General features: G+C 31.1%; 49 protein-coding genes (1 of these 49 running past the window's edge). 10 read left to right on the top strand and 39 right to left on the bottom strand.

Features of this window, described 5'->3' with window-relative positions; genetic code table 11:
- Together EYD46_RS00245 and EYD46_RS00240 are read left to right on the top strand one after the other, a co-directional pair.
- A protein-coding gene (locus EYD46_RS00245; protein WP_455429235.1) for a putative type IX sorting system protein PorV2 crosses the window boundary here: on the top strand, positions 1-670 show its 3' portion. Its footprint begins 401 nt before the window's first position; the window shows 670 of its 1,071 coding nt (coding positions 402-1,071); its start codon lies off the left edge, out of view; its stop codon occupies positions 668-670.
- Positions 670-1,848 (top strand): lipoprotein N-acyltransferase Lnb domain-containing protein, encoded by a 1,179-nt coding sequence (locus EYD46_RS00240; RefSeq protein WP_130935050.1) that lies wholly within the window; start codon positions 670-672, stop codon positions 1,846-1,848. Before EYD46_RS00245 ends, EYD46_RS00240 begins: the two co-directional genes overlap by 1 nt.
- Here the strand turns inward: EYD46_RS00240 and EYD46_RS00235 are convergent.
- The 31 genes from EYD46_RS00235 to EYD46_RS00085 form a co-directional block, all read right to left on the bottom strand.
- The gene (locus tag EYD46_RS00235; protein WP_130935049.1) at positions 1,835-3,226 is read right to left on the bottom strand and encodes a sugar transferase; all 1,392 of its coding nucleotides are present in this window, start codon (positions 3,224-3,226) and stop codon (positions 1,835-1,837) included. The genes EYD46_RS00240 and EYD46_RS00235 overlap by 14 nt on opposite strands.
- Before the next feature lie 51 nt (positions 3,227-3,277).
- The gene (locus tag EYD46_RS00230; RefSeq protein ID WP_130935048.1) at positions 3,278-4,285 is read right to left on the bottom strand and encodes a glycosyltransferase family 4 protein; all 1,008 of its coding nucleotides are present in this window, start codon (positions 4,283-4,285) and stop codon (positions 3,278-3,280) included.
- On the bottom strand, positions 4,282-5,856 hold the full coding sequence (locus EYD46_RS00225) for a hypothetical protein (protein ID WP_130935047.1): 1,575 nt from the start codon (positions 5,854-5,856) through the stop codon (positions 4,282-4,284). The genes EYD46_RS00230 and EYD46_RS00225 overlap by 4 nt, the downstream gene beginning before the upstream one ends.
- Positions 5,857-6,795, bottom strand: a complete 939-nt coding sequence (locus EYD46_RS00220; RefSeq protein ID WP_165454304.1) for a glycosyltransferase family 2 protein — start codon at positions 6,793-6,795, stop codon at positions 5,857-5,859.
- The gene (locus tag EYD46_RS00215; RefSeq protein WP_130935045.1) at positions 6,785-8,110 is read right to left on the bottom strand and encodes an O-antigen ligase family protein; all 1,326 of its coding nucleotides are present in this window, start codon (positions 8,108-8,110) and stop codon (positions 6,785-6,787) included. The genes EYD46_RS00220 and EYD46_RS00215 overlap by 11 nt, the downstream gene beginning before the upstream one ends.
- On the bottom strand, positions 8,107-9,189 hold the full coding sequence (locus EYD46_RS00210) for a glycosyltransferase (protein ID WP_130935044.1): 1,083 nt from the start codon (positions 9,187-9,189) through the stop codon (positions 8,107-8,109). The genes EYD46_RS00215 and EYD46_RS00210 overlap by 4 nt, the downstream gene beginning before the upstream one ends.
- Positions 9,190-10,308: a glycosyltransferase gene (locus EYD46_RS00205; RefSeq protein WP_130935043.1), complete on the bottom strand. Its 1,119-nt coding sequence runs from the start codon at positions 10,306-10,308 to the stop codon at positions 9,190-9,192.
- Positions 10,309-11,304 carry a glycosyltransferase family 2 protein gene (locus EYD46_RS00200; protein ID WP_130935042.1) on the bottom strand — a complete coding sequence of 332 codons (996 nt, stop codon included), beginning with the start codon at positions 11,302-11,304 and terminating at the stop codon, positions 10,309-10,311.
- Entirely contained in the window at positions 11,301-12,329 is a 1,029-nt protein-coding gene (locus tag EYD46_RS00195; RefSeq protein WP_130935041.1) for an exostosin domain-containing protein, read from the bottom strand. The genes EYD46_RS00200 and EYD46_RS00195 overlap by 4 nt, the downstream gene beginning before the upstream one ends.
- 1 nt (position 12,330) lies before the next feature.
- Positions 12,331-13,875: a glycosyltransferase family 2 protein gene (locus EYD46_RS00190; RefSeq protein ID WP_130935040.1), complete on the bottom strand. Its 1,545-nt coding sequence runs from the start codon at positions 13,873-13,875 to the stop codon at positions 12,331-12,333.
- A complete protein-coding gene (locus EYD46_RS00185) occupies positions 13,872-15,017 on the bottom strand; it encodes a glycosyltransferase family 4 protein (protein WP_130935039.1) in 1,146 nt (381 codons plus the stop codon). The genes EYD46_RS00190 and EYD46_RS00185 overlap by 4 nt, the downstream gene beginning before the upstream one ends.
- Positions 15,018-16,235 (bottom strand): hypothetical protein, encoded by a 1,218-nt coding sequence (locus EYD46_RS00180; protein WP_130935038.1) that lies wholly within the window; start codon positions 16,233-16,235, stop codon positions 15,018-15,020.
- Complete coding sequence (gene rffA, locus EYD46_RS00175) at positions 16,228-17,343, bottom strand: dTDP-4-amino-4,6-dideoxygalactose transaminase (protein WP_130935037.1); 1,116 nt, start codon at positions 17,341-17,343, stop codon at positions 16,228-16,230. Before rffA ends, EYD46_RS00180 begins: the two co-directional genes overlap by 8 nt.
- Positions 17,344-17,346: 3 nt before the next feature.
- A complete protein-coding gene (locus EYD46_RS00170) occupies positions 17,347-18,150 on the bottom strand; it encodes an acyltransferase (RefSeq protein WP_130935036.1) in 804 nt (267 codons plus the stop codon).
- Positions 18,140-19,063 carry a glycosyltransferase family 2 protein gene (locus EYD46_RS00165; RefSeq protein WP_130935035.1) on the bottom strand — a complete coding sequence of 308 codons (924 nt, stop codon included), beginning with the start codon at positions 19,061-19,063 and terminating at the stop codon, positions 18,140-18,142. The genes EYD46_RS00170 and EYD46_RS00165 overlap by 11 nt, the downstream gene beginning before the upstream one ends.
- Positions 19,064-19,087: 24 nt before the next feature.
- Complete coding sequence (locus EYD46_RS00160; RefSeq protein ID WP_130935034.1) at positions 19,088-20,482, bottom strand: UDP-glycosyltransferase; 1,395 nt, start codon at positions 20,480-20,482, stop codon at positions 19,088-19,090.
- Positions 20,482-21,369 (bottom strand): N-acetylneuraminate synthase family protein, encoded by an 888-nt coding sequence (locus EYD46_RS00155; protein WP_130935033.1) that lies wholly within the window; start codon positions 21,367-21,369, stop codon positions 20,482-20,484. Before EYD46_RS00155 ends, EYD46_RS00160 begins: the two co-directional genes overlap by 1 nt.
- A 14-nt stretch (positions 21,370-21,383) precedes the next feature.
- Entirely contained in the window at positions 21,384-22,538 is a 1,155-nt protein-coding gene (locus EYD46_RS00150) for an acylneuraminate cytidylyltransferase (protein ID WP_130935032.1), read from the bottom strand.
- A gap of 146 nt (positions 22,539-22,684) precedes the next feature.
- Positions 22,685-24,148, bottom strand: a complete 1,464-nt coding sequence (locus tag EYD46_RS00145; RefSeq protein ID WP_130935031.1) for a hypothetical protein — start codon at positions 24,146-24,148, stop codon at positions 22,685-22,687.
- Positions 24,149-24,219: 71 nt separating this feature from the next.
- Entirely contained in the window at positions 24,220-25,287 is a 1,068-nt protein-coding gene (locus EYD46_RS00140) for a glycosyltransferase family 2 protein (RefSeq protein ID WP_130935030.1), read from the bottom strand.
- Positions 25,284-26,438 carry a glycosyltransferase gene (locus tag EYD46_RS00135; protein ID WP_130935029.1) on the bottom strand — a complete coding sequence of 385 codons (1,155 nt, stop codon included), beginning with the start codon at positions 26,436-26,438 and terminating at the stop codon, positions 25,284-25,286. Before EYD46_RS00135 ends, EYD46_RS00140 begins: the two co-directional genes overlap by 4 nt.
- Before the next feature lie 27 nt (positions 26,439-26,465).
- Complete coding sequence (locus tag EYD46_RS00130; RefSeq protein WP_130935028.1) at positions 26,466-27,497, bottom strand: glycosyltransferase family A protein; 1,032 nt, start codon at positions 27,495-27,497, stop codon at positions 26,466-26,468.
- A 270-nt stretch (positions 27,498-27,767) separates the two neighbouring features.
- Positions 27,768-28,781, bottom strand: a complete 1,014-nt coding sequence (locus EYD46_RS00125; protein WP_130935027.1) for a glycosyltransferase — start codon at positions 28,779-28,781, stop codon at positions 27,768-27,770.
- Positions 28,782-28,878: 97 nt separating this feature from the next.
- A complete protein-coding gene (locus tag EYD46_RS00120; RefSeq protein WP_130935026.1) occupies positions 28,879-29,775 on the bottom strand; it encodes a hypothetical protein in 897 nt (298 codons plus the stop codon).
- On the bottom strand, positions 29,765-30,502 hold the full coding sequence (locus EYD46_RS00115) for a class I SAM-dependent methyltransferase (RefSeq protein ID WP_130935025.1): 738 nt from the start codon (positions 30,500-30,502) through the stop codon (positions 29,765-29,767). Before EYD46_RS00115 ends, EYD46_RS00120 begins: the two co-directional genes overlap by 11 nt.
- Complete coding sequence (gene asnB / locus EYD46_RS00110; protein WP_130935024.1) at positions 30,503-32,269, bottom strand: asparagine synthase (glutamine-hydrolyzing); 1,767 nt, start codon at positions 32,267-32,269, stop codon at positions 30,503-30,505.
- A 243-nt stretch (positions 32,270-32,512) separates the two neighbouring features.
- Positions 32,513-33,781 carry an ABC transporter ATP-binding protein gene (locus EYD46_RS00105; protein ID WP_130935023.1) on the bottom strand — a complete coding sequence of 423 codons (1,269 nt, stop codon included), beginning with the start codon at positions 33,779-33,781 and terminating at the stop codon, positions 32,513-32,515.
- 9 nt (positions 33,782-33,790) lie between these two features.
- Positions 33,791-34,597 (bottom strand): polysaccharide pyruvyl transferase family protein, encoded by an 807-nt coding sequence (locus EYD46_RS00100; protein WP_130935022.1) that lies wholly within the window; start codon positions 34,595-34,597, stop codon positions 33,791-33,793.
- Positions 34,598-34,606: 9 nt separating this feature from the next.
- Positions 34,607-35,497, bottom strand: a complete 891-nt coding sequence (locus EYD46_RS00095) for an ABC transporter permease (RefSeq protein ID WP_130935021.1) — start codon at positions 35,495-35,497, stop codon at positions 34,607-34,609.
- Positions 35,498-35,522: 25 nt separating this feature from the next.
- The gene (locus tag EYD46_RS00090; protein ID WP_130935020.1) at positions 35,523-37,979 is read right to left on the bottom strand and encodes an exopolysaccharide transport family protein; all 2,457 of its coding nucleotides are present in this window, start codon (positions 37,977-37,979) and stop codon (positions 35,523-35,525) included.
- Positions 37,980-37,987: 8 nt separating this feature from the next.
- A complete protein-coding gene (locus tag EYD46_RS00085) occupies positions 37,988-38,782 on the bottom strand; it encodes a polysaccharide biosynthesis/export family protein (RefSeq protein WP_130935019.1) in 795 nt (264 codons plus the stop codon).
- 167 nt (positions 38,783-38,949) lie between these two features.
- Between EYD46_RS00085 and EYD46_RS00080 the strand changes: the two genes are divergently transcribed.
- Together EYD46_RS00080 and EYD46_RS00075 are read left to right on the top strand one after the other, a co-directional pair.
- Entirely contained in the window at positions 38,950-40,812 is a 1,863-nt protein-coding gene (locus EYD46_RS00080) for an ABC-F family ATP-binding cassette domain-containing protein (RefSeq protein ID WP_130935018.1), read from the top strand.
- 39 nt (positions 40,813-40,851) lie between these two features.
- A complete protein-coding gene (locus EYD46_RS00075) occupies positions 40,852-41,625 on the top strand; it encodes an O-methyltransferase (protein WP_130935017.1) in 774 nt (257 codons plus the stop codon).
- Between the two features lie 19 nt (positions 41,626-41,644).
- On the opposite strand, the gene EYD46_RS00070 is transcribed toward EYD46_RS00075, so the two are convergent.
- Positions 41,645-43,696 (bottom strand): DUF5723 family protein, encoded by a 2,052-nt coding sequence (locus tag EYD46_RS00070; protein ID WP_229731241.1) that lies wholly within the window; start codon positions 43,694-43,696, stop codon positions 41,645-41,647.
- A 192-nt stretch (positions 43,697-43,888) separates the two neighbouring features.
- On the opposite strand from EYD46_RS00070, the gene EYD46_RS00065 reads away from it, so the two are divergent.
- The 3 genes from EYD46_RS00065 (at position 43,889) to secA (ending at position 48,520) form a co-directional block, all read left to right on the top strand.
- Entirely contained in the window at positions 43,889-44,461 is a 573-nt protein-coding gene (locus EYD46_RS00065) for a cob(I)yrinic acid a,c-diamide adenosyltransferase (RefSeq protein WP_130935016.1), read from the top strand.
- Positions 44,462-44,778: 317 nt separating this feature from the next.
- Complete coding sequence (locus EYD46_RS00060) at positions 44,779-45,000, top strand: DUF2795 domain-containing protein (protein ID WP_019387375.1); 222 nt, start codon at positions 44,779-44,781, stop codon at positions 44,998-45,000.
- Positions 45,001-45,166: 166 nt separating this feature from the next.
- Positions 45,167-48,520, top strand: coding sequence for a preprotein translocase subunit SecA (secA, locus tag EYD46_RS00055; protein ID WP_130935015.1), 3,354 nt, complete (start codon positions 45,167-45,169; stop codon positions 48,518-48,520).
- Positions 48,521-48,599: 79 nt separating this feature from the next.
- Here the strand turns inward: secA and EYD46_RS00050 are convergent, their stop codons facing one another.
- Positions 48,600-49,265, bottom strand: a complete 666-nt coding sequence (locus tag EYD46_RS00050; RefSeq protein WP_130935014.1) for a M15 family metallopeptidase — start codon at positions 49,263-49,265, stop codon at positions 48,600-48,602.
- A gap of 38 nt (positions 49,266-49,303) precedes the next feature.
- Between EYD46_RS00050 and EYD46_RS00045 the strand changes: the two genes are divergently transcribed.
- From EYD46_RS00045 to EYD46_RS00035, 3 genes are all read left to right on the top strand, one after another.
- On the top strand, positions 49,304-49,933 hold the full coding sequence (locus EYD46_RS00045; RefSeq protein ID WP_130935013.1) for an alpha-ketoglutarate-dependent dioxygenase AlkB family protein: 630 nt from the start codon (positions 49,304-49,306) through the stop codon (positions 49,931-49,933).
- Positions 49,934-50,359: 426 nt separating this feature from the next.
- On the top strand, positions 50,360-51,664 hold the full coding sequence (locus EYD46_RS00040) for a DUF819 family protein (RefSeq protein ID WP_130935012.1): 1,305 nt from the start codon (positions 50,360-50,362) through the stop codon (positions 51,662-51,664).
- Positions 51,665-51,717: 53 nt separating this feature from the next.
- Positions 51,718-52,431, top strand: coding sequence for a DUF4369 domain-containing protein (locus EYD46_RS00035; protein WP_130935011.1), 714 nt, complete (start codon positions 51,718-51,720; stop codon positions 52,429-52,431).
- 46 nt (positions 52,432-52,477) lie between these two features.
- Here the strand turns inward: EYD46_RS00035 and EYD46_RS00030 are convergent, their stop codons facing one another.
- The 6 genes from EYD46_RS00030 to EYD46_RS00005 form a co-directional block, all read right to left on the bottom strand.
- A complete protein-coding gene (locus tag EYD46_RS00030; protein ID WP_130935010.1) occupies positions 52,478-52,744 on the bottom strand; it encodes a hypothetical protein in 267 nt (88 codons plus the stop codon).
- 146 nt (positions 52,745-52,890) lie between these two features.
- Entirely contained in the window at positions 52,891-53,301 is a 411-nt protein-coding gene (locus EYD46_RS00025; protein ID WP_130935009.1) for a 6-pyruvoyl trahydropterin synthase family protein, read from the bottom strand.
- Positions 53,298-53,822, bottom strand: coding sequence for an isopentenyl-diphosphate Delta-isomerase (gene idi, locus EYD46_RS00020; RefSeq protein ID WP_130935008.1), 525 nt, complete (start codon positions 53,820-53,822; stop codon positions 53,298-53,300). Before idi ends, EYD46_RS00025 begins: the two co-directional genes overlap by 4 nt.
- Before the next feature lie 101 nt (positions 53,823-53,923).
- Complete coding sequence (locus tag EYD46_RS00015) at positions 53,924-55,825, bottom strand: OmpA family protein (RefSeq protein ID WP_130935007.1); 1,902 nt, start codon at positions 55,823-55,825, stop codon at positions 53,924-53,926.
- Positions 55,826-55,837: 12 nt separating this feature from the next.
- A complete protein-coding gene (locus EYD46_RS00010; protein WP_130935006.1) occupies positions 55,838-56,770 on the bottom strand; it encodes a PorP/SprF family type IX secretion system membrane protein in 933 nt (310 codons plus the stop codon).
- Positions 56,771-56,799: 29 nt separating this feature from the next.
- Positions 56,800-57,671, bottom strand: an 872-nt coding sequence (locus tag EYD46_RS00005) for a gliding motility-associated C-terminal domain-containing protein (protein WP_130935005.1), incomplete at its 5' end; no start/stop codon positions are given.

The raw sequence follows: 57,671 nt of genomic DNA, 5'->3' as shown, positions 1-57,671 counted from the left end.
AGATTATGGTCTTACATTTTCTTACGCAAGAAAATTGCCTATACAAGGTTTAAACTATGGTGTAAATGCAAAGGTTATTCGCAGAATTATTGGTGATTTTGCCTCGTCTTGGGGATTTGGTTTAGATGCTGGTATCCAATTCGAAACAAAAAATAATTGGAAATTTGGAGTAATGGCAAGAGATATTACTACTACATTTAATGCTTGGGCTATTGATGAGGCTCAATTTGCCACAATAAGAGATGCTGTAGAAGGACAAAATCAAGAATTACCCGAGACTACTGAAATCACTATCCCTAAACTACAAATAGGCGTCTCTAAACTGATGACATTTAATTACGACTATACCCTTTTGGCTTCAGCAAATTTGAATGTTCGTTTTGAAGAAAATAATGATATTTTTTCATCATCATTTGCTAGTATAAATCCTGCTTTAGGTTTTGAATTTGGATATATTGATATGGTTTATCTTCGTGGTGGTGTTGGTAATTTTCAAAACGAATTACAAATTGATAATAGAGAACAACTAAGCTTTCAACCTAGTTTTGGTGTAGGTTTTAAATACAATGGTGTTCAAATAGATTATGCATTTACTGATATTGGAGATCAAAGTATTGCTCTTTACTCAAATGTATTTTCTTTAAAGCTTGATTTTAGTATCTTTAGATAATGCGACACTATTTCATATTATTTTTTTGTTTCTGTTACTTTATTCTCCCAGCTCAAGAGCTTTCTGAAAATGCTGAAATTAGTGTACTCACTATTGCCCCTGGCGCTTCTTTAAATGACGCATTTGGGCATAGTGCTTTTAGAATTCAAGATGACACAAATCATTTGGATTTAGTATTTAATTATGGGGTTTACGATTTTGAGGCTCCAAATTTCATATTAAAGTTTGCTCAAGGAAAACTTAATTATTTGATTGGATTAAATCGATTTAATGATTTCTACAGAGCCTACACAGGTGCAGATAGAGGTATTAAACAACAAACTTTAAATTTAACTTACACTGAAAAACAAAAGCTTTTTAGTTATCTTATTGAAAATTACAAACCTGAAAACAGAAGGTACTTATATGATTTTTTGTTTGATAATTGTGCTACAAGAATTAAAGACGTAGTTAATGTTGCGTCTAACAATACAATCAAATATAATATCCCTAAAAATTATGAAGAAGCAACTTTCCGAACATTAATTCAAGAAAATTTAAATCGAAATTCTTGGGGAAGTCTCGGGATTGATATTGCATTAGGTGCAGTTGTTGATAGAAAAGCTACTCCAGAAGAACACATGTTTTTACCTAAAAACATATATACTTTTTTTGAAAAAGCAACTAAAACTGATGATGAGACCTCTTTGGTTAAAGAAAGTAAAATACTATTCCAAGAAACAAATCAAAATACAACTTCAAACTTTCTACTAAGTCCTTTATTTATTTTTGGATTATTGGGATTGCTTATAGCTTTTATTACTTACAAAGACAATAAAAATAATAAACGCACAAAAATACTAGATATTATCATTTTCGCTCTAACTGGTCTAGCAGGTGTTTTTATTTTATTATTATGGTTTGCTACAGATCATCAAACCACGCATAATAATTATAATCTTTTATGGGCTAATCCATTAAATTTTATTTTGCTTTTTCAACTTTTTAAAAGAAATATGAGTAATTGGTTTGCTAAATATTTAAAATTTCAATTGATATTACTTTGTCTTATGGCTTTCCATTGGATTACTGGGGTTCAAATATTTGCTATAGGTTTAATTCCTTTGTTAATCGCTATTTCTATTAGATACATTTATTTGATAAAATATTTAAAAGTTCACAATACTATTGCCCCCTAAAATAAATTACTGTGCTTAATGTTTTGATCAAAATATTTATGTCTAATACAAAACTCCTGTGTTTAATATAAAACAGGTCGTACTGAAGTTTTAACAAGCTATCATCCACAGAAGACCCGTATCTGGTCCTTACTTGTGCCCAACCTGTTAATCCAGGTTTTACAATATGACGAGTTTCATAAAATGGCAAAATTTGAGATAGTTCTCTAACAAAATGTGGACGCTCTGGCCTAGGTCCAATTAAACTCATATCACCTTTTAAAACATTGATAAATTGAGGGATTTCATCAATTCTGGTATTTCGCATGAATTTCCCAAAAGGTGTTATTCTTGCATCATTTTTCTTAGCCCATACAGCTCCATTCTTTTCTGCATCAGTAACCATAGTTCTATATTTAATAATACTAAACAGATTTCCATTTTTACCGATGCGTTCCTGAGTATAAAATAATGGACCACGATTAGCAATTAAATTTCCTAACGCTACTAAAGGTATAAATAACACTCCTATTATAATACCTATTAGTGCTATCAAAATATCAAAAAAACGATGAAAAAACAGATACATTTTATTATGATTACTACGACTAAAGGGAAAGTATTTGTAAAAATCCTTTCCTACGAATTGCACTGGTATACGTTGTGTTAATTCTTCATAGACTTGAGTATATTCCTTTACAGGTAACCCTCCTTCTAAAAGTGTAATTAAATCTGTATAAATTTCAGGTGTTATATTTTCTGAATTATAACTAGCTACTACAACTTCAGAAATATTTTCTTCTCTTATAACTTGATAAATCTGCTTTGGATGGTATTCCAGTAATCCTTTAAATTTAACTTTTTCACTCTTTTCAATTTCACAATTAATAAAACCTATGATTTTATAGTTGGGATCAGCATCATTAAAAGTTTTTAAAATGGTAGTTATATTTGATGTTTCACCAACTAATAATGCTTTTTTATAAAATCTTGGAGAGGTTACAAAATTTATATAAGCAAAACGCCAAATAAATAAAGCCCCAAATATTGATAGAAAAAAGTACAATATTTGTAATCGATTTTCAGGCAAAACAGGTGTTAAAAAAGGGGTTAACAAATAAAACAAGACCGTTACTGAAGTTGTTAATAATATATTGACCCATACTTTTTCAAGTTTACTGGATATTTGCAAATCGTACAGTTCAAACACCGAACCAAATACTGATATATATACTACTAAGATAAGTATCCATTTCCAGTGTCCCTTAGTTATAGAGAAATAATCAAATTCGAATGAATTACCAACAATATAGAGCAATGCCAGAACTACTACGATATCAAAAACCCTCAATAATATCTTCCGCTCTGAAATATTAAAATGTATACTGTTCTTAGGCATGATTAGAGAGAATTAATACCATATCAAATATAATAAGTATTTTATTAAACACTAAGAAAGAATGAACATCCACTGCTTTTTTACTATCTCCCAATCATAACCTTCAACTTTATTCCGGGCATTAGATACTATTTGCTGGGTTAAAAGTGGAGTATTCTTTAACTCTAATATAGCATTTTTAAATTCCTCTGCATTATTAGGTTTTACTAAAATCCCATCACTATTATTTTTAATCAGAAATGGTAAACCTCCAACGTTAGTAGATACCACTGGTAAACCTAATGCCATGGCTTCAATAACACTAACTGGCGTATTATCTACATTTGTAGTGTTAATAAAAACATTAAAATTTTCAGCCTTTTTATGCCACGCTTCTTTTGATAGCTTTCCTGTAAATTCTACATCTAAGTTTAATGATTTTGCCAGAGCTTTAACCTCTGATAAACTGCCATCATTTTCAGGGCCTACCATACACAAGCTTGCTGCTATATTTTTATCTCTGAAAGATTTTAAGATGTAGATAGCTAATTTAGGATTATATATTTTTGAAAAAGAACGTACCCAAAGTAAACGTATAGTATCAAAGTTTCGTGTTTTAAATTGATATTTATTTATTTTAATAGTATTAGGAATGTATATTAAGTTTTGATATCCGGTTTCCTTAAAATAAGAGAGTAAATATGAAGATGGAGCTATATTAATATGTGCATTTTTAAAGATTTGTGCAGATTTTACAGGAGACTTTTTTAATCTTTTATCTAAGTTCCCACCTCTTAATATAGGTATATATCTAATTTTTAAAAATCTACATAACTGACTTATTATATATGCAAAATAAAAGTTAGATGTGCTATATACATCAATCAAAGCATAATCTGCTTTATAATGTCTAAAAAGAGTTATTACCATATCCAATAGCCTGAAATACTTATTGGTTTTTGAAGAACTTGTTATTACATTATATCCGCTATTACTCAAAAACCTTCCAAGGGTTTCTATTGAGGTCACTGTTTTACCAGAATGTGATAACTTATTTCCTATGTAGATTAAAGTTTTCATATCTTATACAACAACCAACTACCTTCATTATGAACTACCTCTAAATTGTAGGTAGTATTTTGGGTAACATAATAGTCTACGCCCAAATATCTCAAATATTCAATTTTCTCGTCGATACTTCCTATACTTCTAAATTTCATTTTACTTTGGTACCAATCAATATAACGCTCTGGATTACCCTCGATAAGCATAGATGCTCCCTTTGTATCTAGAATAACAGAACGCTTAGAAGCACTTCTATAGAGATAGTCTCCAAAAATAACAGCATCAACATGTGTATAATCTTCAATATATTTTGCCATGGCATCCTTGGTTTTATTTCGTTTTTGAGAGGGTTTTGAAAGACTTAAGTTAAATGGTAAAATTGAATTAAAAGTATCATTATTTACTATAGTCACACCTTTAAATATAGCTGATTTACTCAATACCAAAACCATAATAAAACATACTGTAATGACCGGTGTAAAATAAATGAATTTGATCTTTTTGGAGAGCATAACCAATAATGTAGTCATGGCAAAATATGAAGGAACCAAGGCCATTTTTTGTGCTCTTATTAATTGAAATGACATACGTAGGTTTAAACTAAAAAGACTATTAATAAGTTGCTCTACATATACACTTAACAAAGGTAAAACAAACATCAAGAGGGTAATAACTGCTAGTCTTCTTGATCGTTTAGTATGACTCTTATATTTAATGCCTACTAACAAATAAATAATTATGGGAAGAAACATTAAAATTGCCCCTCTATTAGACCATGATTTTACAAATAGCACTGGATTAATAAACCACTTTGGAATTCTAAAATAAAAAGCTTCAAGATAATCTTCAATACTATAATTAACTAAAGAGGGGGTTTTTTGAAAGTAGGTAAGTATAAAAGGTAACATTCCCATAACAAGGATTCCAATAACCCATGTTATATTTTTGAAAGTAACTTTTCCTTTTTTGCTGAAAAATGTTAAATAAAGTATATATAACAATATCCCACCTATACCAGTAATAGGATGAAAATTGAAAATAAACCCCATTAAAAATGTCGACAATAAAATCATCCCACTTTTAGAACTGATTAGTAAAAATGGTATAGGAAAAAGTGTCAAATACAAGGTTCTCGGAACCATAGTCCATAGTCCCGAAATACCTAAAAGTTCCAAACCTGGTAACCAGAATACACCTCTTACAAAAATAGACATTAAAAAAGCTACCCAAAAATTACTCGAATACCTATAAAACATTAAAAACCATAATATCCCAAAGCACAAATGGCAAAACAGGCTTAAAATATTCAATGCTTGTAAATAATTAGCATTGGTAAATATTCCCAAAAAACGAAGTGGTTGTACAAAAAACGGAATATAATATTTTACATTTTCAATATCATTCGCGTATAGATCCTCTTTATATAATTCGGGGTTATCAAATTTATGTGCAATAGGAATTATATTAAGTAAATCTGATGATAGCTCACTATATGTGGCATCAAGATTTTCAAAATAAAACGAAAAAGCTACAATACAGTTGAAGACACATACCAAAACAGTTTTTAAAATATTAAGCTTTAGCATTTAATCTGATTTTGGGGCTCTTAATATATCATAATGAATAGCTTGGAGCAATAATTGAAATCCGATAATAATCGTTAACGTTACCAACATTATCGTTCCTGTAGGGGCAAAAATAGAACGACTTGAATAATACCACCACGTGTAACTACCATAAGAAACACCGAAAAAAAATAATGGAAAGCCTATTAACATATATATGGATGATATGTTGAAATCATAAATAAAATAGGTTTTAATAATACGCCTAGTTAATGTTTTTACGAGTCTTGGCATAAACACAAAGGGCATTTTCCATACTTTCATATTGGATTTTTCGTCTCCATAAATTGCGGGCATAGAAACATCACTAACCCTGACACCCTGAAAATAAAGCTCTGCCAGAAGTGACGTTTCAAAATAAAAGCGGTTGGAAATATTTGAGAAATCTAAAACTTTCAATACATCTGTTTTAACGGCAAAAAAACCATTCGTAGGATCAAAATTATTCCAATAACCTGTTGCTGCCTTCATAAAAAACGACAACATTAAATTACCAAACTTTCTAAAAAAAGGCATCTGCTTTAACGCTTTAAAATCCCTAAAACGGTTACCTTTTGCATATTGGGCTTTATTTGTTTTAAGAGGTATCAAAAGTTCGTTTATATATGTCGTATCCATTTGACCATCAGCATCTACCTTTATCACAATATCAATTTTATCCTCAATAGCCTTAATAAACCCTGTTTTGGTAGCCCCACCAACACCAAGGTTTTTTGGTGTTTTAAGAAGTTCTACTTTTTCATTATTTAACAGAGTATTAAATGGAAGAGGCTCTGTACTGCAATCATCTACAATATATACTTTAGAAATTAAACTCGGTAGTTTATCTACAACACTTATAATATGTCGTGATGCATTATAAAAAGGAATAATTACCGCTATACTTAGTTTATCTGCCACTTTTAAAATAATATCTAGGTGATATGAATAAAATGGTTACTACCAAAAAGTAACCCAAAATACCGAATAAAGGTCTATAAATATATAAATGTTCACCAAAAAACAAAGTAACCAACATGGAAATAATTAATCCGTTTAAAGCTAATTTTAGATACCTCATTTTCCCTAACTTTAAATAAAAATAAGAAGTTAACCATCTAGAATATAAAAACAGCCCTACTAAGCCTACTTCATTTATTAAACTCAAATAAATATTATGGGCAGAGTACCCTACCAACAATCTATTGTTAAGACCTATACCAAATGGAATAACATAAGGATTCCTAAAAATATAATCGAGGTAAATTAGTGATAGTCTATCCCTTCCCGCCCCTAAATCTTCATACAATTGTATTACATCAATATTGTTTTCCTTGAAAGCCTGAGGATCTGAAACTTTATCGATTACCCTGTTTTGTATGGTAGTAACAGCTGTTTCAATCAATTCTAAATTCAAGAAAAAACCAACCATTACAGCTAAGGAAATTACTACTGAAAGCACAAAGAACTTTTTAGTTGTAGATATAAAAAGATAACATAAATATACCAATAAAGCCAGATATGTTGTTCTTGATCCCGAAATAATAATTGTAGCTAAACACACTGTAATAGTTGTAATTATTAAAATTCTATTAACCTTTAATTGTTTTTGAAAAAGTAATCCTGTGGCAAAAGTTAAGGTAATAAACATTACCATCCCCAGAACAATCTTATTTGGCCCTAGCGTGCCTGATAAAAACAGGCCGTAGGCACTTTTATATATATCGTTCCATAAAAAAGGAACCACGCGATAATGTTGGAGAAAAACTAATATTGCTTCAGCCGTAGCCAATATTAAAATAAACGATGCCAACCATCTATAGTTACCCTTAACTCTAAGATAAAGAGACAAAAGTACCGCTGTAAAGAAAAACACCAAGAAATGATAATAGTACAAAAAAGTTTGTATTATCCATAATGGACGTCCTTTTGCCAAGCTAAAAGCTGCTGTAAAAATTAATGAAAACCCACACCAAAGCATGAAGTTATTAAGGTATCTGAAATGGGTTTTGGATTTAATATAGCCGACTACAAACGGCCTGTTAAGGACAACTATCATAAGCACCAATACACCTACAAGATCATAAAGCCTTAACTCATTATTACCTTTTACACTGTAATTCAAAACAGGCAAATTGTAAAAATAAGAGAAAAGCATCAGCAACATTACAATTCTTGAATATAATGGTCTAAACAATAATTTACTTTGCTTGTCTATATATTTAGTTCTCGTCATTTACTATACAATATAAGTTTATATTGTTCTAAAACTTTCTTTCTAACAGCTTTCTCAGAAAAATTCATTCTTATATGTTGTTTTAACTTAGTGCCACTTTCTTTTTGTTTATCAGGATTTTCTATAAAATAGGATAGTGCATTTTGTAATTGCTCTACATCCATTGGCTCTATTAATTGCCCGTAAGAACTGTTTAAAATGACATCCTTACAATTCCCAACATTGGTAGCAACAACTGGTAATCCTTGAGAGCCATATTCTAATAAAGCCAACGGCAACCCTTCCGATTTTGATGACAATACTCCTATTTGGCATTTTCTAAGAACATGAAAAACATCTGAACAGCTACCATATAAGAACACCGATTCATTGAGATTTAACCTATCTATTTCAGACTTCACTTCATTTGAATATCCATTCATAAAGTCTTTCCCTAAACAATGCAATGTCCAATCTGGATGCTTTAAAACAACAGTTTTAAAAGCTCTCAATAATGAAATGTGATCTTTCTGTGACCTCAAATTAGCCAAATGAACAATTCTTTTTCCATCAACTCCGTTTAATGTAGTTGTTGGAGACATAACATTTTCAACCAAAAAGTTTTGAAGGTAGCTAACGGATACTGATTTTAAATTTTTCTTAGCCCACACTTCTAAAAGTCTATTTACACAAAACACATGAGAAAAAAGATTTGAACAGTATTTAAGTACATCATAATTTCGTTCTTTCAAAAATTCACTTTTACCATAATGATCATGCCACACTATCTTCACTTTTTTATTAAGAACCTTAACTAGAATTGCAAGAAAAAAAGATGTGGAATGTGCATGAATAATGTCTACTCTATTGTGCTTTACAAAACGATGTAGTTTGAAAATGGCTTTAGTATCCAACGTAAACCTTTTGTTTAAAAAAAGATACCCCACTTCGGGACTTAAGCTTTGCTTTAAAAGTCCTCCTTGTCTAGTAGCACAAAGAAATGTTTGATCGACCTCTGAATGTAATATATTAGCTAGATTAACAGCAACACGCTCTGCTCCTCCTGTTTGCAAAGAATCTATTAGTTGTAAAACTCGCATCTAATTTTTCAGCAATTTAATAATTTCAGATTCAAAATAATCTAATGTATAATTTTGTGCCCATTTTACTCCAGATTCAGACATTTCATGTAGTTTTTCATTACTCTCCATATACTCCATAACCTGTTTTACAGCTTGTTGTAGATCTTCTAAAATCAGAATCCCTCTTTCTCCATCACTAAGCATATCTGGCACGCAAGACACCCTAGTAGCAATGGGTATAGTACCATAAAACATAGCCTCTGCTATAGCTTTTGGCCATCCCTCAGACTTTGAGGCTAACACCAAAAAATGTGTCTCTTGAAATTTTTCTTTAATGACATCTATGCTCTGATTACCTCTAAAATTTACAATATATTCAAGCTTTTGTTTTTTTACGTACCTCTCGAGCATATCTCTTTGAGTTCCATTACCAAAAATATCCAAAGTGATGTCGAATTTATTTTTCAATAACGATTCAACCAATTGGATAGCAAATAATGGACGTTTACCTTCTACCAAGCTACCCACAAAAACAAAATTCAAATTGGAGTTATAATCCCTTTTTTTTATTGATATTTTATCAGACTCATAAAAACTTGCTGTAAAAAAAGGCTTAATGTTACTAGATAGATTTTCCCAATTTCCATATACCAAAACTTGAATATTCTTAGTTAAATATGTATTCCCCAGCAACCATTTTTGAAATTGATAGCTCACAGGCTGTTTACTATTAGGATCCCAATTCCCTGCATATTTGGCTGTTTTTACTTTTTTTGGATAAAACAGTTGAACAATGCACCCTAAAGCACCAATATTCCCCGGACATCTTAAATGCACATGATCTGCTCTATTACATGCTTTAATAAGCATAAATATTATGGCTGGTATCTTAAACAAAGAGGTAATACTATTTAAAATTGAAGAAAAATTAATTTCAGACACCTTGGTAAAAACAAAATTATCATGTGTGTAACTTGCCTTTACCGTTAAAAGGGTTCCCGATACTAAAGGTGCTACCACTTCAACAGTGTCAACATACTTTAACCAAATATTCATTTCTCGCATATAAGGCTCGTAAGCATAATATTTACCTCCCTTTAATTCGTGAGGTGTATGGGAAATAATTAAAAACCGCATTTAGTCCACTTTCGGTTTAGTAAATACTAATGAACACCAGCCTACTATCCTACCTAAACTTTCATAAAACGCTCCATTATTTTTCATAGTAAAACAATTAGATAATCTAATTAAAATTAATAACCAAGCAGTAGCATTCCATTTTAAAAGAGCTAACAATTTAGGTTGTGGATGTTTAACCCTCCATACATACCATCCATTTCTCAATACCATTTTCCCATATTTAAAATGATTGGGACGCCCCAAAGGTTCGTGGTAGTGGTTTAATTGTGCATTGGTGTTTACATATAATTTTCCTTGCTTAGAAACACGAATGCTAAAATCTGTATCCTCATATAAGCCATATCCTTCAAAATAGGTTGAAAATTGAAAGGTATTAAAAATTTCTTTTCTATATGAGGATACACCTCCCATAAGCTGCTCAACCTCATATATTTTTCCAGAGGGAGGTAAAAAGCCAATAGACCTACCATGGGCAAAAGTAGGTAAGAACCCTGGAGGGGTATCTGGTGCTAATCCAATTTTTTTACGTAATCTAAAACGAACAGGCTCATCCCTCATCCAGTTATCAAAATAAAATTTTTTAGAATGGCACTTAGCATCGCTTTCCTTCCAATTAGAAGCATTGGCTATATACCCTCCAACGCCTAAAGCACCAGGCTTGAGTTTAAAAGTGCTAAGCAATGTTTTAAAATAATCTTTATCCAAAACTACATCATCATCTAAAAAACATATAATCGAAATATTACTCCCAACCTTATTTATGCCATAATTTCTTTGACGTGTAAGACCTCGATGCTGTTGTTCTACTTTATAGTAATTAAGATTTTTATGGGTATTGGTTTGAAATATCTTTTCAGTTTCTGAGTTAATGGAACCATCAATAATTAAAATTTCATCAGGATATAGCGTCTGATCTCTTACTGAGAACAAAAGCTTCTGCAACGCACTTGGCCGCATATATGTACATATAATTAAGGCAAAACTTTCTGTCATAATCTATTTATGAACATGTTATGTACTTTGATAAAATAAGCCTCTCGCTTTAAATACTCTTTCCACAGCAAACGATTGCTTCTTTGTATCTGCTCAAGCTCCGTATTGGACTTTGATTTGTGAAATTCCAAAAGTAAGTCTACTATTTTTGAACCATTGGATTCTTTAACAATCAAACAATGCTTACGCCAATCTATTTGATTGTGAAACGGTAATCTACAATCAGTATCTAATACAACAGGGATCCTACCCATGGCTAAAGTTTCAAAAAATCTAACTGAAAAATTCCCTGTGCCTCTAATACAAAATGTATATAGGTTATCATGAATATTTTGATAAAACTCTCTAGAGCTTTTAATTAAATTTTGTCCAGATACTGCTCCCGCCCTATACTTTTTTCGATATATAAAATTCGCTTCAATCCTTTTATCTAATCTAAATTTATCCAAATAATAAGCACGTTTTACAGATGAGGGATAAAAAGGTTGTTTATCTATATATGTTTTTTTAAATATTCTTTTCCATCGTAACTTTTTATAATTAAAATATTCTTTTATCCATTTAAGAACCCCTCCTTGTGCGTGGCCAACAAAACCAATACTAGGTTTACTTGTTTTATCAATCAAAGACAACTCTTGTAGCCCCAAATTTTCTAGAGGATCATTAATAAAAGAAGGCAAAACATAAGTATTTCTATCTAATTTTGAATGAAAGCCTCCCAATCTGAAATTGTAAGTATTCGATATATATACAGTATATCCAAAATCTCCAGAGGTATAAATCCACAGAGGTTTTTTATTCAATTTGGATGCATCTAATAATTTGTAAAGAGAATCTTGAAACTTGTTAAAATTCCCATAATCTACAGGAAACACAACTACATCAGAGTCTTCTGCGGTATCTACAATTTTATAAAATTTCTGAATTGTTTCTGATTTTAAAAAATAAAGGTCAAACAATAAAGGAAATATCTGTTTCCTATACAAATCGTTTAGAAAAGATTTATCTGTATAAAGTTTTAACATACTACCCCTTTATTAAAATATTATACCAATATAAACTTCTTTCCCACTGCGCTTTAAACGCTTTGTAATACATTAATGGATTTTTTTTGTCTTGTTGTCTATAAAACTTCAAAAATAATAATAGTTTATAACCCTTTAATTGTATCTCAGTAAAGTATCTTTTTTTCAATAGCATAATTGGTGGAGAGGGTTTTGGCGGTATTGTATCAGATTCCCACAATTGTTTTACTTTTGTTCTGTATCCTCCAATAGGTGCTTTTAAATGTGTTATTAAAATATTAGGAAAAAACACCACTTCCTCTCCAATATTTCTTAATTGCATTCCAAAATCAGTGTCCTCTCCATAATTAAATTCATAATTATCATCAAAACGCACATAGTTTAGCAATTCACTTTTTACAATACTGTTCCCTGCTCCAAAAATAGACGTTTGGCTTGTTTTGAAAAACTGTTGCGTCTCACCTGGCTGAATATAAACTGTTGTCCCTACATTACTACCAACTGCTTCTAATCCTTTCATTAGAGATTCTAACATATCAGCTTGAAAACGGTTATCATCATCTCCCAAAAACACCCATTCACTTTTCACTTTAGACAACGCTAAATTTCTTGCATTACAAACCCCTGTTTGATGAATAAAATGATGTTCAATCTCAAAAGGCCATGTTTCAGCTTTCAAATACCGTAACTTTGATGTTGAATCTATATCTGGATTTTGTTCTATAATAATAATAGCTTTTGGCAATAAAGTCTGCTTTGAGAAATCTTTCAGAACATCATAGAGGTATTTTTCCCTTCCAATTGTTGGTATAACAACATCAAGACTCTTTTTAGTTACTGTTACTTTCGAAGACTTGATGCTTATATCGCTTAAATCAATATTTTGATGACTCGTTTTAACTATTAAAGCTTTTATAAATGAAATAAGAGGAAGTTTCTTCTCGAAAACAACCAAACAACACAGTAAAAAAAACATCCAAGAAAACTTGTAATACTGTTTTACAAATTTAAACAGTTCATACATAGAACACCTCAACTCTGTAATATTAGAGACTGGTAGGGCATTCAATAGTTTAGGCTCGGAATAACAAAATAGTCCATTTGGCATACCTTGTTTAGCTATTGCATTCAAAACACAAGAAAATCTTTCTTTTTTAATGTTTAATGTCTCAAAATATGGTATCACGCTTGTACGTACCCCTCCAACAAGAGAGCTTGAAATCCAAGTAGAATACCTCACTTTTTTATTTACTTTTATAAAATATGATTGTTCTACATAACCGATATAGTCTGGTAAAAATTCAATTTCTGAAGGGTTATAAGTAGCAAAAACCCTATTATGATGAAATATATTAGGTAATCCACTTAGATTTAAAAAAGGTTTAAAAGATACGTGACACCAAATTAATAATGTATCTGGGTAGCATTCTGCTATTTGAAAAAAAGTATAAATAATATTTTTATCAAAAGTGAAACCCTCTACAGGTTGTAATTTTACATCTAAAACCTCAACAACTTCCTGGTGATTATGTATTAAGATAATCATTTCAAAATACTTTTGTAGAAATTTATATTTTGCGCTGCGTTATCATGGATATTGAATACCTGTTCTACTTTTTGCCTAGCCATTTGCCCTATTTCAGCACATAGATTTTCATCATTCAAAAGAGCATTTATCTTTGCAGCATATTCGTTGATGTAACTTGGGTGTTCCAAAAAACCATCTACACCATCTTGAATAATTTCTTGCGCCCAGCCTATGCTAGTATTTACAACGGGCTTTTGCATGGCCATAGATTCTATGGTTACCATGCCTAATGTTTCAGCAAAAGAGGGAAATACACAAATATGGGCACTCTTAATAAAAGATTGTACTTCTATATAAGGGACTTTACCCAGATAGCTACTCGATTCTTTAGCTGGTTCAGAAAACAAACTTTCCATAAGTTTATACGTAGAACTGTTTCCCGTTTTAATATCAGGCGCATCACTTCCAATCATTAGAAGTTTAGCGGTAGGGTTAATTTCTATTACTTTATTGAAAATTTGTGCCAACTCCATGACACCTTTTTTCCTAATTATAGTTCCAATATAAAGTATAACACCTCTTTGGTATTTGTTAGGATTTTCATTTTTAAAATTCTCCAATCTTAATCCATAATGGATAGTCTTAATTTTCTTCTTGTTAAGCTTGAAAATTTCTGCTGTTTCTTTACCTGCAAAAGTGGTAGGTGCAATATAAGCATCGGCCTTTTGTAGTGCTAGCTTTTCAAACATGAAGTTTTTTAGCTTCTGTTTTCTGCCCTCAAGTTTACAAAAATAGGCATCACTGCCGTGAAACCTAATAACCAGAGGTCTTTTAAAAGTCATAAAAGCAGTAATTCCTGTCCAATCAGGAGCTTCAATAACATCAATTACCTCACGATCAACTATTTCATTTACAAGTTTTTGTATATGCTTTCTATAAAAATACCATTTAAACAATGGATATGATTTAGATTGAATTAAATGCAATTTAATTTGTCCATCATAAATGACTTTATTTTCTTTTTGCCCATAAATAAAAATAGTTACCACAACTCCTTTTTTGGTAAGTGCCAAAGCCAAGTTTTTTAAACTTGTAGCTATACCAGCTGAGCGGTTTACCTCAAGATGCGGATACTCCGATGTAATATAACCTATATGCATCTATATAATTTTATTTAACACTCTAAAACTTCCATATCCTACAAGGACAATAAAAATAAGATAATTGAAAACTAAATATTTTTCGGATAACTTTTTTTGATGTTCTAAGTTGGAAAACCATACTAATGATAACACGAACACCGGACTTAACCATCTTAGTTCCACATTAGAAATAATAATGAAGGAAAAGATTCCAATCATTAATATTACAATCACAGGCGTAAAACTCTTAAAATTCAGTTTTCTACTTTTTAACATTGAAATTATGGGCCAAATCAATAATAAAACAAGTACTCCTCCAAGTTGTCTAAACCCTAGAACCAAAGTATTCATAAAATCTTTAAAAAACTCTTTAAAGGTAAGCTCAAAATCGAAGAATAAAGCTTCCTTAATACCTCTGGGAAGTGATTCTTTTCCATATAAGGTTAAATAGTTCTCGGTTTCATTCCAAGTAGGATGGCTACCTTTTTCAAGTTTATTTTCATTAATAAGCAATTGTGCCAAATACTGCCTCTGTACCCAAGTAGCTGTAATAGATTGGGGTGGAGATTTCAAATCGTAAGATAGTCTTTTATGGCTAATTAACGATGGAATGTTGAAAAATAGAAACACAACCAAAATGATTAATGGTATTTTTAGCCTTAGTTGGAATTGCCATCGGTTTTGATAAATTAAATATAAAGCCATAACCACAACAGGGATATAAACCAGAGCTAATGCTCTTGTAAAAAAAGCCATTATTAATGCTGAAAAAGCCAAAGCACTATTAAACTTTTGGTATTCATAAAGAAAGATTAGTTCACTAAAAAAAATGATAAGACTTATGTTAAATAAAGTATCATTAGTACCATAAAAGAAAAAAATTGTAGTACACAAATAAAATAGTATCAGGCTTGCAAAGGATTTAGACAAAAAGTTTCTCCTTTTAAAATAGAATACCATTCCTAGAGTAAGTATTAGGCTTACTAACCTTAAAGCAATATGGTTTTGAAACAAAAACGTAAGTGGATATACCAATAGCATGTACGGAATGCAAATATTCTTTTTAATCGCTTTTATCCATCCATGAGTTTCAATATATTCTAAGTCAGAAATAAAAAGTAGCTCATCACCTCGTCCTGCTGGAATTTGGAAGATATATATAGCTGTAAAAAACGCATAAATAATGGTAAGGACTCCAAAAATCCATTTTAAATATAGTAGTACCCTATTATTCATTATATAGGATTAATTTATTTACTACCTGTTCAGGTTTTAATTCATAAAACATAGGAAGCCTCAATAATCTATCTGTGTATTTATCACTTTGCTCTAATACTCTTCCATCATGCTTTTTGTGATAAAACTCACTTTTATGCAAACCTAGATAATGGAAAACCGCCAAGACTCCATGGAGTTTCAGGTGGGCAATAATATTATTTCTTTGTTCTATTGACTCACATAAGATATAAAACAAATGACCATTATTGGTTTCGTTTTGAGGCTTGGGTATTATCTGGATTTTGTTCCTCTGCGTCCAAACTTTTAAATTTTCATGATAATACTTCCAGTGTTTTATCCTTGTGGTCTGAATATCTTCAATATTTTCAATTTGAGCCCATAAAAAAGCGGCTATGATTTCTGAAGGTAAAAATGATGATCCTGTGTCTACCCACCCATATTTGTTTACTTCTCCTCGAAAAAATTCTGCTCTGTTAGTTCCTTTTTCCCAAATAATTTCAGCTCTACTAACAAATCTATCATCATTTATCACTAATAAACCTCCCTCTCCTGAAATTATATTTTTTGTTTCGTGAAAGGAAAAAGTAGCCATATGCCCAATGCTGCCCAAATATTCTCCTTTATATTTTGAACAAATAGCCTGTGCAGCATCTTCGATGATTATTAGATTATGTTTATCTGCAATTGCCATTATAGTATCCATATCACAAGCTACACCCGCATAGTGTACGACTACAATGGCTTTAGTTCTCTTTGTAATCAAGCATTCAATTTTGGCAGTATCAATATTAGGGGTTTTCTCTTCGGAATCTGCAAAAATTATTTTTGCGCCTTGCCTAATAAACGCAAGTGCAGAAGACACAAAAGTATAACTTGGCACAATAACCTCATCCTCTTCATTAATATCAGCTAAGATGGCACACATTTCCAAAGCATCTGTACAAGAAGTCGTTAACAATGCCTTTTTAAAACCAAATTTAGATTCAAAATAAGTTTGACATTTTTTTGTATAATAACCATTTCCCGAGATCATACCTCGGTCTACAGCATCCTTAATATAAGATGTTTCTTTTCCAGTAAAATATGGCTTATTAAAAGGAATCATAAACTATATTTCCATCGAAATAGGTATAAATTTTGCTTTCTCAGGTAATAAAAATTTCATGAACTCAATTTCCTCGTCAGTTCCTCTTTTTGTATAGGTTCTATCTTTAACATTAAAGAATGACAACTTCAGATTATCTAATTCGATAGCTGAGCTGTCCTTAACTATTTTAATCGTTTTGGAATTGCTATTCCATGCTTTAAGATAAGTCTTCATTTTTTCAAATTTAGTATCAACTGATGTTTCGTTGAATTGGCACCCTACTTTATCACTAATTGATTTGGCTGGCGAACCTGCATAAATTTGGTTGTATTCCATATCCTTAGTTACTACAGAGCCCACAAGAGCCATTGATTTATCTGCAGCGGTAATTGGAGATACTATACAATGACCTACAAACCAAACATCATTGCCTATTACCATAGGTTTCTCTGATAAAAATCTACACCCTTCTAAGGTATCACCATACTTAACATGGCTCCAAATTTGGGAATGCGCACCAATACCACAATTGTTGCCAATGGTTGTACCTCCAATAGAATCTATAATTGAATATTGGCCAATCCATGCATTATGCCCAATTTTACAAGGTAAATAACCATGTACATTTGTATGATGATGCAATTTAGAATAATCGCCTAAACTAAAATCATCACAAATAATTTGAACGTTCTTTCCTATGTAGCAATTATCTCCTATTATGATTTTAGAAGCATTTCCATTTACTCCCCTTAATACGGCTGACTCCTCAATTAAAGTATTTTTCCCGATGGAAATTTCATCTGCATGTATATTTCTATATTTCATTGTTGATTATTTTATCAATGATAAACGGAGGTCTATTTTTAGTCTGATCAAATATTTTACCTATATATATACCAACTACTCCTATGATGGTAATAATCACTCCAGACAGAAACCATATAGAAACAATTAAAGAACTATACCCAAGTACTGTTATGTCTCCATTGAGATACTTGTAAATAGTATACAAGCCCATTATGAATGCTAAGACAGAAGTAAATATTCCAAATTTCACAAAAATCTTTAATGGTTTGTTAGAAAATGAGATTATGGTATTAAATGCCAAACTTATTAATTTAGCATGAGTATAAGTAGTCTTACCTGAATCCCTTTGTCCATGCTCAACATTAACAGCAGTAGACCTGTAACCAACCCAATTCATAAATAGCGGAAAAGATTTTATATAGTCATTCATATTCAAAACATCTTTAATCACTTGACGTCGATATATTCCAAAATTGGCAATAGAACTATTAAAATCAGCATCGGTTAGATACACGTAAACCATTGAAAAAAAGTTAGAAAACAATTTCTTTAAAAAGGGATCTTTTCGTTTTTCACGCTTTGCTAATACTATGTCATAACCTTGTTTGGCTTTCTCATATAGTTTAACAACCTCTTTTGGTTTATCTTGCATATCACAATCTAAGACTACGATCCACTCGCCTTTTGCATGTGATAAACCTGCCATAATTGCTGGATGTTGCCCGAAATTTTTACTCAACCTAATACTCTTAACATACTTTTTTTCTATGGAAAGTGCTTTCATAACCTTCCAACTGTTATCGGGGCTCCTATCGTCAACCAAAACAATCTCGTATGGTTGACCTATATCATCCATTACCTTATCTATTTCTATCACTAACTTATCCAAAATAAGTTCGGCTCTATAAACTGGACTAACAAATGAAATCATTCTTTTACTATAATCCACAAGGTCTTAATTTAACAGTTTCTTTATCCGATTCCAGATAATCTTCGATGCGTCTTTTGGTTTATTCCCAACCACAATTTTATACCATTCACAACCTTCAGGTACATTGGATAGTTTACCATCAATAATATTTTGCACCAAATTTTCTAAGGTACTTTTATCTTCGCAAAACACTACTGCTTTTTTACTGGGCATGCTTCTAAAATGTACATAATTATAATTTTGTCCTATATCACGAATGCCTTTTCTTAACTGCGGCTGCTCATAATTATAATAGATACAAGGTTTACCATGCGCTATAAAATCAAATACTGTTGAAGAACAAACATTAGTAACCATTTCAGAGTGTTCACATACATTGTAGAGCATTTTAAAATCAGCTTTCTCTGGTAAAATTTCATTCCATCTATTTCCTACTTTATTCCATATAGGGTCTAATTTAACAATAATATCCTTGTAATCTTCTACAACTTTATCGTATCTATCTGTAAAATCAACAGGGCACTTCCTATAAAGAACTCCTAAATTGTAACCTTTTAAATTTAAACTCCTTACAACTTTTGCTAAATCTTCTAAATAATATTGATCTAAAGGGGAAGTAGTTTCGTCATCGCCAGAAAAACAGATGTATTTTTTATTTATGTCTAACCCATACTGATCAAAAAACTCTTGCCTTGTCAATGCTAAGGAATTATCATAATGCGGTTCAAATTGTGGTGTACCAGTAACAAATATCTGATCTGTTTTCACAGATGGATAATATTGTAAAACTTGAGCTTTCATCAAATCGCTCCAAACAAAATAGTAATCTGTCTCTACTACCTGCATTGCCTTGGGGACATTATCCCATGAATAAATAAAAGACACTGTTGGAATCCCTAAATCTTTAGCGGCTAATAACGCACTTATAGATTGTGTAGCGCGTTGGGTTGTACAGAAAATCAAATCGGGGCTATGTTTCTCTAATTGCTCCTTACAATACTGATATTTATGGTTATTCCGTTCTAATACATTTATTTTTTTCCGGATACGTTTCACTCCTGCTTCTGAAGAATTTAATCCAATTAGAAGAGATATATAAACACTTTTAAAACTGTTTTTCAAGCCCTTGTAATTCAGTGGAAACTTATAAGTAGCATATACACTATCGTTAAACCTTTTTTGGGAAACGTTAAGTTCAATTCGCTTTCTAACCCTAGAATAAATTGATGTCATTGGGTTGGTGTTATGGTTTTCAATCTTTAACTCCTTAAACCCTAAATTCCTCTCCAAGGAAAAAACGGTATTGTTCCAATATGTAATATCGAAACCCATTTTTTCGCCAATGTTCTTAAAATCAGTAAAAGCAAAGTTTCTCAACCCGACACCATCTGGAAAGAAAACAAAAACTTTCTTCTTCATTAATTATCCAAATTAACTTTTTTGTTTTTTAATTTGTCTCGTTGAATTTGTTCTATTGGCAGAATATCTTGAGACTTATAACTAAGTGATTTATAGACAGCATCTAAGTCTCGTGAAAGCTTCCTTAAACCCATAGGCTCAAGAGATGCAGCATGATCTGTTCCCTTCCATGTACGATCTAGTGTATAATGACGCTCAACAATATTAGCTCCAAGTGTGTAAGCGGCAACATCCACAGCAATACCCAAATGATGGCCTGAAAACCCTATATGTTTCACGACATTCCCATATTTTTCCTTAAGATGTAAAATATCTAAAAGGCACACATCATTAAAAGGTACTGGATAGCCCGAAGTACAATTATAAAGCACCAAATCTTTTGTCCTTTCATGCATCTTAAAGACTTTTACCAAATCCTCGATTTCATCTTTAGAAGTCATTCCTGTAGAAATGTGAATTTCTCCACCATAGTTTTTGCACAACCATGAAAGCATATCGTTATTGTTATTACAAGCCGATGGGATTTTAATAAACTCTGGTTGTAACGATGCAATTTCCTTAGCTGAAGTTAAATCCCAAACTGAAGTAGCATAAGTAATATCAATATCTCTGCAGTAAGCTTTTAATTCTTCATGTTGCTCCAAATTGAATTCCAGATATTCTCGATGCTTACCATAGGTATTACCATATGAGTTTGCTGGATTCGGGTGTGGGTTGTTATATTGCTCTTCTGTTAGCAGTTCCTTGTTATTTCTCTTTTGAAATTTTACAGCATCCACATTACAAAATATCTTGGCTACTTTAATTAGTTCCTTAGCTACGTCCATATTACCTTTATGGTTACACCCAATTTCGGCAATTATGTAAGGGCTTTTATAAATACTCATAGTTTTAGTTCCTTCTAAAATCTCTTATTATAATTGTAAATAAATTTACTTGCCTCTCGTATAGCTCCTGCTCCCGATGGTTTTGTCAATACAAAATCAGCATGCATTTTCACAATATCTGTAGCATTATTTGGAGCCATAGACCAACCTACACTACATATATTTGTTAAATCATTAACATCATCGCCTACGTAGGCTATATTATTTATTCCTACATTCTCCTTTTCTGTAAACTCTCTTAATCTTGAATATTTATCCTTAACACCAAGAAAAACATGATTTATCTTGAGTTTTTCCATGCGTTTCAACACTAATTCCGATTGTTCTGAAGTCATTACAACTACATCTACCCCAAACTGCCTTAAAATCTCAAGCCCCATACCATCTCGCATATCAAAGCTTTTAGTATGTTCTCCTTCTCTTGTATACGTAATTTCTCCATTGGTAAAGACTCCGTCTACATCCAATACTAAATGAGTTATTTTTTTTGATATTTTATTTCGTTTTTGTCGTTCAATTAACAATTGCTCAACAGCAGTCCAATCTCTTTCGGTATCAATTTCAATAAGACTTTCTTCTTCCATTTTTACTATTGCTACATGTTTACCAATTCTGTTTTGGTGTACCTTTAATGCTTCTCTCGTAATAGTATATACAGCACCATTCTCTACTAAAATACCTTTAAAATCTTGTCGTCTAGGTCTATGTTTAGGATCGTAATTAGTTGGTTTTCCATTTTCGTTCCATAAAAAACGATGAGTGTTTACAACTGTTAATACAGAATCACAACTATCATTTAATTTTGCTATACATCTATTGATATCATTACTTGTGGTAAACGGAGAGGTAGCCTGAAGTAAGCAAAACACTTCAAAATCAAAGTTGATACTATTACAATACTCCAATATGGCCATTTCGGTAGAAGCTGTATCTGTAGCACTTTCAGGGCTTCTTAAAACAGGTTTTACCTTTCTTGTCCAAGTATATTCTTCCAAAATAAAATCGATAATCCACTGATCATCAGTGAATACAATTATTTCATCCAAATTAGAAAATATTGCCTCTCCCAGCACCCAAGTAAACAATGGTCTACCTACCATTTTCCGTTTGTTTTTATTCAAAACACCTCGAGAGCCTTTTCGTAAAGGTATAAAACCAATTTTCTTCATTTTAAAGGTTATAGATTTTTGCTAAAATACATTTTTAAACGATGAAACAACAAAAAAGGGTAAAAGGAACTTTATGTTTTAATTGACAAATATTAGTTGAAAGCATACGTAATTTTAATCATCAATTTATTTTTTATCTTTCTTTTCTAAGATAATGGGTTATATATTTCTATGTTCTCTTTTTCAAAATCTATTAATTTGAGTTCCTTAATTAGTAACTTTATCTGTTTTTCAAAATTTGAGATATCTTTATTTATATAAAATACAATTTGATTATCAATATATTGCGTAAACATTTCTTTTCCTACTTCATTAATGAGAACAGTTGGCACGCCAAGTTGTACTGCCTCAATTAAACAACCAGAGTAATTTGTAATATGAACGAAAGAAGATGCCAATGATTGAGGCAAGGGGCTAGAAAATGCATTTTCTACAATTACTTTATGCTGAATCTTATTTATTGCCAATACGTCTTTCAATTCTTCTAAATCCAAATTATTACGGGGGTGTAATCGTAATACCCATACAAAGTCCATTTCATTTATCAAAGAAATGATTTTTGGAGTAATTAAATCCGAAATCGTAAAAGGATAAGTTTGCAAACTGTAAATAATTTTATTTTTACTATCATTATATACACTTCCAACCTTATTAATCCAGTAGCCTAAAAAGGGCTGACCTACTTTTTTTGCTTTAATGGTCGATGTACTCTTTGCCCATTCTTCAATACTTATTTTTGAGGCTTCGTCCCAATTCCAAAATTCTTTTGGCATTGTATTAAAGCCCTTGGACGGTATTTTATTCCAAGCCGTATAAGCAAGATGAATGTTTGTTTGAGGGCCATGTTGGAAATCGATAGTTTTTATATGCATCTCATTAGCCTCAATCAATGCGGCATATAAATCGTCTAGACCATAGTAGCCAAGAAAAATAATTTTTTCTGGCCTAATCCTTTTATAAAGTCTTCTAAAAAAGCTCCTTCTTCGGTTAATTTTATTAGCCCATTTTATCAAATCTAAAGTTCTGATTTTAAGCGTATCTAAATCAGCATTCAATCCCTTCAAGTCATCATAAAAGTCATCATAACCGTACAAATGGATTTCATTTTTTGTCCTGTTAAAAAAGCTATTTATTTTCACTTTAGACTTATAGTGGTTTAAATATTTCCGTAAAGGAATTACTGCTTTTTGGTTGTATAACAAATTATCAACCTTTTGATATTCTGCAACATACACTTCATCCTGTAAGTTATGATAGTCAATCATAGCATCATAAAATCTATTAAAATAAAGACCATCTTGAAATACTCTATGAATGTGGGAACCAAAAAAGATAATTTTTTTGTGTTTTATTTTTGAGAAGAAAAAATACAGAGCAACAATTGCTTTTGAAACAGAAACTATTCTATAAATTATTCTATTTTTCGAACTTTTTTTACTGCTATTACCTTTAGCTTGAACGTTAGTTTTATTCATCAATACCAACATATGGATGTAAAGCTTTATTCTAATGTAAGGCCAAATATCAATACCATTAACTTGCCAACTATCTACTGTATACTTTTTTTCTAAACTTAAAATATCATCCTTTATTTTTTGCTGGGTAAACATCAATTTCTTTTTTCGTCAATAATCTTTTCTAAGTGAAAAGCAACCCTTTTAGATAGCTCTTATTTAAATTATTAAAGTTTTATTTTCAAGGATATAATCTTACTTTTTTTATCGAAGCTATACTTATAGGCTTTATCCCTCAAATTCATGATAATGATTTCTAATAGAGTATCATTTACTTCTTGCATATTTAAAAAACTCATTGTTTTTTTCCCAACTAACTTTTTTATAATGTACTTAAATGATCTGTAAGACTTGTGAGGATTTATTTTAACCGTAATAACTGCTTTTTTTGAAATTAATAACACGTTATTGATAAAAGCTTTGACTTCTGACTCCTTATTGGTTATGGAATAGTTGAAATCAGAAGTATTTAAAGCTTCATAATCTGATTCGCAGTACTTACCCCAACCAAATCTCAAATTGGCCTTTATTTTGTTTGTTGTACTTACCAATTTTAGATACTCGCTATTAATCTCTTCTAGTTTTGAATGGTATGGTGCTTTACTCTCCTTAGTCCTGTAAAACTTTTCATGCCATTGATGTAGCATCAAAATATTTTCTGTATAGTAATATATGGGTACTCCAGAGTTTTTCATTCTTGTATGTACATCTGTATCTTCACTTCCCCATCCATTATAAAATTCATCGTACCCATTAATGGATTTCAACACTTTAGTTGGGTACAAAGTCATACCTGTAGCTTCTTTCTTTGATTTAAATCCTATTTTGTAATTATTAAATTCCTTATCAGCAGTAGATTCTTCTTTATTTAAAAAACCTACTTGAAAATAAGTTATTTCATTTTCATCTTTTAATTGATATAAAACTTCTATAAAATCTGAACGAAAAATCATGTCCACATCTCCTATAAACACAAAAGGATTTTGACACTGTTTTAAAGCTATGTTTATAGCCCTAGATTTACACCACAATTGTCGCTGAGTCTCACAAGTAATTAGTTCAGTATTAACATAACTTTTTAGTAGATTCCCAAGAGATGTTTTTATAAGGTTTCGACTGCCATAATCTACAATTACTATATTAAAATCTTTACATGTTTGAGATGATAAACTTCTCAAGCATCTGTCTAAAATCTTAAGTTCACGATTCCTATATGTTAAAATAACAGTAATCAACTAACTAAGGTTTTAAGTTCTTTTTCAACATAATTATATGCTTTGAGCACATTTTCTTTAATAACATTATACTCTAATTTAACCTGAAGTTTTAAATTATACTCATGTGCCTGACACAACATTTTTTTATTTTTTAATACTTTTACTATGGTTGTAGAAATTTCATCAACGTCATCATAGTTATGTATTAGCATCCCATTTTTTCCATTATTTATGACTTCTTCAGTTACACCTCCTGGATTTGATTGAATTGGAAACACACCCATAATAATTGCCTCTAGCAAAGTATTTGGCATACCATCACTATTACTATTACCAATATAGATTAAAGATTTCCCCATTAATTTCAATACTTGTATGTGGGTTAAAAGTTTCCTCTTAGAATGAACGCTTATATCCAGCTCTTTTAAATCAACATCGTTTTTAATAAAAGATTCAACTTCTGGATCTGCCCCAAACACTACTAGCTCATATGGCATTAAAACATCAATATTTTTCCTTATGGCCTTTAAAACTTCAATAGCTCTACCAGACCTGCCTTGATAACCTTTTATCAATATGGTATTCCTCTCATAAAGTGGTAAGATATAGGATTGTATTTTATCAATATGAAACCCCCCTCCTCCTGGAAATGCTCCCAAAAACTTATTTGAAAACCCAAGATTCCTAGCTATTCTAGAATCTCTTTCATTGTCAGTAAATAAGTAATTTACTTTTCCAAGTACTTTTATTATATCTTCCCTATACTTAGGTAAGTTTTTGAAAAAATACAAATCACTACCCCATGATGAATAAATCCATTTAATAGTATTATGTTTTAACATAACATTATAGATAGGAACAGCACATTTGTATAATACAAAGCTCTGCACTACATCCGGTTTTACTTTTTCAAGTAGTTTTTCGAATTCTTTCTCTTGATTATTTTCTAAAAGCTTATGCAAAGCAGGAAAATACTTTTTCACAAAGAACCTGCCTTTAAAATTTCCTATTTTATATTTCCAATCGGTATGTTGCTCGACCCAATCTAACTCTTCAATATAACCTCCGTTAAGAATATCAAACCAATACACATCATAACCCGCTCCCTTTAACTGTGAAGTCCAGCGTTTAAAATGAATTGAAGGCATTGCTACTAGAAGAATCTTCATATGGTACACTTTTAGATATTAATGGTATTAATTATCAAAAAAATAATTTAACTTATTTACTTCTAAACCTTTCCACCTGTAAAAAAGTTTTAATAAACATCTACTAAGAAATAATTTTGAAAATACTTTTTGCGTAATAAAATACCTAATCTTATTAGGTTTTAATTTTTTAAACTTTAAATCAAAATTATTTTTTCTCTTAACTTCTGTGAGGTTTTCATAAATTTCACTTAGCCATGGTTCAATAGTATTACCTATATGATAAGCATAATTTTCTTGAGTGGCCAGACGGTATCCATCACATTTTATAGTGGGTTCATCCAAATATAATTTTTCACTATCCCCTCCTAATGCGTAAATTGAGTTTTTATCGGGCATTGCTTTAAACACTTCTGTTTTATATGTAACTGCCATGTGATTACAGCCTACAACAGCCTTTGTTCCATTATCAGACTCGATCGTTAGAATAACATCCTTATATTTTTTATCCAGCCATGGCCAGCCGATACTTTTAGCAAATTTTGTCATAGCGTCAGGGTCAATAACATTTTCAAACCTAAATTTGGACGAAAAAAAATAATCCCACCAAATATTTAACGTTTTTGTTTTTTGATTACCAAATAAAGGAACTGGAGAAACTGCTGCTGCTTTTGGGAATGCTGTGAAAACATCAAAAACAGCATCTTCCCATCTATCTAGAAATAGTACATCTGCATCAGTAATAGTTACAAGACGCTCTTCTGTTGTTCTTAAAACTTTTAAAATTGCATTTACTTTTCCTATATTTTCCTTTACTAAAACTAAATCATCAATTAGTTTTTCATTATACAATGTTTGAAGTTTTTCCTCTACACTACCACATGATCCATTACTTACTACAGAAATTTTTAGCTCCGTACTTGAGGTCTTTAATAAAGAGAGTAGGCAATATTTAAAGGATTTGAAGGATTCTTGATAATATCCTTCTTCCTTTGGGATATATAAGGGAATTATGACTCTATGGGCTTTTCTTTTAAAGTCTATTTTTTTTTCCTTTGCCAGATTATCTCCCGATCTCATAATTAATCATTTGTAAATTAACATAAAAATTCCATCATGAATATTAGCTGTTTTTTTATACAAAACTCATCAAAAAAGTTCCTGCAATTTAACAAAAAACCTAACCTAGAAAATAAATTTTATATATTTTATTATGCAGATAAATTTACTTACATGAAAAACAAGTTAATTCCTTATTAAATCTTATCCTTTCAAAAAACGATACTCTTACATAAGTTAATTCAATCATTATAAAAAAATTAGAGTGAAAGCAAAACTCAAATGACTTTATTATGAATTATTAAATATATGCTCTAATTTTAAAACATATTTTTCAACTCCAAACTCATCTTCAATACGTTTTTTATTATACATACCTTCAAACTCACGCTTCTTATTACTATTAATTAAAATCTCTAATTTTTTGTTTAGTTCTTGTTTGTTATTCTCAATTAAAAACTCACTCTTATTCCCTAAAAGTAAGGTATTACTACTATGATTGGTACAAATAATTGGCAAACCATAATACATATATTCCATGACACTATTTGACATACCTTCTTTTTCTGACACTAAAACCCCAATATCAAATTTTGGCAACTCTCTTTCAGGCGTAGAGTTGTGTATAAAGGCAACCTTAGCTGTAAGCTGGTTGTTCTCAACAAATGTTTTTAATTTCTTTATTCTACCTTTATTACTGGTATTACCTACCAAATGGAGTTTTATGTTTGGATATTTTTTTAACAGTTCCACAAAGCTCTGCAAAAGTAACTCATGTAACTTTTCCTCTCTAAAATGAGCCAACATCCCCACAACTATTTCTTTTTTGGAATTTTGTTTAATTTTAATCTCATTTTGGGAAATAGCTAAAAAATTTGGTAAAAAATATATATTACTACTACTTATTTTAAAATTATTTTTCATATCTCCAATAGCCTCTTTGGAATTGACCAAGAAAAATTTGGTTTTTGAAACAGCATTCTTTTCTAACTTGTTTTTTCTAAAACATTCGATTCCCCTATTATTCCAAAATGCAACCTTAGCACCAGAAATACGCCTACAATAAGCTGCTATTATAGATGGTCCATTTAAATATGGAATAATAATATCAGGGTTGTGTTTCCTTAACTTTAATGCGAAAAGTAACAATTTTGTTCTAATCTTTAAATACTTAAAACTAGAACCAGAGGCAAGAGGATTTTGCACTCTAAATATTTTATCCAGTTTGTACCAGTTAGCTAAATCTTTGAATTGAGGGGAAATTTCATTATCGATATAGGCATATATAAAAACTTTGCAATTCATAATGTTTTGTAAATAGCTGGCCAAGGCTAGAGCCTGTCTCTCTGCACCTCCTAATTTTAAGGATTTCAGAATAATAATCACATTACTATTTTCAAATCTAAACCCCACTCTTTTTTACAACTTTTGCAACTTTAATTTTTATTTTATCTAATAAGTTAACCTTGTTATCTTTCTTAAGCATACCATTATCATCTACATGTAGTAAGTTTTTAGTTTTCGCCAATGTTTCCTCTGCTAAAAAAAAATATTCTTTAAAAACCTGATCATCTATTTCTAAAGTTTTCTCTTCTATATTAAAATCAGCGTAAAATGTATTGTATTTTTCATCAAAAAAATGCTTATCAACATAAACATCTCCTTTATAGGTTAAGCCATCTGCAAGACCTTTTAGAGCATATATAAAATCATTGTCAATTAGTATACGATCTTTCCAAGTATCTAAAAAACGTTTCAGTTGTGTTTTATGTTTTTTAGCATGTAAAAAAAACTTTCTATAAATATCTCTTTTGCTTTGTTCAAAATCATGCAACCCAAAATAGGTTTTATCTACATAATACCCATAACCTAACTTTTGCATTTCCACATATATACTAGACTCTGGTCTTAAGTTAGAATCCTTGTGAGGTAGGTATGTTATTGCCTGCTCTAATAGGGAGGTTCTGTAAAGATGAGGCCCTCCTGTTCTAAAACCATTAAAAAACTTATCATAAACCCATCCCTGATATATAAAATAATTACCTTTCAATTTTGAAAACGCATCTACCATTGATCTTACTGCATTTTCTGAGAGAATTAAATCTGCATCTACCGATAATGTCCATGGAAGGTTTTGATTAATTCCTATCTCAAAATTGGCTCTTACAGCTTCACTAAAAGGGGTCTTGTTTACAACAAAAATATTATCTTCTGAGACCTGTCCTGCAATGGCATTATAACAAGCTTTGCTTGTTCTCTCTCCAACCGACCTTATAACAACAGTAACATTATTTAACATAGTTTTTAAGCTTCTTCCTCAATTTTTGAAAAATTGAAACCTTATTTAATGATTTCATATATACCTTATTATCAATTGCATGACAACCTACCCAATTTTGAAATCCATTATCAGATTGTACTGGATCTTCATAATAACTATTTTTATTAGTTATGTGCTTCCATTTTTCAGGTTTTTTTGAAGCTACACAAAACAAATATACCGATGCATTTCTATGTGAATTAAAAGTGCATGTAATCATTTTCATTCCATTAACTTCAAAAAGCTTCTCCATAGTTACAGGTGTAAAACGCCAGTAATCTCCATAATCCCCATGCATTACTTGTAAGAAAGGCACAACAACAATTACTATGTCTTTTGTTAACAAACATAAATTTTTTATTGCCTTACGGACTTCAAATATGTGCTCTAAAACCGTATGATTAAACACCGTATCAAACTTACCTATTAGTTCTTTTGTTAAATCAGCTTCCAAATCCAAAAAAATCTCATTGTCAAGCCCCTGAAAACCTTTGGCTTCACGCTTATAGTTTGTAATAGTGTAAGATGAAGCTGATGTAAAATAATCTTTATAGAACCCTCCCTCTTTATCAATATCTTTCCATCCACTTACATTAACTACATTACCTTCAAATAAATGAGCTATTTTCTTTAGTTCTCTATTACTCCATACTCTGGGTAATCTAAATACTCTATCTATATTATTATAGTACTCTTCTTGATTCATTTAACCGTAATTTTCAAACCAAAATTCTAACATCAGCAAGTGGAATTTCACCAAAGTATCTGCTTCTTTTATTCTGCTAAAATCAATAAGACCCATTTTATTTAAATGTCCATTTTTCATCATATCATCATAGGCTGTATCAAAAATTTTATTTAAAAATTGAAAACTGAATCCATATTTTGGCATTTTAAAAACTTCATTTGGAACTTTTTTTTCAAGATAATGTTTTAGAATGAATTTTTTTTCATTCTGCTTGTGATAACATTTTGTATTTAGGCTATAGATATATTCAAATAATTTATGATCTAAAAACGGCACTCTTACTTCTAATGAGTTTGCCATACTGGATCTATCTGCCCTAGTTAGACTCGGTTGAGGTATAAAAGTTTTGAGGTTTAAATATTGAGAATCTTTGATAGCATCTCCCGTATTTGTATAATGATAATCAAAATACCAAAGCCCTCTTTTAAGTATATTATCTTTTAAATCAGGCATTAAACAGTTCAAATCACTATTAAAAACACCTGTCATCCAAGAGTTATATCTTGACACAAACTCCTTTTTTCTTCCTCTAATCATTCGTTTTAGTACTGCTTTTGGAGTACAAGAATTTATATGGTTGTATAAATCAATATCCCAATTATAACCTCCAAAAAGTTCATCACCACCATCTCCAACAAGAGCTACCTTATTTGTTTGCGAAGCCAATTTGGAGGTATAATAATATGTCAGCATTGATGAAATCGCATAAGGTTCATCATAATAATAGGATATATTTTTAAGTTCCTTCAAATAATTTTCTTTTGCCCCTAACAAAAATTCTCTATGATTAGTATTAAAAGCTTTAGCAGCAATTGATGCTATTCTATGCTCGCTTCTATTAGAGTTTTCAAAACCTAGCGAAAAAGTATTTGGACTACATCCAAGAACATCAGCTTGCATCAAAACTGTTGAAGAATCGTATCCTCCACTTAAAAATAGACCAACGGGCACATCGCTGACTAAATGTTCTTCTACAGATTGTTTTATTAATGCATTGGTTTTTACTAAAACCTCTTCTATACTTTCTATATTATGCGCAATACTTAACGACCAATATTTCTCAGTATAAAAAGTATGATTATCTATACTGTAAACCATGTAAGTAGCTGGAGAAAGCTTTTTAAAATGTTTCCATATACAATTAGGGTTAGGTACATATGAATAAATAAAAAAATCTGCTAAGGCATCTTCATCTATTTCTTTTTTAATAGTATGGTCTTTATTCAAAGCTTTTAACTCTGAAGCAAAAGCAAACTGTTTGTCATCATAATAATAATATAATGGTTTAATACCAAACCTATCTTTGGCAATGTATATGTTTTTTGTTTTTTTATCCCATATAGCAAAAGCAAACATGCCCTTAATCTTTACAAGCAATTCCTCTATGCCCCACTCCTTAAAGCCATAAATCAAAACCTCTGTATCTGTGCTTGAGTTAAAACGGTATCCCTTTTTAATTAACGCTTCTCTTAAAAACTTATAGTTATATATTTCTCCGTTAAATGTAATCAAAATGTCTTTCTCATTTGAGTACATGGGTTGCTTTCCTTTATCGGATAAATCTATAATGGATAAACGCCTATGCCCAAAAACAGCTTTGTTTTCATAAAAAAGTTCTGTGCCATAACCATCTGGACCTCTGTGAAATAATGTATCTCGCATGGTATTGAATATCTCCAATGATATTTGTTGGTTAACCTTAATTTGACCTAATATACCACACATTTTCTAGTTTCATTTTAAATTAATCCAAATAACTTCTTTACGTAAATATTTATTTTACAAATTTCGTTTACAAAACTTAAATCATTGAAGGTTAAAGACTAAATTCCTTATAAGAACACATAAATCAATTGAGAGATTACATAATACTTATATTGCGATTTTCTGTTTCAATTGGAATGTGCTATTTACGCATAATTACATAGCTTATACTCTTTTTATGTCCTCAAAAAATTAGAATCTTAATTAGGTAACTTTCCATTTACTTTTTTCCGAAAACACAATGCCATGTTTTTTAGAACTCAGCATTTTCCCTGTACCGTAAATATCTGCATTTTCCACATAAAGATTTTTTGCATTTACAATATAGTCTAATACATCGCCATTAGTAGCTGACCAGAGATTAATTGTATAATTTCCCGCAAGTAAATGTATTTTAGGTACGAATATTTCTATTTTACCTTCTCTTTTAGTAATGTCTAATAATACACCTTGAAACATATTGTCTATCGTTAATATACGTTCCTCATAACCAGCACATATTGTTATTGCGATATCTAGACTTTTAATGTTTCGTTTTGCCTTATAACCTAGAGTAATTTTCATGCTATCTCCAACAAAAACACCATTACCATCATTAAATATTATTGACGTAAACTCTAAATTACCATTACCGTCCCTATCTTTATCTTTTTCAATTTTTTCTGTAGATGAATCATTATTAGATTTCACATACAAATCAATAGCCTTGTTGGTTTGACCTTCAAAGAAAACTCTTCCTTTATCCAGAATAAGACATCTGGAACATAAGCTTTGAACAGCTGCCATGTTATGGCTCACAAATAAAACTGTACGTCCTTCCTCTTTCGAAATATTTTGCATCTTACCAACTGCTTTTTTCTGAAACTCTACATCTCCAACTGCCAATACTTCATCTATCACTAAAATCTCTGGCTCTAAAAAAGCTGCCACCGCAAATGCTAACCTTACAGTCATCCCCGAACTATATCGTTTTACAGGGGTATCAATGTAGCGTTCGCATCCAGAAAAAGTAATAATTTCTTTTATTTTATGACTGATTTCTTTTTTGGTCATTCCCAAAATAGCTCCATTTAGATATATATTTTCACGACCAGTCATCTCACCATGAAAACCTGTCCCTACTTCTAAAAGTGACGCTATACGTCCCTTAGTCTTAATCTCTCCAATTGTAGGCCCTGTAACTTTAGAAAGTATTTTTAGTAACGTAGATTTTCCTGCTCCATTTTTTCCAATAATGCCTAGTACCTCACCTTGTTGTACCTCAAAATTTATATCCTGTAACGCCCATATATACTCAGAGCTCCCTTTTGTACTTCTATCATTAACATCGCCAACCTTTAAATATGGATCTTCCTTCCCTCTAATCCTATTCCACCACCTATTCAAATCATGACTAATGGTTCCTGTACCAACCAAACCTAACCTATACTGTTTTGATAGATTTTCAACCTTTAATATGATATTATCATTCATAGTTCTAACTTAAAAAGGACAGGATTTCATTAAATCTCTTTTACATTTTTTTTGCAAAACAGTATCTGCTAACAAAAGTGTTTTATTTTTATTTAAAATCTTATTTATAAGAACTTCATTCAAATCCATAGGCTTTATAAAAATCTCATCTTTAAATGGAATTCCAACAGATGCGTAGTAGTCATAAAATTTAATATTATCTCCTGACAATTTATTTGAAAATTTAACCCATAATGCAGGAATATTGTAGCTTTGAGCTACAATAACTCCATGTAAAGAAGAAGAAATAATATACTTACATTCTAATATTTCGTCGGTTGTTTTTTCTACATTAAATGTTAGTAAATCAATTACTTTCACAGAAGAATTATTTACAAATTGTTTTTTAACCTCTTTATAATCAACATAATGAGGTATCACTCCAATACTATATTTCTTATCAATTTTCGAGCTATAATATTCAGGCATTAATAATGCAGGATCTCCGTAAACCTCAGGACAATTAAACCCCTTTTCTAAAATTCTCTTTCTAGTTTTTGGACCTCTTACTGCTAAAAACTCAGCATCTCTTATATTATCATCCTTTTTAATAATACCACTTCCCCAAACAATTGAGTTTTCATTTGCTGATGATATAATACTTCCTATGCTAATATAATGCTTAAGTAAATATTTATATAAACGTCTTGAAGGATGAGTTACCGTTTTCACTGTACTATTTGAAATTTTTTCAATCAAATATTTTGACATTAAGTCTCCATAATTTTCTCTGCCATCCTTGCGTTTTTCTTGCCACCAATATAATCTTATCTTCATTTTAAGTAACTAAATAGTATCTATAAATGTTTTTTCTGTTCTATTGAAGACAACCAAACCTGTAAGAAAAACTATTAAACTCACAACAACTACATAAATCAAATTTTTCAGATTAAAACTACCTGTTCCTAAACACATATATCTAAACATTTCTACTATTGAAGCCATGGGGTTATACTCTATAAATATTCCCGCATATTTAGGAATTACACCTGCTTCAACTTTTTTTTGGATAAGTTCTAAGGGGTACATTACTGCAGAGGCATACATTAACAATTGCACGCCAAATCCAACTAAAAACGTTAAATCCCTATACTTGGTTGTCATTGAAGAAATTATCATACCTAGACCCAAGCCTAAAACACCCATTATAATAACCAGCACTGGTAAAAAAACTAATTCTACTTGGGGGGTACTACTATATGCTTTATTTGTAAAGTAAACGAAGTAAACATAAAAACATACAAACACTAATATCTGAATGCTAAACTTTACCAAATTTGAAACTACCGTAGACATTGGTACAATTACTCTAGGAAAATACACTTTTCCAAAAATACCTTGGTTTCTTTTAAAAGTATCACTAGTTCCTTTAATACATTCACTAAAATAATTCCATGAGGTAATACCTGCTAGATTAAAAAGAAATGCAGGAACCCCTTCTCCTACTTCTATTTCTGCTATATTGTTAAAGATTAAGGTAAAGATAACTGAAGTAAAAAGTGGTTGTATAAAATACCATAATGGACCTAATACAGTTTGCTTATATACCGTAATTACATCTCTATTTACGAATAAAAATAATAAATCCCTATATCGCCAAATCTCCTTAAAGTTAAAATGAATTAAACTTTTTTTTGGGGAAATTGTGTAAAGCCATTTGTTGTTATTGTTGCTCAATGCCTTTAGATTTGTTTTTTAAGAATTATTTAAAGAAGGACCTAAAAAGTTTTACCCAAGTTTTTTTACTTGTTTCATTATCATGATACCCATTACCATATTTACCATAACCATAACCGTAGCCATAACCATAGCCATAACCGTAGCCATACTTTCCCTTTTGGTTATACCCATTGTAAACAAAACTTAAATTTTCTATTTCCTTTTTGTTGTACTTATCATTAACTAACTTTATCATTCCTTTTTTTGTGTAGTCCTGTCTAACCATATATATAGTTGCATCTACATATTCAGATAGCTCAAAAGCATCAGCTACAAGACCTATCGGAGGAGTATCAAGAACAATGTAATCGTATCTATTTTTTAAATCCTCAATTAAAACATCCATTTTTTCCTTCATTAATAACTCTGAAGGATTTGGAGGAATTGGCCCTGAAGTAATTACATCTAGACAAGGTACAACTGTAGATTGTATAATTTCTTTAATACCCTTTTGACCTATGAGATAATTAACTACTCCTATATCATTTTTTATCTTAAAGTCTCCAAATATTTTTGGTTTTCTGAGATCCAAACCAACAAGTACAGTTTTTTTTGAGCTCATTGCAAAAACAGTAGCCAAATTGATAGAACAAAATGTTTTGCCCTCACCACTCACTGAAGACGTGACCATAACCGTTTTGGAACCTTGAAAATTATGTTTTTTGTAGAAATATTGTAAACTAGAACGTATAGTCCTAAAAGCTTCGGCAATTGTAGATTTAGGTTTTAAATGTACAATCAAATTGTTATCCAAGGTATTTTTGCCAACTACTCCTAACAAAGGAACAGTTGATAATTTCTCTAATACTTGAGGGTTATGTATTCTATCATCAAAAAAAGTAATCATGAAAGCTAGTAGTAACAGAGGAACAATAGCTCCTATTACAGCAAACATATATCTTGACTCTAATTTTAAATCCACTGGCATGGCACCAGTATCCTTAGCTGGATCAATTACCAAAATATCTGATACACTGGCAGACTCTATTATTTCGGCTTCTCCACGTTTTGCCAAAAACACATTATACGTTTTCTCACTTAAAGCGTATTGCCTTTGTATGTCAAAAAGCTTCTGTTGTGCTCTGGGTAATTTTCTAATTTTTGCATCTTCAATGGCTATTTTAGAATTTAATATTTTCTGCTCCCTTTTCAGTTCATTTCTTGCTGAACTTATATTTTCTAAAAGTACCGTTTTGAGCCCATCAATTTGTCTGTTTAAATCGGAAAAAATTGTTGCATCTTTCCTCACAGTAGCGCCATACTTTGACTTTTGAACTGAAAGTTCGTTAATCTTACCAATATTTGACAATATGTTACCATCATCTATTCCAGCTACTGAAGGAGCTGGCACATCTGTAAAAGAGTTACTAGTTAACAAATAGTTTTCTAAACTAGTATAGTATGCTATTTTCCTTACAATATCATCTTTTTCATCTTCGTAAGCCATTAACTTACTATTTACAGATATAGCTTCATCATTTATGTTAAATATTTTATTCTTGTATTTATATTCATTTAAAGAATCCGCATTTAGAGTTAACTGTGTTTTTACCCTATCCAATTGTTCATCAATAAACTTTATAGTATTGGTAACAAATTGGTTTTTTCTTTTTAGCTGGTCTTCACTTAAAACCTTTACGGTTTCGTTTAAATAATCTACAATTTTTGATTTGTTAACATCAACCATACTCAAATTAAGTATTGCAGAATTTTTAGGATTGCTTATGTTTAGTTTACTACGATACTTTGCTACAACTGCATCAAAATCACTAAACATTATATAATACTCTTCATTTTGGGAAACACTTCTTCCTTCATCTAAATATAACATTCCATTGAAATAAGGTAAAGATACCTCCTCTCCTAAACTATAAGTTTTCTTGAACTCACCAATAGTGACATCTAGCTTAGACTTTTTTTGATTTGAAAAATTTTGAGTGTTTATTAGAGAAGATTCTAAATTTAGATACAATTCGAAAGTATTGTTTCCTAAAAACGTTATTTTAATAGGTACATTTAATAATTGATGGGAATTATGTGTTAATCTTACCCTAAAAGGGGCATCTGTATAAATATCATCTTTTCTAAACTTTGACTGTTTAAGATAAGTTATATAGTACTCCAAGTTACCAACAACTTTTTCATGGATGCTTCTTGACTTAAGTGATGTCATCATAGTTTTAACTTTACCTGAAACGCCACCCCAGTTAAACGTTAAACTAGTATTTGATGTAAACAATGGATTAGATTCTTCCTCCACTGTTATCTGTGTACTTAATCTGTAAGACTGCTGTTTTCTTATGTTTTGCTGGTATACAATAAAAATACCTACACATAAGAGCAGGATAAAAAACTTCCAATAACTAAGAACCCTCCATAAAAAAGCATTAATATCAAACGAAGATTGCTGAGAATCTATAACTTCAAATTCATCTTCCATATTGACTATTATAGGTTTCTTGTTAAAAAATATATGGACACCAATACCGAAAACATTGAGGCAACTGTTGTAATTGTTTGTGTCGCTGTAGCACCAGCTCCAATTGCTTTTCGCTTTAATGGTTTTACTAAAATCATATCATTTGGTTGTATGTAGTAGTAGGGTGACTTCATTGCGGATATATCTGTCAAATCTATATGATGTATTTTTTGACCATCAGCGTATTGTCTGATTACTAAAACATCTTTCCTATCTCCAGTCTGTAAAATATCTCCAGCATTTGCCAATGCTTCAATTATGTTAACTCTATCTTGAAATAACACATAAACTCCTGTACCTCCTACTTCTCCAGTTACAGTGTAACGCAAACCTGCTAACTTTACTGAAACAAAAATCTCAGCAGTTTCCTTAAAATATTGATTAAGAAGTTCTCTTTTTACCTTAACCTCTATCTCATCTGTTGTAAAACCTAAAACATTTATTTTCCCAAGAATTGGGAACTCGATATTTCCGTGAATATCTACAGTAAAACCACTGAAATAAAGTCCTGCACCCTGTTGAGCTGAGGTATTTGCATTATCTATTGGATTAAAAATATCTACTAATTCTTCATCTAAAGCCTTAACATTAATACTTAATATGTCGTTTACCTGAACTCTGTAAGGCTTGGTTAAAACCTGTATTTGACTTGAGTCGTTTACCTTTCCTCCTTTATCTTGTAAATACACCACATCCTTGTTGGTAATACATGAAGAAAACAATAAACTAAAAATAAGTAGGTTAAACCAAAAAAAACGCTTCATTTCTATGGGTTTGAGTTAGACAAATATAACCTTTCATCGTGAATAATAAAACTCTACGCGACTTTTGAAATTACCATATTCTTCTAGTTTTATTAAAAATACATACCAGAAAGTAAACAGAAAATCTCGCTGTTTTTGTTTTTTTACGTTATTTGTAAAAAAAGGATTTGAATTACCTCACTGTCGAAAATATATCTAAGTCTTATGGAGAACTTACACTTTTTGAAAATATTTCATTTAGTATCCATAAAGATCAAAAAATAGCATTTGTAGCCAAAAATGGTACGGGAAAAACATCTATCTTAAATATTTTATCTGGTAGTGATACTGCAGATTCTGGAAATATTATATACAGAAAAGATATAAAAGTGTCTTTTTTATCACAGGATCCAAATTTTGATAAATCACTATCTGTAGAAGATACCATTTTGGCTAGCGACAACCCTACTCTTAAGATAATTACAAACTATGAAAAAGCACTTTTAAACCCTGAAGACACTGAAAATTATCAAGCTGCATTTGATGCTATGGAACGTCATCAAGCATGGGATTTTGAAACGCTATACAAACAAATCCTTTTTAAACTTAAACTTGAAAACTTAGAACAAAAAGTAAGCACCCTTTCTGGTGGACAAAAGAAACGCTTAGCATTGGCTAACGCATTAATTAACAAACCAGATTTACTAATTCTAGACGAACCCACCAACCACTTAGATTTAGAAATGATTGAGTGGTTAGAAGATTTTTTTGCCAAAGAAAATATTACACTCTTTATGGTTACTCATGATAGATATTTTTTAGAGCGTGTATGTAATGAAATTATAGAACTAGATAATGGATCACTTTATAATTATAAAGGCAACTATTCATATTACCTAGAAAAGAAAGAAGAACGTAAAGAACGTGACGACGTAGAAGCAGAAAAAACTAAACAGTTATTTAAAAAGGAATTAGAATGGATGCGTAGACAACCTAAAGCTAGAACTACAAAATCCAAATCTAGAATAGATGATTTCTTTGAAATAAAACACAAAGCACACCAACGAAGAAAAGAACATGAACTGCAGTTAGAATTAAATATGGAACGCCTAGGAAGTAAAATTCTTGAGTTTCATAAAGTTTCTAAAGCTTTTAAAGACAAAACCATATTAAATAGTTTTGATTATACCTTTAAAAAAGGAGAACGCATAGGTATTATTGGTAAAAACGGTACTGGTAAAACTACTTTTCTAAATATCTTAACTCAAACCGACAAACCAGATTCTGGTAAAGTTGTAAAAGGAGAAACTGTAAAATTTGGCTACTATACTCAAAACGGCATCAGCATAAAACCAGAGCAAAAGGTAATTGAAGTTATTAAAGAGTTTGGAGATTATATTCCTTTAAAAAAAGGGAGACAAATAAGTGCACAACAATTATTAGAACGCTTCCTTTTCAGTAGAAAAAAACAATATGATTTTGTTGAAAAACTAAGCGGTGGCGAACGTAAGCGTTTATATTTATGTACAGTTTTAATCCAAAATCCTAACTTTTTAATTCTTGATGAGCCAACAAACGACCTTGATATTGTAACCCTTAATGTATTAGAAAGTTTTCTTCTTGATTTTCCAGGTTGCATTATTGTAGTATCGCATGATCGGTATTTTATGGATAAAATTATAGACCACCTTTTCGTATTTAAAGGCGAAAGTGTTATTGAAGATTTCCCTGGAAATTATAGTGACTATAGAACTTATGAAGATAGTCAACCTGTAATTGCAAAAGTAGCAGACGACAAAAAAGAAAAACACTCGTGGAAACAAAATGAAGCCTCTAAGCTTTCTTTTAATGAGGAAAAAGAATTACGAAATATTGAAAGTAAATTAAATAGTTTGGCTTTTGACAAAAAGGAATTAGAAAATAAATTTAATAATCCTAATTTATCTCAAGATGAAATTAAGTCCCTTTCGGAAGAGCTGCAAAACCTTATTGAAGTAATTGAAACTAAAGAAGAACGTTGGTTTGAATTATCGGCAAAATTGGAAGACTAGTTTTTTAGCAAAGACACCTTAAACCCTGTACTTAAAAGTATGCTCTATCAAGCTAAACAATACATAAAGTTTCTGCTTAAATCTACAAATCAACATGGTGTACACTCCCCTTTTGTATACGATTTGGTTACTAAATGCTTTTATGATAAAACCAAGTATTTTGAGTATTTAAATATTAAAAACTATAGAAGTCGCTTAAAACATGTAAAACATCAAATTAACATTACTGATTTTGGAGCTGGAAGTGTAAAACTAAACTCTAAATCTAGAAAGGTCTCAGAGATTGTAAAGCATGTTTCCATTTCAAAAAAAAATGCAAAACTGCTTTTTAGAATTGCCAAATATTTTAAACCTAAACAAATATTAGAACTTGGTACATCTCTAGGTTTTGCAACACAAGCTTTAAGTTTAGCAAATCCTAATTCACAAATTATTACTATTGAGGGGTGTCCAGGAATTTTTAAATACAGTAAAAATGAATTTGTACTACAACAACTAGATAATATTGAACTTTTGTGTAGCGAGTTTTCAAAAGTATTACTTAAATTAAAAAAAGACAGTTTTGATTTAATATTCTTTGATGGTAACCATACAAAACAAGCTACATTGGATTATTTTGAAAAATTACTCCCAAAAGCCCACAATAATTCTCTTTTTATTTTTGATGATATTTATTGGTCTAAAGATATGACTGAAGCTTGGGAAGCTATTAAACAACATCCAAAAGTAACTGTAACTATTGATACTTTTCACTGGGGCATGGTCTTTTTTAGAAAAGAACAAGCCAAAGAGCATTTTAAAATTAGGGTGTAAAATATTAAGCTTTCGTATTTTAATCAATCAAATTAATTTCAACCCTTCTATTCCTTGATCTACCATAAGGCGTTATATTACTAAAGATTGGCTTACTTTCTCCATAACCAACAGTTAATAACCTATTAGCATCAATACCATTTTTAACTAAAAAGTCTTTTACAGCATTTGCCCTTAATTCTGATAATTCTCTATTCAAATCTTCTCCCCCTGTACTATCTGTATGTCCTTCAATAGTAAAACCAGCACTTGGATGGTCTTTTAAAATAATTACGATTTCTAAAAGTACTTCGTTAGATTCCTCTTTTATTTTGGCTGTTCCAGAATCAAATAAAATAGTTCTTGCAAAGGCATTTAATGTGGCTTGTAGCTCTTGAGTTACTTCTTCTTCAGGACAACCTTTATTTGGAATCGTGCCTGCCTCAAATACACATTTATCATCTTTATCTAAGACTCCATCTCTATCTGAGTCTTTCCAAGGACAACCTTTATTCTCTCGTGGCCCTTCCTCCTCTGGACATTCATCCTCATTATCCAAAATACCATCTCCATCCTTATCCGTATAAGGGCAACCCTTATTCTCGATAGGCCCTACTTCTTCAGGACATTCATCGTCATTATCCTTTATACCATCACCATCTTTATCTTTTGGTTTTCCATAATAAAAAGGAATTTTTAACCCAGCATAAACATCTGCTTGTTTGTTTTTATCACTTGAAAATGCAGAAATTACAGAACCTGACCCCATATATAAAGGACCAGCCCTAAAACCAGCTCCAACTCTAAACCCATTAGTTTCTATAACACTAAAAGGCAAATAAAAACTAAACCATTTACTCTCATATCTTGGTGTTAACGAAAAGGTATTAGAAATAAAATTTGCAGTTCTTCTTTCTTTAGACATCAATGAGTAGTCCGTATTGAAATTTAAATACCATTTTTGATTTAAATTCCAATCTATATTTAAATGCACAGCAGTAGGTAAATCTACAATATAGCCAGTAGTTGCATCTGTTTGGGTGTAAAAGTTATTTAAAAAATTACCTAAATCTGCTGCATTATCATAGTCTTCTTCACTAACATTGGGATTTGCAATACTATATCCTTCTCTTATACCTTTTTTATAATTTATATTTCCAATATCTGTAATAGAAAATCCTATTTTTAGCTTGTATTTATTAATATCCCTATAGCTATACCCTGAATTTATAGACTTGTAATCTTTATAATTTGGCCTCCATTCGTAGATAAAACCTAAATCGATCCCAAAACCTGATGCATCACTTGGTGCTTTATAATCGTAATTATCAGAGTCGAATTCATCAAATCTTGCATAATTTACAAACCCTGTTGATGATATGCTACCTGTGGTTTCCCCTCCACCTAAATCTGTACCATCGGCATCATAATTTACCAAGATATCACTACCTACAACATAAGAGCTCCCCAAACCTTTTAAATATTTTAAAGAGAAACCTCCTTTTAAAAAATTGTGCTTTCTATTTAATATAACTTGGGCATACGTTACCCCTAATTCTGACCAAGCATGGGTTAAAGCACTAATAGTACCTTCATTCAAATTAAAGTCATCAGTTGTGTCATCATCAATTGATACTAATGAAGCACCATTAACATCATTTACATTTGCAAAAAATCTACCTCTTGTGAAAATTGAAATTGAACTTTTTTCTGAAAGGTTAAACATAAACGAGGGACCAAGCACATCTAAATTTGCCATTCCTCCATTATTAGAAGCAGGGAAGGTTTTTGCCTCTACATCGAAACTATAGCCTTCCTTAAGGGCGTCAAAAACATGCACGCCATAATAATTGTTCCCCAAAAAAGCGCTAACACCAGCTATATTAATATCTAGTTTATATCGTGAATCTACTATACTTGCTGGGTTTGAAATTACACCATGTACACCACTGTAATTGTCGGTTAAAAAACCAATGTAAGACTGTGATTTAACACATAAACAAAGAGAGACAAAAAACAAAAAGAGTAAATTATTCTTCATGTAATAATGTTTGTTTATAGCTACAATAACAAATGTAGATGTTTTTCTCATAAAAACGTTTCTAAATTACTTAACTTTAAAACAAAAATATTTAATGGCATCTATTCTTATTCTTTTAGGGATTTTCTTGTTAATTAAAACAATTTCAAGTCGCCTAAGTAGAAGAAGAGAAATGAAACATAGAAATTCTATGTTTAGAAAAAATTCAATGAGAAAACGATAGCCTTTAAAATTTAGAGAAAAATGAAAATTTACACAAAAACAGGAGATAAAGGTACTACTGCTCTATTTGGAGGCACCCGCGTACCAAAACATCATATTAGAATTGATAGCTACGGTACTGTTGATGAACTAAACAGCCATATAGGTTTAATTAGAGACCAAGAGATTGATGGTCATCACAAAAACATATTAACTCATATTCAAAATAAACTTTTTACAGTTGGCGCTATCTTGGCTACTGATCCTGAAAAAGCTGTTTTAAAAAATGGTAAAGAGCGTTTAAATATCGAAAAGATTACAAGTGCTGATGTAGAACTTCTAGAAGAAGAAATGGATACCATGAATGATGCATTACCCCCTATGACGCATTTTGTATTACCAGGAGGACATCAAACAGTGTCATTCTGTCATATAGCACGTTGTGTATGCAGACGTGCAGAGCGATTAGCTTCTGCGTTAAACGAACTTGATCCTTTTGAAGCTAATGCGTTAAAGTACCTAAACCGTCTTTCTGACTATCTTTTTGTATTGGCACGGAAATTGTCACACGATTTACAAGCAAATGAAATTAAATGGATTCCTGAAAAGACGTAAAACATCTTTATTTAATCCAAAAGCTACGGTAGAAGATGTAATTGACTTTGTGTTATGGATTAAGTATTTTGGAGTTCCTCATAGAGAACGACTGCAGAAAGCCTGTCTGATGACAAATAGGCTTGATCCTTGTCATAACATCCAAAAGAAAATTACAAAAATGCTGTATGTTGCGTTATTATTAACATCGCAAGAATAATTTCGACTGTTTTTGAGTACAAAGAGATACGTTCTTTTAATTAATGATTAATTAATTCACTTTTTTCTTGCGTGTTTAAACTAAAAAATTATTTTTGCAAAAAATTAAACAGAAAGAAATGTATTGGACATTAGAACTAGCATCATATTTGAGTGATGCACCTTGGCCAGCCACCAAAGACGAATTGATAGATTACGCCATTAGAACTGGTGCGCCTTTAGAGGTTGTGGAAAACCTACAGTCTATTGAAGATGAGGGTGATTCTTATGATTCTATCGAAGAAATCTGGTCAGATTATCCAACTGATGAAGATTATCTTTGGAATGAAGATGAATATTAGAAATAAAGCATAAAGAACCGTTAAAAAGTCTCGATTTGAGGCTTTTTTTTTGTCCTTTACCGCAAAAAAAAGTATTACAAAATGTATCTTTGAAAGTCGCTTTTAAAGCGCGTATTAAAATGATAAAACCTAGGGTTAACCTAGTTAAAATATAAAAACATATAATATGGGTTTTTTAGATTCAGTCTTAAAAGTATTTGTTGGAGACAAATCGAAACAAGATGTAAAGGCTATTTCGCCTTTAGTTGATAAAATTAAAACATTTGAAAATGCTCTTGAAGCCTTATCTCACGATGAATTAAGAGGTAAAACTGTTGAGTTTAAGGCTAAAATTGCTGAAGCTACATCTACTATAAATGAGCAAATTTCTAACCTTACTGAAGAAGCCGAAACAACTGAAGATATAGATGCTCGTGAAGATATTTATGAAAAAATTGATGAACTTCGTGATGAAGCCTACAGTGTTACTGAAGAGGTATTAAATAATATTTTACCAGAAGCTTTTGCTGTAGTTAAAGAAACGGCTAAACGTTTTGTACATAATACGCAAATTACTGTAAAAGCCAATGAGTTTGACAGAACCATATCTGGCGAGAAAACTTATGTAACTCTAGATGGGGATAGTGCTACCTGGGCAAATTCTTGGGATGCAGCTGGAAAACCTATTACTTGGGACATGATTCATTATGATGTACAGCTAATAGGTGGTATTGCATTACACCAAGGTAAAATTGCAGAGATGCAAACGGGTGAGGGTAAAACCCTTGTAGCTACACTACCTGTATACCTAAATGCGCTTGCTGGTAAAGGCGTACACTTAGTAACAGTTAACGACTACCTTGCCAAACGTGATAGTGCATGGATGGCTCCTATTTTTGAGTTTCATGGTATGAGTGTAGATTGTATAGATTATCATCAGCCAAATTCTGCTGCGAGGAGAAAAGCGTATAACGCTGATATTACTTATGGTACTAATAATGAATTTGGTTTTGACTACCTACGTGATAACATGTCGCATGCACCTGAGGATTTGGTACAACGCCCACATCATTATGCTATTGTAGATGAAGTGGATTCCGTTTTAGTTGATGATGCTCGTACACCATTAATTATCTCAGGTCCAATCCCAAAAGGAGATCGCCATGAGTTTAATGAATTAAAACCTAAAGTTGATGAAATTGTTGGTGTACAACGTAAATATTTAACTGGTGTTTTAGCTGAAGCGAAAAAATTAATTAAGGAAGGAGATAATAAAGAAGGTGGTTTCCAACTATTACGTGTATACCGTGGTATGCCTAAAAACAAAGCTTTAATTAAATTTTTGTCTGAAGAAGGCGTAAAACAGTTATTACAAAAAACTGAAAACTTCTACATGCAAGATAACAACCGTGAAATGCATAAGATTGATGCGGAATTATATTATGTAATAGAAGAAAAGAACAATCAAATTGAGCTTACGGATAAAGGTATTGAATATATTTCTGGTAAAGATGACCCTGATTTTTTCGTGATGCCAGAAATTGGTGTTGAAGTTGCAAAAATTGAAGAGCAAAATCTTGAAAAAGAAAAAGAAGCTGAACTTAAAGAAGAACTATTTAAGGAATTTGGTGTAAAATCTGAGCGTATACATACCCTAAATCAATTACTAAAAGCTTATGCTTTATTTGAAAAAGACACACAATATGTGGTTATGGATAATAAAGTAATGATTGTAGATGAACAAACAGGACGTATCATGGATGGTCGTCGTTATTCTGATGGTTTACACCAAGCAATAGAAGCGAAGGAGAATGTTAAGATAGAAGATGCAACACAAACTTTTGCTACTGTAACTTTACAAAATTACTTTAGAATGTATCGTAAATTATCTGGTATGACGGGTACTGCGGTTACAGAGGCAGGAGAATTCTGGGAAATTTACAAATTAGATGTGGTTGAAATTCCAACTAACCGTCCTATTGCTCGTGATGATCGTGAAGATTTAGTTTATAAAACTAAACGTGAAAAATATAATGCCGTAATTGAAGAAGTTACGAAATTATCCAATGCTGGTCGTCCAGTATTGATTGGTACTACTTCGGTAGAAATTTCAGAGTTGCTTGGTAAAATGTTGAGTATTCGTAAAATTCCTCATAACATCTTAAATGCAAAACAGCATAAAAAAGAAGCTGAAATTGTAGATCAGGCAGGTAAATCTGGACAGGTAACCATTGCAACTAATATGGCTGGTCGTGGTACAGATATTAAATTAAGTGACGAAGTAAAAGCTGCAGGTGGTTTAGCTATTGTGGGTACTGAGCGCCATGACTCACGTCGTGTAGATCGTCAGTTACGTGGTCGTGCTGGTCGCCAAGGAGATGTAGGTAGCTCTCAGTTCTACGTATCTCTAGAAGATAATTTAATGCGTTTATTTGGTAGTGAACGTATTGCTAAAATGATGGATAAAATGGGATTAAAAGAAGGCGAAGTAATTCAGCATTCTATGATTTCTAAATCTATTGAGCGTGCACAAAAGAAAGTTGAAGAAAATCAGTTTGGAGTTCGTAAAAGACTTTTAGAATATGATGACGTAATGAATGCGCAACGTGAAGTTGTATACAAACGTCGTTATAATGCGCTGAATGGAGAACGTCTACGTGTGGATTTAGCAAACATGATTTTTGATACTTCTGAAGGTATAGCTGAAACAAATAAAGGAGCCAACGACTTTAAAAACTTTGAGTTTGAATTGATTCGTTATTTCTCAATGAGCTCTCCAATTTCAGAAGAAGAGTTTGGGAAACTATCAACCCAAGAAATTACTTCAAAAATCTATAAAACTGCTTTTGAAAGCTATCGTGAGAAAATGGAGCGTAATGCTGAAATTGCATTTCCTGTAATTAAAAATGTTTACGAAAATCAGCGAGATAAGTTTAAGCGTATTGTAGTGCCTTTTACCGACGGCGTAAAAAGTTTAAATGTTGTTACCGATTTAGAAAAAGCATATGAAACTAACGGTAAGCAATTAATTACTGACTTTGAAAAAAATATTGCACTTGCTATTATTGATGATGCTTGGAAAACACATCTCCGTAAAATGGATGAATTGAAGCAATCTGTGCAATTAGCTGTTCACGAACAAAAAGATCCTTTATTAATTTATAAGTTTGAAGCTTTTGAATTATTTAAAGCTATGATTGATGATGTTAACAAAGATGTAATTTCATTCTTATTTAAAGGAGAATTACCTCAAGAAACGCAAGATACTATCCAAGAAGCTAGAACTAGAAAACGTGAAAAGTTTGAAACATCTAAAGAGGAAATCCCTAATTTAGATGAACGCTCTGCACAAAATAGAGCTGCTGGAAACATGCAACGCCAACAACAAGTTATTGAAACCATTACTCGTGATAGGCCAAAAATTGGACGTAATGAACGTGTTACTATTAAACACGTACTAAATGGAGAAAATAAAACTTTGAAGTATAAGCAAGCTGAACCTTTAATTTCAAAAGGAGATTGGGTTTTAGTTGAGGATTAATATATTATCTCTGTAACCCCAAAAGGATTCAGAAGAATAATAAAAAAAGAGTCTAAAAATTAATTTTTAGACTCTTTTTTTATTCTATTGGAAAATCAAAATATGTATTAGGGAATGGTTCTTCTTTTAAAGTAAAATGCCACCATTCTCTAGGATAGTTTTTAAAGCCATGTTTTAGCATTATGGTTTGTAAAAATTCTCTATTCAACTTTTGCTCTTTTGTAATGTCTTTATAATTTACCCAAGACTGTACCCCAAAGAAGTCAAATATACTGCCCATATCAAGTTCTTGTTTTGTTTCTATATTTATGATAGTAATATCAACAGTGCTACCTTTTGTATGTCCCGATCTAGATGCTATATATTCTTCCTTAAACAAATCGCTCTTCTTAACATTAGGATAAAATTTAGCTTTATTTATAGTATCATTTAAATCTCTAGCCCATCGTATAAAATGATTAACGGCTCGTTGTGGTCTATAGCCATCATATACTTTAATACCTAAATTTTGCTTTTTCAATTCTTTCTGTACTTTTTTTAAAGCAACCACGGTCTCCTCTGTTAAAATGAGACAGTTATTATTATAACCATCAATTGGTTGTCCAACAAAATTATCAGTTCCTAAATACTTTAATTCTACTTCTAGATCTGTAATTAAGGAATTAGCATATATGAATCCATCTGGTAATTGACTATGACCTGAAAAAACATGTAGTAAGAACAAAAAAACTAGATATTGCTTCATTTGCAAAACGATTTGTGCTAATTTAGAAAATAAAAGCTATGCGTTTATTAAATGCTAAAAAATTAAATTTGAAAGATGCTGATGTAATCTATTACCCTAACTTTTTTAGCGAAAAAGAAGCTGACTTTTTTTTCAAAAACTTGAAAGTTGAAATTAACTGGCTACAAGACAAAATAAAAGTTTTTGGAAAGACCTACGACCAGCCTAGATTAACTTCATTTTTTGCTACAAATAAAGAACCCTATTCTTATAGCAATATAACTATGTATCCCCGACCATTTGATGGTAACATACTAAAAATAAAAACAGTCATTGAAACAGAGTTAAGTATCTATTTTACAAGTTGTTTGGCTAACCTATACAGAGATGGAAAAGATAGTAATGGTTGGCATGCCGATGATGAAAAATCATTAGGTAAAAAACCTGTTATTGCTTCTGCAACTTTTGGTGAGGAACGTCCATTTCATTTTAAACATAAAAAGGACAAGTCATTAAAGGAAAAAATTACATTAAAACACGGTAGTGTTTTGTTAATGCAGGGATCTACACAAGAAAACTGGTTACATCAAATTCCAAAAACAACGCGACAAATTGGTTCTAGAATTAACCTTACCTTTCGAATTATTCCACAAAAAAACCGAGTTCCCTCAAACCCGGTTCTTTCTTAATTTGCTTTTATATTATGTGCTAGATTTGGGGTCTCCACATCAACAACATAATGCAAATATTAATTAATTAATCCATTGAACTAAAAAGTATGTTATTTAGTACATTTCAAATATAAAAACCTAATTGAATCAAAACGATAAAAAACATAAAAAATCGATGAAATACATATTTTTTTAACACATTTCGTCGATAAGAAGTTATTTATCGATGAAATGCATTGATTTGTTTTTCAAGATATAAAAAAAGCACCTAAAAATGGGTGCCTTTTTTCTAACTAACCAACCAAAATATGATATTACAATTCTAAAGTTTAAAGTAACCACTCAATAAACTAATATTTGAAGTGTAATTGTTTTATACAAAACAATTACTATGCCAAAGTTTTGCTTTCATATTTTATTTATCTTAGGTTTTTTTATTTTTTTATGGAAAACCTACCAATATTTACTCAAGACACTATAGTTTTTGGGTTACTCATGTTAGCATTAGGGTTTGTGTTCTACACCTCTTCCAGCTCAAATTCATTTTGGAAAAAGTTTTACAAATATATTCCTGCTCTTCTTATGGCATACATGCTACCAGGAGCATTGACCACCTTAGGTGTTATAGCTCCCGAGTGGACTTCAACAAATGCTGCTGGAGAAGTTATTAAACATAAATCTCAAGTTTACTATATAGCTAGTAGATTTTTACTTCCTGCAGCGCTAGTACTAATGACATTGAGTATAGACTTAAAAGCCATATATAACCTTGGTCCTAAAGCATTAATTATGTTTTTAACTGGAACTGTAGGAGTAATTATAGGAGGTCCTATTGCCATTTTATTAATATCCATAATATCTCCAGAAACAGTTGGTGGTGCAGGACCTGATGCTGTATGGAGAGGTTTAGCAACATTAGCTGGTAGTTGGATTGGTGGTGGCGCTAATCAAGCTGCTATGTTAGAGATTTATGAATTTAACACAGATAACTATGCGGGTATGGTAATTGTTGATATTGTTGTTGCTAATATATGGATGGCCATACTTTTATTAGGCATTGGAAAATCTGAAAAAATTGATAAATGGCTTAAAGCTGATAATAGTGCTATTGAAATTTTAAAAGAACGTGTATCAACTTATGCTTCTAAAATCTCAAGAAACCCTTCTTTAAGTGATTTAATGGTTATTCTTGGTATTGCATTTACTATTGTTGGTATTGCACATTTTAGTGCAAATAATATTTCTGAATTCTTAACTAATAACTTTGAAGCTATTAGAGATAAGTCCTCAGCCATGTCTTCTTTTGGTTCACAATTTTTTTGGATGATTACCATTGCAACACTCCTTGGAATTTTATTATCATTCACTAAGTTTAAAACCTATGAAGGTGCTGGTGCTAGTAAAATAGGTAGTGTTTTTATATACATTCTAGTTGCGAGCATTGGAATGAAAATGGATTTAACCAAAATTATAGAAAACCCAGGATTAATTTTTGTTGGTCTTGTTTGGATGGCAATTCACGTTGGACTATTATTTTTAGTTGCTAAAATTATAAAGGCCCCATATTTTTTCTTAGCTGTTGGAAGTAAAGCCAATATTGGAGGTGCTGCATCTGCTCCTGTGGTGGCAGCTGCGTTCCACCCATCTCTGGCAACAGTTGGTGTGTTACTTGCTGTTTTTGGTTATGTCGTTGGAACCTATGGTGCAATGCTTTGTGCCGAACTTATGAAAATTGCAACCGGTGGTTAGTATATTTTTAATAATTATTAAGATATTTGCGCACCAAATTACACTTTATGTATATGAAAAAATATAGCATTTTATTACTCATTATATCAATTCTTGCTTGCTCTAAAACTCCTAAGGATTTAGTAGTAAAAGCTAATATTAAGGGTTTAAAAAAGGGAACTGTATATCTAAAACGTGTAATGGACACCATTTTGATTACTGAAGATTCAATTGTTGTAAATGGTAATTCAGAGTTTGAATTGTATGCTAATTTAGATGAGCCAGATTTATTCTTTTTACATCTTGACAAAAACTCTAAGGAAGATGAGAGGATTAACTTTTTTGCTGATAAAGGAGTTATAGAAATTAATACTACTTTAAAAAGATTTGTAACAGATGCCAGTATTGAAGGTTCTGAACATCAAAAAATTCTTGAAGACTATCAAAAGTTAATGTCTCGCTTAAATAATAGAAATTTAGATTTAATAAAAGAAAACTTTGAAGCAAGAAAAACTGGTGATACTGCAATTATAAATGCTGTTGAAGAAAAACAAATTAGCCTTCTAAAAAGTAAATATCTTCAAACAGTAAATTTTGCTCTAAAACATAGTGATAGTGAAGTTTCACCTTACTTAGCACTGGCTGAGATTTACGATGCCAATATAAATCTATTGGATACCATTAATAAATCATTAACTCCAAAAATTCAAGATTCCAAGTACGGTAAAAAACTACATGAGTTTATAGAGGAACGAAAGAAAAGTGCTGCTGAACAAAAAAAGCCTTAAAACTAAGTTTTAAAGCTTTTTTTATCGTATAGATAAATAATCTATGCTATAGGTTATTTATTTTTTCTATTAGAGATTTACCTCTATTTTCTAACTCTTCATTAATAGCTTTAAAATGTGCTTTCTTATTTTCAACACTTCTATCATTTACTTTTGTAATTAACTCGTCAAAGGTTTCAATAGCTTCATCTATAATAGCTTCACTCTTTTTCGTTTCCTTATCAGTATTTTGATACTCCCATATATAGACTGCTTCTATAATATCTCCTAATACGTAATTAATATCCTTTTTAAGATCTCTTACATTTGCCATAATTATTATTTTTATTAATTGTAAAACTAAACATATACTTCTAATAATATCGAATTTTTAGAATGAATTTTATGCGATAGTATTATAGTAAACTAATTATTGTGGAACTCTTTTACTTTTATTTCTCTAAGTTTTCTTTGTTATGTTTAGTTTCCTGAATAGGTTACAAAATTTCGTGGTGTTTCGTACAAGGTTATTTCTAAATCTAACTTACTATCTAATTTAGCCTTCATTTTATCATAAATAACCACTGCTATATTTTCAGCAGTTGGATTTAAGTCTTTAAACTCTGGTACTTCTAAATTGAGATTTTTATGATCAAAAGCGTCTTCTACTTCAGTCTTTATAATACCTTTTAGCACCTTCATATCAATCACATAGCCTGTTTCTTTATCTATATCACCTGTTACACTTGCAATGAGTTCATAGTTATGTCCGTGAAAATTAGGGTTATTACATTTTCCAAAAACGGCATCATTTTTTTCAAAACTCCAATCTTTTCTATAAAGCCTATGTGCTGCATTAAAATGCGCTTTTCTACTAACGGTTACTTTCATAAATTTATATTTATATGCTGGTAGAATTTATCAAAAATCACTTTAAACCAAGCGGTGTATAGTTCTGGATGTAAAGAAATATCTGATTTAATTTCTTCTAAAGGCATCCATTTCCAACTAGCTACTTCTTCAGGATTTATCTTTGGTACTCCACTATATTTACCTAATAAAACATGATCGTACTCATGCTCAGTTAATCCATTGTCAAAAGGAGCTTTATAGATGAATGAAATAGATTCTTTTAAATCCACAACAAACCCCATTTCTTCTTGAAGTCTGCGTTTGCCAGCCTCGATATTTGTTTCTCCATCTCGTTGATGACTACAACATGTATTAGTCCATAATCCTGGAGAATGATATTTATCTAATGCTCTTTGTTGAAGCATTAACTGGTTGCTATCATTAAAAATAAAAACTGAGAATGCGCGATGTAAAAGTGCCTTTTCATGAGCCTCCATCTTAGGCATTAATCCTATCTGTTCATCTTGTTCGTTAACAAGAATTACCTTTTCTTCTTTCATAGTGTAGCAAAAATACGAACAAAAACTATTTGCTTTGTTCGTTTTACTAAATAAAAAAAGCACCTAAATAAATTTAGATGCTCTTTAATGTTGATGGTTATTTAATTTTCTACTACTATAAATTCACTTCTTCTATTTGCTTGATGTTCTGTTTTAGAACATTTTACACCATTGGAACAACGGTTTGTTAATCGTGTTTCCCCATACCCCCTTCCTGAAATTCTATCTGCAGAGATACCACCTTCATTTATGATATATTCTCTAGTAGATTTATTTCTACGTTGCGATAATGACATGTTATATGCATCCCTACCTCGAGAATCTGTATGAGATCTTACATCAATTTTTACACTTGGGTACTCCTTCATATATTTAATAACTTTAGCTAACTCTATTTCAGCATCAGGGCGAATAAATGATTTGTCATAATCAAAATAAATAGGATTTAAATTTAATAATAAAGCTAAATCTGTACCTATTTTTGCTGCACTAGGTTCTAAAGCTAGTTTTAAATTTTCTCCACTATTACCTGTTTTTACTGTAAAATCAGTAAAATCATCTTCAAATTTTTCTTTCTGAGCTTCAATTATATATGTTTGTTCTTTACAGCTTAAGTTAAACTCAAACTTACCAGAATTATCACTCTTTACTGATTCTAAAATATTATTATTCTCATCTTTTAGTACGATATCAGCATTTACTAAAATTTCACTTGTTTTTTTATTTACAACAATACCTGTTATATCGTATTTACAATCTGGAATTTCAAAACTATAGATATCATCATCTCCTTTACCTCCTTTTCTATTCGAAGAAATATAACCTTTGCGAGTAGTCTCATTTATAATATAAGCAAAGTCATCTTTTGGACTATTAATAGGCTTTCCAACATTTTTTAAGACACCAGTTTTAAGATCATTAACTTCAATGCTAAAAACATCTAATCCTCCTAACCCTAAATGTCCATCAGATGAAAAATACAATACCCCTTTATCACTAACAAAAGGAAAGTTTTCTCTTCCTTCTGTATTAATTTTTGAACCTAAATTAAGCGGATCTCCATAGGTACCATCTTCATTTATATCTACTACAAAAATATCAGACATTCCATTTGTTCCTGGCATGTCAGAAGCAAAATATAACTTTTTCTCATCAACACTTAAGGTTGGATGAGCCACACTATATTCATCGTCATTAAACGGTAGAGATTTTACATTTGTCCACATACCATCAATTAAAGTGGCTTTATAAATTTTTAATGCATGAGTGTTTTCACTATTCTTTTTAAATTTCCCGTTGAAAAAGTTATTTCTAGTGAAATAAACTGTATTACCATCTTTGGTATACGCAGTTGAGGATTCATGATACTTTGTGTTAATATCTCCTTTTATTTCCTGAATATTCCCTTCTACATCCAACTCAAATATATCTAAAAATGGTTGTGCATTCCAATTGTATATTTTCTCATCTTGATCTCTGGATGAGGCAAAAACCAAATTACCATCATTCAAAGAGGCTCCAAAATCAGAAAAAGAAGTATTAATATCTAAATTCTCTAAAATATAATCTTGAGACATTGTTTCAATCGCATCGAGATAATTTGTGTTGTTTAAAAACTCTATTCCCCTAGAGTCATCAGGTCTTAATGTAGCAAAAGTTCTAAAAACATCATCCGCTTCTTTATATTTACCTAGTGCTTTCAAAGTTTGAGCATACCTAAAATAGTTTTCAGGATAGGTATTGGAACTTATTTCAATAAGTTTAGCGTACCATTTAGAGGCATCTTCCATTTCTGAATTAAAATAAAATGCATTTGCTAGTTTTTCCACAACCTCAAATGAGGCATCTTCTTTATTAGCTAATTCTAATAGGATAGCTCTAGAATCAACATAAGAAAGCTTATCGTACTTCTTAACTGCAGTTGAAACTTTACCTTTTTGAGCATTTAAAACCCCAAACATAAAAACCGTTAAAACAGAAAGTATATATATTCTTTTTTTCATATCAGTAACTTATTAGAAGAATCTTGGTGATAAAATTTTACCTATTTGTTGTAATTCAAACCTTAACATAACTTCGTGTGTTCCGCTATTATAATTATTTAAAGCTGTAGTAGTCGCATCATAGGCATACCCTACAAACAAACTGTTACTTAGTTGAAACCCCACAAGACCACTAAAGGAATCATCCCATCTGTATGCCACTCCTAGAGTAAACTTATCATTAAAAAGTGCGTTTGCAGATAAATCAGCTATCAATGGTGCTCCAGAAACTCCTTTTACCAAAAATGCTGGCTTTAGTTTAGTACGCTCACTCAAATCAAAAACATAACCTCCTATTAAAAAATAATGAAGTCGTTCTGTGGCTATAGACTCTTGAAAATCATCATAATGTTCTGTATTTAATATATTAGGCACAGATAAACCTATGTACCATTTATTTGAATGTAAATACATTGCTGCACCTAATGTTGGTGATATTAAATTAATATTCTCATTAAATAATCTGTCTGGGTTCTGGAACAAACCCTTGCTCCAATCAGTATCTAAAATATGTAAACCTCCCTTAACACCAAACGATAATTCTAAATCTCCCGTTTCATTAACTGGTATGGTATAAGAGAAATTAGCATCTATGCTAGTTTCTTCTGCTGGCCCTAATTGATCACTAACAATATTTAATCCTAATCCTAACCTTTCATTTTTTAAAGGTGAGTGAATACCGAATGTTATTGTTTTTGGTGCTCCATCAATACCCACCCATTGAGTTCTGTATAATGCAGCGGCACTTAAAACATCTCTTTGACCTGCATAGGCTGCATTTACACTCATTGTATTATACATATATTGAGTATACTGTGGATCCTGTTGAGCTTCTGTTGTAAAACTTAATAGTGCAGTAAACACTACTAAAATCAAACTTTTTATATATGATGATGTATGTATCATTTCTTTAATTTTTTAGTGATTTACTTTTATTATCTATTTATATATAACCATCCAACTTTAGGTTCAGAACCATCTCCATAGTCTAGAATATAATAATATGTACCAGGCGGTAATTTCTCGTTGGCATTTATTGTTGCTCTCCCATTAGAGGTTCCATCCCAATCATTGTTATAACCTTGTTTCTCATAAACTACATTTCCCCACCTATTATAAACTTCTAATTTATTGTTAGGAAAGTTTGAAATACAATTAATAATTAGAGTATCATTAACACCATCTCCATTAGGAGAGAACTCATTAAAAACAAGTAAACAACCTAATTCTGTAAATGTTGGATCATCAGACGTGTTCCCATCCAAATCATTACCATCATCACTAATGTCTGATACAGTACCTACATTGATATTGGTACCTGTAGCGACTACACTATTGCTAACTCCTCCTGCATTAATAGCTTCTTGATTTATTATAAAGCTTGCAAGATAAATAGCAGTCTCTCCAACAAGAAGTGTTCCTTCTTCACTACCTTGGTTTGCCTCTACAAATGTTGGTTCTTCTGTTAACTCTATAGAATTTCCATTTGCATCAATAAATGTATCTGTTAATGAAATACCTGTTAAATCAAAATCACCTGTATTTTCAACTTCTATAGTATAATCAATTCTGTCTCCTAAAGAAGTTCCCCTCACATCTGCGATTTTTATAACTCTAATGGATGCTTCACATCCAGTTGTGATTGGGTCACAAGGATTATCGGGATCACTTAAACCTGTAGGGGTCTCTGGTGTACTCGGATCATCTATTCCTGTAGTTTCTTCACAATCTGTTAAACCATCTCCATCTGAATCTGTTGTATTGATACCGATTGGACTACATGGATCATTTGGATCACTTGTTGGTC

It is taken from the genome of Hyunsoonleella pacifica (genome assembly GCF_004310335.1).
Classification (GTDB): domain Bacteria; phylum Bacteroidota; class Bacteroidia; order Flavobacteriales; family Flavobacteriaceae; genus Jejuia; species Jejuia pacifica.
This window is presented reverse-complemented; position numbering and strand designations above follow the sequence as displayed.

Coding starts and splice junctions, on each gene's coding strand:
- EYD46_RS00240 (WP_130935050.1), top strand. CDS start 670: ATGCGACACTATTTCATATTATTTTTTTGTTTCTGTTACTTTATTCTC.
- EYD46_RS00235 (WP_130935049.1), bottom strand. CDS start 3,226: ATGCCTAAGAACAGTATACATTTTAATATTTCAGAGCGGAAGATATTA.
- EYD46_RS00230 (WP_130935048.1), bottom strand. CDS start 4,285: ATGAAAACTTTAATCTACATAGGAAATAAGTTATCACATTCTGGTAAA.
- EYD46_RS00225 (WP_130935047.1), bottom strand. CDS start 5,856: ATGCTAAAGCTTAATATTTTAAAAACTGTTTTGGTATGTGTCTTCAAC.
- EYD46_RS00215 (WP_130935045.1), bottom strand. CDS start 8,110: ATGACGAGAACTAAATATATAGACAAGCAAAGTAAATTATTGTTTAGA.
- EYD46_RS00210 (WP_130935044.1), bottom strand. CDS start 9,189: ATGCGAGTTTTACAACTAATAGATTCTTTGCAAACAGGAGGAGCAGAG.
- EYD46_RS00205 (WP_130935043.1), bottom strand. CDS start 10,308: ATGCGGTTTTTAATTATTTCCCATACACCTCACGAATTAAAGGGAGGT.
- EYD46_RS00200 (WP_130935042.1), bottom strand. CDS start 11,304: ATGACAGAAAGTTTTGCCTTAATTATATGTACATATATGCGGCCAAGT.
- EYD46_RS00195 (WP_130935041.1), bottom strand. CDS start 12,329: ATGTTAAAACTTTATACAGATAAATCTTTTCTAAACGATTTGTATAGG.
- EYD46_RS00190 (WP_130935040.1), bottom strand. CDS start 13,875: ATGATTATCTTAATACATAATCACCAGGAAGTTGTTGAGGTTTTAGAT.
- EYD46_RS00185 (WP_130935039.1), bottom strand. CDS start 15,017: ATGCATATAGGTTATATTACATCGGAGTATCCGCATCTTGAGGTAAAC.
- EYD46_RS00180 (WP_130935038.1), bottom strand. CDS start 16,235: ATGAATAATAGGGTACTACTATATTTAAAATGGATTTTTGGAGTCCTT.
- rffA (WP_130935037.1), bottom strand. CDS start 17,343: ATGATTCCTTTTAATAAGCCATATTTTACTGGAAAAGAAACATCTTAT.
- EYD46_RS00170 (WP_130935036.1), bottom strand. CDS start 18,150: ATGAAATATAGAAATATACATGCAGATGAAATTTCCATCGGGAAAAAT.
- EYD46_RS00165 (WP_130935035.1), bottom strand. CDS start 19,063: ATGATTTCATTTGTTAGTCCAGTTTATAGAGCCGAACTTATTTTGGAT.
- EYD46_RS00160 (WP_130935034.1), bottom strand. CDS start 20,482: ATGAAGAAGAAAGTTTTTGTTTTCTTTCCAGATGGTGTCGGGTTGAGA.
- EYD46_RS00155 (WP_130935033.1), bottom strand. CDS start 21,369: ATGAGTATTTATAAAAGCCCTTACATAATTGCCGAAATTGGGTGTAAC.
- EYD46_RS00150 (WP_130935032.1), bottom strand. CDS start 22,538: ATGAAGAAAATTGGTTTTATACCTTTACGAAAAGGCTCTCGAGGTGTT.
- EYD46_RS00145 (WP_130935031.1), bottom strand. CDS start 24,148: ATGTTTACCCAGCAAAAAATAAAGGATGATATTTTAAGTTTAGAAAAA.
- EYD46_RS00135 (WP_130935029.1), bottom strand. CDS start 26,438: ATGAAGATTCTTCTAGTAGCAATGCCTTCAATTCATTTTAAACGCTGG.
- EYD46_RS00130 (WP_130935028.1), bottom strand. CDS start 27,497: ATGAGATCGGGAGATAATCTGGCAAAGGAAAAAAAAATAGACTTTAAA.
- EYD46_RS00125 (WP_130935027.1), bottom strand. CDS start 28,781: ATGAATTGCAAAGTTTTTATATATGCCTATATCGATAATGAAATTTCC.
- EYD46_RS00120 (WP_130935026.1), bottom strand. CDS start 29,775: ATGTTAAATAATGTTACTGTTGTTATAAGGTCGGTTGGAGAGAGAACA.
- EYD46_RS00115 (WP_130935025.1), bottom strand. CDS start 30,502: ATGAATCAAGAAGAGTACTATAATAATATAGATAGAGTATTTAGATTA.
- asnB (WP_130935024.1), bottom strand. CDS start 32,269: ATGTGTGGTATATTAGGTCAAATTAAGGTTAACCAACAAATATCATTG.
- EYD46_RS00105 (WP_130935023.1), bottom strand. CDS start 33,781: ATGAATGATAATATCATATTAAAGGTTGAAAATCTATCAAAACAGTAT.
- EYD46_RS00100 (WP_130935022.1), bottom strand. CDS start 34,597: ATGAAGATAAGATTATATTGGTGGCAAGAAAAACGCAAGGATGGCAGA.
- EYD46_RS00090 (WP_130935020.1), bottom strand. CDS start 37,979: ATGGAAGATGAATTTGAAGTTATAGATTCTCAGCAATCTTCGTTTGAT.
- EYD46_RS00085 (WP_130935019.1), bottom strand. CDS start 38,782: ATGAAGCGTTTTTTTTGGTTTAACCTACTTATTTTTAGTTTATTGTTT.
- EYD46_RS00075 (WP_130935017.1), top strand. CDS start 40,852: ATGCTCTATCAAGCTAAACAATACATAAAGTTTCTGCTTAAATCTACA.
- EYD46_RS00070 (WP_229731241.1), bottom strand. CDS start 43,696: ATGAGAAAAACATCTACATTTGTTATTGTAGCTATAAACAAACATTAT.
- EYD46_RS00065 (WP_130935016.1), top strand. CDS start 43,889: ATGAAAATTTACACAAAAACAGGAGATAAAGGTACTACTGCTCTATTT.
- EYD46_RS00060 (WP_019387375.1), top strand. CDS start 44,779: ATGTATTGGACATTAGAACTAGCATCATATTTGAGTGATGCACCTTGG.
- secA (WP_130935015.1), top strand. CDS start 45,167: ATGGGTTTTTTAGATTCAGTCTTAAAAGTATTTGTTGGAGACAAATCG.
- EYD46_RS00050 (WP_130935014.1), bottom strand. CDS start 49,265: ATGAAGCAATATCTAGTTTTTTTGTTCTTACTACATGTTTTTTCAGGT.
- EYD46_RS00045 (WP_130935013.1), top strand. CDS start 49,304: ATGCGTTTATTAAATGCTAAAAAATTAAATTTGAAAGATGCTGATGTA.
- EYD46_RS00040 (WP_130935012.1), top strand. CDS start 50,360: ATGGAAAACCTACCAATATTTACTCAAGACACTATAGTTTTTGGGTTA.
- EYD46_RS00035 (WP_130935011.1), top strand. CDS start 51,718: ATGAAAAAATATAGCATTTTATTACTCATTATATCAATTCTTGCTTGC.
- EYD46_RS00030 (WP_130935010.1), bottom strand. CDS start 52,744: ATGGCAAATGTAAGAGATCTTAAAAAGGATATTAATTACGTATTAGGA.
- EYD46_RS00025 (WP_130935009.1), bottom strand. CDS start 53,301: ATGAAAGTAACCGTTAGTAGAAAAGCGCATTTTAATGCAGCACATAGG.
- idi (WP_130935008.1), bottom strand. CDS start 53,822: ATGAAAGAAGAAAAGGTAATTCTTGTTAACGAACAAGATGAACAGATA.
- EYD46_RS00015 (WP_130935007.1), bottom strand. CDS start 55,825: ATGAAAAAAAGAATATATATACTTTCTGTTTTAACGGTTTTTATGTTT.
- EYD46_RS00010 (WP_130935006.1), bottom strand. CDS start 56,770: ATGATACATACATCATCATATATAAAAAGTTTGATTTTAGTAGTGTTT.